A 57,049-nucleotide genomic window follows, 5' to 3' on the forward strand; every position below is an offset into this window, starting at 1 on the left:
AAACCCAGCCCCGACCCACCGCCTCAGCGGAGAGGTGGCTCCAAGCCCAGGACACGGTCCTTCAGCGCCGGGAACTGCTCCCGAGTCGTCGAGACCTTCCCGGGGTCGAAGTCCACGGTCAGGACCTCCTCGCCAGGGCCCGCCTCCGCGAGAACCGCCCCCCAGGGATCGACCACGATCGAGTGACCGGCCTGCGGAACCCCCGCATGCGTACCGGCCGTTCCACACGCGAGGACGAACGACTGGTCCTCGACGGCCCGCGCCTGGGCGAGCAGCGTCCAGTGCGACCGCCGCCGCTCGGGCCACCCGGCCGGCACGACGAGCGTCTCGGCCCCGGCGTCCACCAGCCCGCGGAAGAGCTCGGGGAAGCGGAGGTCGTAGCAGGTGGCGAGGCCGAGCGTGGTCTGCGGCAGGCGGACGGTGACCAGCTCCGAGCCCGCCCCCATCAGCACGGCCTCGCCCTTGTCGAAGCCGAAGCGGTGGATCTTGCGGTAGGCGGCGGCCAGTTCACCGGCGGGGGAGAAGACGAGGGAGGTGTTGTAGAGGGGTCCATCCGGGTCTCGCTCGGGGATCGAGCCCGCGTGCAGCCACACGCCCGCGTCGCCCGCCGCCTTGGCCATCACTTCGTACGTGGGCCCTTCGAGCGGCTCGGCCTCGACTCCGAACGACTCGAAGGCGAAGGCTCCCGTCGTCCACAGTTCGGGCAGAACGACGAGATCGGCACCGGCCTGTTCCCGAACCAGCGAGGCGGCACGCTGCCTGCGGGCTTCGACCGATTCGCCCTCGTCCACGGCGATCTGGAGGAGAGAAGCGCGCACACTACCACCGTCCTGGCATTCGAGCCTTTGATACGGGCCTACGATCGTCACACGAAAGCACTGCCGGGGTGCCTCACAGCAGCGTAACTTAGCGTCCCAAGACACCCGCTGACTGTGCACTGCCCGCGTCCAACCGCCCGAGGGGTCCCGTTCCGTGAGTCTGCATCCCAGCCTTCAGTCCTACGCCGACGCCTGGACCCACTCCATCGACGCGATATCCGAGTTGGTGACGCCCCTGGTGGAGGGCGAATGGAACCGGCGGACTCCCTGCCCCGGCTGGTCGGTGCGCGACCTCGTCTCGCATGTGATCGGCCTCGACTGCGAGATGCTGGGCGACCCCCGGCCGATCCACACGCTCCCCCGCGACCTGTACCACGTGACGAACGAACACCAGCGGTACATGGAGATGCAGGTCGACGTACGCCGGCACCACACCGCTCCGGAGATGACCTCCGAGCTGGAGTACACGATCATCCGCCGCAACCGCCAGCTGCGGAACGAGTCGCGGCAGCCCGACGCGCTCGTGCGCGGCCCGCTCGGCACCGAGGTCACACTCGAACAGGCCATGCGCAACCGCGCGTTCGACGTCTGGGTGCACGAGCAGGACCTGCGCACCGCCCTCGGCCGGCCGGGCAACCTCGACTCGCCGGGTGCGTACATCACCCGTGACGTGCTGCTCGGCAGGCTGCCGAAGGTGGTCGCCAAGGACGCGGGCGCGCCGGCGAACTCGGCGGTCGTCTTCGACGTCCACGGGCCCGTCGAGTTCCTGCGCACGGTCCGCGTCGATGCCGATGGCCGCGGTTCGATAGACGGTGCCCCGTCCCTCGGTCCGGCCGCCACGCTCACCCTCGACTGGGAGACGTTCTTCCGCATGGCCTGCGGCCGGGTGACCCCGGAGGCGGTCGCGGACCGCCTGAAGACCGAGGGCGACCCGGAACTGACGGCGGCGATCCTGAGGAACTTCGCAGTCACGCCGTAGCCCCGGGGGGACAGGAATTGGTCGGGGTGGCGGGGGTGAAAACCACTCCACCCCACCCCCTGTCTGCCTGCCTGCCTACGCAGGAACGTGCACCGTCTCCACCCGGCTGGCGACCAACCGCTCCCGCTCCCGCCGAGCCGCCTGCTTCCGCAGGCGCAGGATCTGGCTGAGCCCGAGCGCCTGGAGGACGAAGACCGCGGAGAAGGCGACGGTGTAGTCGTCCCCGGTGGCGTCCAGAAGCACGCCGATCGCGAACAGCGTCGTCATGGAGGCGACGAAACCGCCCATGTTGGTGATGCCGGAGGCGGTGCCCTGACGCTCGGGCGGGTTCGCGGGACGGGCGAAGTCGAAGCCGATCATCGACGCGGGGCCGCAGGCGCCGAGAACCGTACACAGCACGACCAGCAGCCACATCGGCGCGTGGTCGGCGGGATACGCGAGCGCGGCGGCCCACACGACGGCCGTCGACAGGACCGTGCCGAGCGCCAGCGGAAGCCGCGCCGCGTGGTGCCGGGCGACGATCTGCCCGTACACCAGGCCGACGAACATGTTGGAGAGCACGACGAGCGTGAGGAGTTCCCCAGCCGTCGCCCGCGACAGGCCCTGCGCCTCGACGAGGAACGGCAGCCCCCACAGCAGCAGGAACACCATCGCCGGGAACTGGGTCGTGAAGTGCACCCACAGCCCGAGCCGGGTCCCGGGCTCCCGCCAGGACGCGGCGATCTGCTTGCGCACATACGCGGCTCCCTGGTGCGGGAACGGCTCCGGCTCGTGGCCCTCGGGGTGGTCCTTCAGGAACACCAGCATCAGGACGAGGACCACCACGCCCGCGAGCGAGCTGCCCGCGAAGGCGGCCGTCCAGCCGACGCCGTGCAGCAGCCGGGCCAGCACGAGCGTCGAGACGAGGTTGCCCGCCATGCCCACCAGGCCCGCGAGCTGCGCGACCAGCGGTCCGCGCCGGGCCGGGAACCAGCGTGTGCCGAGGCGCAGCACGCTGATGAACGTCATCGCGTCACCGCACCCGAGCAGCGCGCGCGAGGCCAGCGCCGTCCCGTACGAGGGCGAGAAGGCAAAGCCCAGCTGCCCGATCGTGAAGAGGACCACGCCGAGGGTCAGCACCTTCTTCGTGCCCAGCCGGTCGACCATCAGGCCGACGGGTATCTGCATGCCCGCATAGACGAGGAGCTGGAGGATCGAGAACGTCGAGAGCGCGGAGGCGCCCACGTGGAAGCGGTCGGCGGCGTCGAGGCCGGCCACCCCCAGCGACGTACGGAAGATGACCGCGACGAAGTAGACGGAGACGCCGACGGACCAGACCATGATCGCCCGGCGGCCGCCGGGCGGGTCGCCGGGGAGGGTGAGCGCCGAGGACGAGGAGGATCTCATCGGACGTCCCCCCGCGCCAGGTTGGAGAACCAGCTGACGTGCCGGTGGACCAGGGCGACGGCCGCCTCCGCGTCGCCGGAGCGCAGCGCGTCGAGGATCTCCTGGTGCTCGGTCAGCGTCTTGGTGATCCGGTCCGGGTGGGCGTGCATCACGGCGACACCCATCCTCAACTGGCGGTCGCGCAGCTGGTCGTAGAGCCGGGACAGGATCTCGTTGCCGCCGCTGCGGACGATCTCGGCGTGGAAGCAGCGGTCGGTGACGGCGGCTCCGGCCAGGTCGCCGGCCGCGGCCTGCTCCTTCTGCTTCGCCAGGAGTTCGGTGAGGCGCGCGATGAGCGCGGGCGAGGCCGGCACCGCCTTGCGGATCGCGTGCTCCTCGACGAGCTGCCGGGTCTCCACCACGTCCGCGATCTCCTGCGCGGAGACGGGCAGCACGAGGGCGCCCTTCTTCGGGTAGAGCCGGATCAGGCCCTCGACCTCCAGCTTGAGCAGCGCCTCGCGCACGGGTGTCCGTGACACCCCCACGGCCTCGGCCAGCTCGCCCTCGGTGAGCAGGGTCCCGCCCTCGTAACGACGCTCCAGCACGGCCTGCTTGACGTGGGCGTAGACGCGCTCGGCGGCGGGAGGCTGCTTCACGGTCTGCTTGTCCGTCTGCTTGTCGGGCGCGGGTGCGGCGGGGGACGGGGCTGAAGGCATGCGCACAGCATAGATACAACACGTACGCATGGTCGCGGACCGTCCAGGATATGGACCCGGTAAAGAAGGGCACCCCAGTTCAGTAACCGCACATCCTTTTGTGCTACTTACGTGTCTGAAGGGAAGGCGGCACTCCCAAGTGGCCGCCTTTCCAGGGCATTTGGCACCGCCCGGTGCATTAAACGTAATCGGGGTAATCGACTTGATAACCGGCATAAAGGGTATGCGGGTTCGCAGAGCTGCCGCAGTGGTCTTCACCACCGGAGCCGTGCTCGCGACCGGAGCCCTCAGTACGGCGCCCGCGCAGGCCCTCACCGCGCCCACGATCGCCGCCAAGGGCGGCTACGTGATGAACAACGGCACGGCCAAGACGCTCTACACGAAGGGCGCGGACACCCGCCGCTCCACCGGCTCCACCACGAAGATCATGACCGCGAAGGTCGTGCTGTCGCAGCCGAACCTCAACCTGGACACCAAGGTCACCATCCAGAAGGCGTACAGCGACTACATCGTCCGCAACAACGCCTCGTCGGCCCGTCTGATCGTCGGCGACAAGGTCACCGTCCGCCAGCTCCTCTACGGCCTGATGCTGCCGTCCGGCTGCGACGCCGCGTACGCGCTCGCCGACAAGTTCGGCTCCGGCTCGACCCGCGCCGCCCGCGTGAAGTCGTTCATCGGCAAGATGAACAAGCAGGCCAGGGACCTCGGCCTGACGAACACGAAGTTCGACTCGTTCGACGGGATCGGAAACGGCTCGAACTACTCCACGCCGCGCGACCTGACGAAGATCGCCAGCAGCGCGATGAAGAGCGCCAACTTCCGCGCGATCGTGAAGACGAAGAAGTACACGGCGAAGACCGTGACGAAGACCGGCGGCACCCGCACCATGGCGCCGTGGACCAACACCAATGGCCTGCTCAGCAGCTACAGCGGCGCCATCGGCGTGAAGACCGGCTCCGGCCCAGAGGCCAAGTACTGCCTGGTCTTCGCCGCGACCCGCAACGGCAAGACGGTCATCGGCACGGTGCTCGCCTCGACGTCCATCTCGGCTCGCGAGTCGGACGCGAAGAAGTTGATGGACTACTCCTTCAGGAGGTAGGCGAGGCACTCCGCGGAGGGGCGGGACGGGCTTCGGCTCGTCGTCCCTTGTCTGCGGGCCGCGTGTGGCTTGTCGCGCAGTTCCCCGCGCCCCTCTCAGGGGCGCGGGGCTGCGTCAATATGCGGCTCCGCCGCGTGGGCGCGTCCAGGCCCCACGCACCTGCGGACGAACAACTACCCCCAAGTGATCAGCCGCTTGGGCTGCTCCAGAATCGCCGCCACATCCGCCAGCACCTTGGAGCCGAGCTCGCCGTCGACCAGGCGGTGGTCGAAGCTCAGCGCCAGTGTCGTGACCTGGCGGGGCTTGACCTTGCCCTTGTGGACCCACGGCTGGAGCTTGATCGTGCCGACGGCGAGGATCGCGGACTCACCGGGGTTGAGGATCGGGGTGCCGGTGTCGACACCGAACACGCCGACGTTGGTGATGGTCACCGTGCCGCCCTGCATGGCCGCCGGGGAGGTCTTGCCCTCGCGGGCCGTCGCCACCAGCTCGCCCAGGGCCTCGGCCAGTTGGGGAAGCGTCTTGGTGTGGGCGTCCTTGATGTTCGGGACGATCAGGCCGCGAGGGGTGGCCGCCGCGATGCCCAGATTCACGTAGTGCTTCTGGACGATCTCCTGATTGGCCTCGTCCCAGGAGGCGTTCACCCCGGGGTTGCGCTTGATCGCTACCAGCAGGGCCTTGGCGATCAGCAGCAGCGGATTCACCCGCAGGCCGGCGAGCTCCTTGTCCTGCTTGAGCTCCTCGACCAGCTTCATCGTGCGCGTCACGTCGACCGTGATGAACTCGGTGACGTGCGGCGCGGTGAACGCCGAGCCGACCATCGCCGCGGCGGTCGCCTTGCGGACGCCCTTGACCGGGATACGGGTCTCACGGGCGCCGTCGTACGTGACGACCGGGGCCGGCGCCCGGACGGGACCGGGAGCGGGCGTGGGCGCTTCCGTGACAGCGGGCGTGGGCTCCTGGGCGGGGGCCGAGGCCGCCACCGCCGCGTGCACGTCCTCGCGCGTGATGATCCCGTCGGGCCCGGACGGGGTGACCGTCGCCAGGTCGACGCCGAGGTCCTTGGCGAGCTTGCGCACGGGGGGCTTGGCGAGCGGGCGGGACGTCGGGGCCGCATGTCCGTTCAGCTCGCCCTGGACCGCCGCGGTCGCCGCGGCCGCCTCGGACTGCTGGGCCGGAACTCCCTTGCGGGGACGGCGCTTCGTGGAGGACTCCGCGACCCCGTACCCGACGAGAACCGGCTTGCGGCCCTCGGGCTTGGGCTTCTCCGGAGGAGTCGCGGTTTCCTCCGAAGGAGCCTCCGGCTCCGCCGAGGGAGCTGCCGCGGCCGAAGCCTTCGCCTCGGGCTCCGCGGCCGGAGCGGCTCCGTCGGCCACGTCCACCGCGATGATCACCTGGCCGACGTCCACCGTCGTCCCTTCGGGGAAGCGCAGCTCGTGCACCACCCCGTCGAAGGGAATCGGCAGCTCGACGGCGGCCTTGGCGGTCTCTACCTCGCACACCACCTGCCCGTCGGTGACCGCGTCACCGGGCTGGACGTACCACTTGAGGATCTCCGCCTCGGTCAGACCCTCGCCCACGTCGGGCATCTTGAACTCGCGAAGCCCCGAGGCAGTCTCAGTCATCGTCGTCACGACCCTCTCCTCAGTACGCCAGCGAGCGGTCGACGGTGTCGAGCACCCGGTCAAGCCCCGGCAGGTACTCCTCCTCCAGACGCGCAGGCGGATACGGGGCGTGATAGCCGCCGACCCTCAGCACGGGAGCCTCCAGGTGGTAGAAGCACCGCTCCGTGATCCGGGCGGCGATCTCCGCGCCCGTACCCAGGAACACCGGCGCCTCGTGCACCACCACCAGACGGCGGGTCTTCTCGACCGAGGCCTGGACGGAGTCGAAGTCGATCGGGGACATGGACCGCAGATCCACCACTTCGAGGGACTTGCCCTCTTCCTGGGCGGCGGCCGCGACCTCCTGGCAGACCTTAACCATCGGCCCGTACGCGGCCAGCGTCAGATCGCTGCCCTCGCGGACCACGCGCGCCTTGTGCAGCGGTCCGGGGATCGCCTCGCGGTTGACCTCGGACTTGTCCCAGTAGCGCCGCTTCGGCTCGAAGAAGATCACCGGGTCGTCGCTCTGGATGGCCTGCTGCATCATCCAGTACGCGTCGGAGGCGTTCGAGGGCGAGACGACCTTGAGGCCGGCCACGTGGGCGAACAGCGCCTCGGGGGACTCCGAGTGGTGCTCGACCGCCCCGATGCCGCCGCCGTACGGAATGCGGATGACGACCGGGAGCTTGATCTTGCCCAACGCGCGCGCGTGCATCTTCGCGAGCTGCGTGACGATCTGGTCGTACGCCGGGAAGACGAAGCCGTCGAACTGGATCTCCACGACGGGGCGGTAGCCGCGCAGCGCGAGGCCGATCGCCGTGCCGACGATGCCCGACTCGGCGAGCGGGGTGTCGATGACCCGGTCCTCGCCGAAGTCCTTCTGCAGCCCGTCGGTCACCCGGAACACGCCGCCGAGCTTGCCGACGTCCTCACCCATGATCAGGACCTTGGGGTCCGCGTCGAGGGCCGTGCGCAGCGATTCGTTGATCGCCTTGGCCAGCGCCATCTTTTCCGCTGTCATCGCTACTTGCCCTCCCCTTCGTCAGCGAACGACGCCTGGTAGGCGGCGAACTGGGCCCGCTCCTCGTCGACGAGCGCGTGCCCGTCCGCGTACACGTTCTCGAAGATGGCGAAATGGTCCGGGTCCGGCATGGCACGGACCACTTCGCGCACTCGTTTGCCCAACGCCTCGCTCTCGGCCTCGAGTTCCGCGAAGAATCCCTCGTCCGCGTGGTTTGACGTCTCGAGATACGTGCGCAGGCGCTGGATCGGGTCCTTCGCCTCCCACGCCTCGCGCTCCTCGTCGGCCCGGTACTTGGTCGGATCGTCGGAGGTGGTGTGGGCGCCCATGCGGTAGGTGTACGCCTCGACGAGCGTGGGCCCCTCGCCCCGGCGGGCCCGCTCCAGGGCCCACTTGGTGACGGCCAGGCAGGCGAGGACGTCGTTGCCGTCGACGCGGACGCCGGGGAAGCCGTAGCCCTGCGCGCGCTGGTAGAGCGGCACGCGGGTCTGGCGCTCGGTGGGCTCGGAGATGGCCCACTGGTTGTTCTGGCAGAAGAACACGACGGGCGCGTTGTAGACCGCGGAGAAGGTGAACGATTCGGCGACGTCGCCCTGGCTGGAGGCGCCGTCTCCGAAGTACGCGATCACGGCCGAGTCGGCGCCGTCCTTGGCGACGCCCATGGCGTAGCCGGTGGCGTGCAGCGTCTGCGAGCCGATGACGATCGTGTAGAGGTGGAAGTTGTTGCTGTTCGGGTCCCAGCCGCCGTTGTTCACACCGCGGAACATGCCGAGCAGGTTGGTCGGGTCGACCCCGCGGCACCATGCCACGCCGTGCTCGCGATACGTCGGGAAGACGTAGTCGTCCTCGCGGGTGGCCCGTCCGGAGCCGATCTGGGCGGCCTCCTGGCCGAGCAGCGAGGCCCACAGACCCAGCTCTCCCTGGCGCTGCAGGGAGGTGGCCTCGGCGTCGAAGCGTCGGGTGAGCACCATGTCGCGGTAGAGGCCGCGCAGCTCTTCGGGGGTGATGTCGGCGACGTACGTGTCGTATTCGCCATTCTTGACGCGCTTGCCCTCGGGCGTCAGCAGCTGGACAAGGTCGGGCTGGGCGCCCGGCGGCTTCTTCGCAGCGGTGCGCTTGGTACCGGCGCTGCGTCGCGGCTTGCGCGCGGCAGTGCTCTCCACGGTCACGTGTGCTCCTCCGTCGGTCCGGCCCCCGGGGTTGCCGGGTAACCAGTGCGGCTCGCCTGTTCCAACCCGTGCACGGGGTGGGTGCCCTCGGCCGGGAACAGGCGTGACAGGTGCCCCGGCGAGCGCCCTGCAACCATCACGTTACCCAGTGCTCCACATATCTGTGAAACCCCTCCTGACCTGCGTTTTTGCTTGGATTTCCAACTACTTTCCGCTAGGAGATCCGAGTGCGTCGCAGACGTCCGAAGCAGCCGCTGGTCACGGCACTGGTTACAGCCTTGCAGGGGGCCGGAACACCGGCACGTTATCCCGGTCACCCCGGGCTCGGGAAGAGTTCACCGGGGCAGAAGAAAAGAGTTCACGAGGGCAGAGGAAGAGATCGCGTGTGAAACTTGCTCCGTGCACGAAGAAGGAAAAATCACTGTATTTCTTCTCGACGACCACGAGGTCGTACGCCGCGGCGTCCACGAGTTGCTCTCGATGGAGGAGGGCATCGAGGTGGTCGGCGAGGCCGGTACGGCGGCCGACGCGATGGTGCGGATTCCGGCCACGCGCCCGGACGTGGCCGTCCTCGACGTACGCCTGCCGGACGGCAGCGGAGTGGAGGTCTGCCGTGAGATCCGCTCCCGGGACGAGAGCGTCAAGTGCCTCATGCTGACCTCCTACGCGGACGACGAGGCCCTCTTCGACGCGATCATGGCAGGTGCCTCGGGCTATGTCCTGAAGGCCATCCGCGGCGACGAACTGCTCGCGGCGATCCGCGACGTCGCCGCCGGCAAGTCGCTGCTCGACCCGGAGGCGACCGCCCGCGTCCTGGAGCGGCTGCGCGACGGAGGCGGCCCCAAGGGCGACACCAGACTCGCGAGCCTCACCGACCAGGAGCGCAGGATCCTCGACCTGATCGGCGAGGGGCTCACCAATCGCGCGATCGGCGAGCGGCTCCATCTCGCCGAGAAGACGATCAAGAATTACGTCTCCAGTCTGCTGTCCAAACTCGGCATGGAGCGGCGTGCGCAGGCCGCCGCCTATGTGGCCCGGATACAGGCGGAGAAGCGGCGCTGAGTGTACGGAGAAGCGGTGCTGAGTGTACGGAGAAGCGGTGCTGAGTTTTTCGGGTACTACGTAGTGCCCGTTCAGGACTGCGCAGCGCCCCCTCACGACTACGTAGAGGCCGTTTGTTCGGGACTTACGTCCCGTCGTGAGAGGGCCGGGCGGCCCTTTTTCCGGCTCCCCGCGGTGCCGCACATTGGGTGGCATGCCGACCGACGAACAGCTCGCCGCCGGACTTCTCGGCCGCGTCGAGTACGGCCGGGTGGCGGCCAGCATGCGCGCGCTGCCGTTCCTGGCCGCGGCCCGCCACATCGTCGTGGACGGCCGCGTCCTGCTGCGGATGCACAAGGGGTACGGCCATCACCAGGCATGCACGGGAAGCGTCGTCGCGTACGGCGCGGACAACCTGAACTCCGCCCGCACGGCAGAGGGCCAGTGGTCCGTCCAGGTCGTCGGATTGTGCGAGGCCGTCGAGCCCACCGCCGCCCAGCTCGAACGCTTCGGCCCCGCCCCGCACCTCGTGGACGGCGTGCCCTTCGAGCCCGTGTACCTGGGGATCGCGCCGGAGTTCGTCACTGTGCACTCCATGGGCGATCGCCTGCAGCGGTGGTCCGAGCACTGTCCGTGACAAGCGCGAGGTCAAGGGCCTCTCCGGTGCCCTAACATCTGGCGCGTGCCGCGCTCATCTGTTTCGCCCGCTGTCTCCCCCGCACCCCCTCTGGGCGCCCTGTTGCGGCGGTACGCCGCCGGGGTCCCGCTGGCCTGCGAACCCGTCGACCAAGGGCTGCTCAACCGCGGCTACCGGCTCGCCACCACCGAGGGCCGGTACTTCCTCAAGCACCATTTCGATCCCGAGACCGCCGACCCGGCCGCGATCGCCCGCCAGCACCGCGCGACCCAGCGCCTCGCCGACCTCGGCGTCCCGGTGGCCCCGCCGCTGACCGGCACCGACGGCCGCACGGTCGCCGTCATCGGCGGCCACGCGTACGCGCTGCACCCCTGGATCGACGGACGTCACCGCAGCGGCGCCCAGCTCACCACGGAGCAGTGCCGACGCCTCGGGGCGCTCCTGGGCGTCGTACACGCGTCCCTGGAGCGGGTGATGCCCCCGCGGCAGTCCGAGGAACGGGCGGAGAGCGCCGACCCCGCCGACACCTTCGCCCTCATCGACGACCTGCTCGCCCAGGTACGCCGCCACCGGCCGGCCGACGCCTTCGACGAACTGGCCCGCCACCGCCTCCTGGAACGCCGCGCCCTCCTGGAGCAGCACGCGGACCGGCGACCCCCGCAGGGCGGCTCGGTGGGCTGGGTGCACGGGGACTTCCACCCCTTCAACGTGCTCTACAGCGGAGACGCCCCCGCCGCGATCGTCGACTGGGACCGGCTCGGCGTCCAGCCGCAGGCCGAGGAGGCGGTGCGCGCCGCGGTGATCTTCTTCGTACGTCCCGCCGGCCCGCTCGATCTGCCGAAAGTACGGGCCTACGCGCGCGCGTACCGGCGCTCCGCGCGGGCCACCCCGTCCGAGCTGTCCGCCGCCGTGCACCGCGTGTGGTGGGAACGGCTCAACGACTTCTGGATACTGCGCTGGCACTACGAGCGCGGGGACACCCGCGCCGACCCGCAGTTCCCCGCGACCTCCGCGCTGGCGGTCTGGTGGACGCGGGAGTACGACGCGGTGTGCGAGGCGTTCGTGGGATGACGCTCAGTCGTGGGACTCGTGAAACGGCACGCGCGCGTGGAGCCCGTTTTCGGATTCCACGCGCGCGTGGGGTGCTCGTGAACGAAGGGTCCGGGTCAGGCGCCGTCCGCCGGGCCCGTGGCACCGCCGTTGCCGCCGCCCGTGCCCGTCGGAGTCGGCTCCTCGTCCGTCGGAGTCGGCTCCTCGTCCGACGGCTCCGGGCTGCTCGGCGTCGTGTCCGACGGCTCGCCCGTGGGCTCGGTCGGTGTGGGCGATGGCGTGTAGCTCGGCGATGGTGTGTACGAAGGCGTGTAGTCCGGGTCGGTGCCCGTGTCGGTTTCCTCCTCCGTGGCCTCGTCCGTCGCCTCGTCGGTCGCGCTCTCGCTCGGCGTCGTCTCCTTCTCGGTCTGCGAGGTGGTCGGCGACTGCGTCGTACCGCCCCCGCCGCCGTTGCCGTCGCCGCTCTGCAGCGCCAGCGCGACGCCCGCCGCGATCGCGACCACCGCGAGTACCGCGAGGATCCACAGCTTGCTGCGGCCGCTGCCCCGGTTGCCGTGTCCCTCGAAGCCCCCGTCGTCGCCGCCTCCGCCGCGGTTCGGCGGCAGGATCGGTGAGGGGATCTGGGTGGTGCCCGGCTCGCCGGGGTGCGGCAGCCCGGCCGCGCCCGCGAGGCCCATCGCCGGGGTGTTCACGCCCTCGTGCATCTCCACGGGGCCGGTGTTCCAGGTGCCGGTGTGGCCGCCCTGGTCGTACAGCATCTGCAGCCCGTACTGGACCAGCCCGCGCATCTCCTCCGCGGTCTGGAACCGGTCGTCCGGCTCCTTCGCGAGCGAGCGCATGACCAGGCCGTCCAGCTCCGGCGGCGCCACGTCCGAGACCTCGGACGGGGGCACCGGGATGTCCTGGACGTGCTGGTAGACCACCGACAGCGGGGTCTCACCGGTGAACGGCGGCCGCAGCGCGAGGAGTTCGTAGAGCAGACAGCCAGTGGCGTACAGGTCGCTGCGGTGGTCGACCGCCTTGCCGAGCGCCTGCTCGGGCGAGAGGTACTGGGGCGTGCCCATGACCATGCCGGTCTGAGTCATCGTCGACTGGGCGCCGTGCAGGGCGCGCGCGATGCCGAAGTCCATCACCTTCACCGCACCGGTGTTGGTGATGATCACGTTCGCGGGCTTGATGTCGCGGTGCACGATGCCGTGCTGGTGCGAATAAGCAAGCGCTTCCAGCACTCCGGAGACGATGATCAGCGCCTGTTCGGGCCCGGGGGCCTCGGCGTTGAGCAGCAGGTCGCGGATCGTGCGGCCCTCGACGAGCTCCATCACGATGTACGGGACGTTCTGGTGGCCGATCACGTCCTCGCCGGAGTCGTAGACCGCCACCACCGCGTGGTGGTTGAGGCCGGCCACCGACTGGGCCTCGCGCGTGAAACGGGCCTTGGAAACGGGGTCCTCGGCCAGGTCCGAGCGGAGCAGCTTGACCGCGACCGTCCGTCCCAGACGGACGTCCTCGGCGGCGAACACCTCGGCCATGCCGCCCTTGCCGAGTCTGTGGGTGAGCCGATACCGGCCGTCCCCGACCAGCCCGCCGTTACCCCACATGTCCGGCGCATCTGACATACCGCCGCCAGTCGCCTCGGGGTCGGACGGGCCCTGAGCGCGCTGCTGCTGTGCCATCAGTCCTCGCCGTCGTTTTCTGTCCGCACTGTCGGAGTACGCGCGGTGGTTGTTACGGTCTCCGTCGGGCCACGCTACAGCCTCCGAGTGAGAGGCCGACCCGAGATGGACCGGCCATCAAACCCGTAGCCGGTCCGCGGGTGCAAATTCTGTGTACCGGCCGTACGGCACCTGTAACGCTTCCGCGACTCTTCTTTCGCGTACGGTCACGGATCGGGCACCGAGCTTGACGTGTCAGTGCCCTCCGGCAGACTTGGCCGGGAATAACACTTGGATCACCACCGCGGGGGCCACATCAGCAGCTTCCGCCCACGCGTGGCGCATGCCGATGGGGGACGCAGAACATGAGCCAGGACGGCGCACAGAGCCGGTACGCAGGGCGTTCGGTCGCTGGCGGACGCTACCAGCTGCGCGACTTGCTCGGCGAAGGCGGCATGGCCTCGGTGCACCTCGCGTACGACTCGGTGCTCGACCGACAGGTCGCGATCAAGACACTGCACACCGACCTCGGGCGTGAGCAGGCCTTCCGTGAGCGCTTCCGCCGCGAGGCCCAGTCGGTGGCCAAGCTCACGCACACGAACATCGTCTCGGTCTTCGACACCGGCGAGGACGATCTCGACGGAGTGACGACTCCGTACATCGTCATGGAATACGTCGAGGGCCGCCCGCTCGGCTCGGTCCTCGACCAGGACGTCGCGCAGTACGGCGCCATGCCCGCCGACAAGGCCCTGAAGATCACCGCCGACGTGCTGGCGGCGCTGGAGATCAGCCACGAGATGGGCCTGGTCCACCGCGACATCAAGCCGGGCAACGTGATGATGACGAAGCGGAACGTCGTCAAGGTGATGGACTTCGGCATCGCCCGCGCCATCCAGTCCGGCGTCACGTCGATGACCCAGACCGGCATGGTCGTCGGCACCCCGCAGTACCTCTCCCCGGAGCAGGCACTCGGCCGGGGCGTGGACGCCCGCTCGGACCTTTACTCGGTCGGCATCATGCTGTTCCAACTGGTCACCGGGCGGCTGCCGTTCGAGGCCGACTCCCCGCTGGCGATCGCGTACGCGCACGTCCAGGAGGAGCCCGTCGCACCCTCCTCGATCAACCGCTCGCTGCCGCCGGCCGTGGACGCTCTGGTCCTCCGCGCGCTGAAGAAGAACCCGAACGAGCGTTTCCTGAACGCCGAGTCGATGCGCGACGAGTGTCTGCGTGTGGCCCAGTCCTTCCAGGCGGCGCCGCCGAGCATCGTGCCGGGCGCGCGGACGTCGAGCGGCGCCGGCGTCGGCTCCGCGGTGTTCCCGCCGGTCGACCAGGCGGCCCAGATGCCGCAGGGGAACGTGCAGACGCCGTACCAGCCGGGTCCCTACGGCCCGCCGACCCCGACGCCCGGACCCACGCCCGCCCCGTCGTACGGCTATCCGCAGCAGGGCGGCTACCCGACACCGCCCCAGACCGCCGCATACGCCCCGCAGCAGGGCTACTCGACCCCGGCGCCGTACACGATCTCCCCGCAGCCCTCGACGCCCGCCTCCGGGGGTGGCGGCCGCAAGAGCAACATGCCGGTGATCGTGGGTTCGATCGTCGTCGCGCTCGCCGCCATCGGCGGGCTGATCGCCGCGCTGACGCTGAGCGGCGGGGACAGCGACAAGGAAGCGGGCGGCGACAGCAGCCCCAGCGCGTCGGCGTCCGAGGTGGCCGGGCACAAGGGGCCGGACACCACGAAGAAGATCGAGAAGACGGAGTGCACGGAGCCCGACGAGTCGTACAACGACGCCGACAAGATCAAGGTCCCTGACTTCAAGTTCAAGAACATCGACTCCGTGAAGGCGTGCTTCCAGGCGGCGGGCTGGCAGTACGAACTCAAGGACGTCAACGAGAACGCCTACGGCGAAGGCACCGTCATGACCCAGATCCCCGAGGCGGAGACGGACGTCGACCCCAAGGACATGCCCAAGATCCAGCTGTATGTCTCGTCGGGCAACCCCGCCTGACCTCTGGTCCCTCGGTCACGCGAAGGGGCCCGGCATCTCTGCCGGGCCCCTTTCGTCTGCGCTCTGTTCGGAGTTGTGTACGGATCGGAGTTACAGATACGGATCGGGGTTACAGGTACGGGCCGCCCGAGCGGCCTCCCGCCCGCGGATCGGCCTCGTCCTCGCCGCCGCCCACCCCCGGAGGGAGCGCCCTGCGCATCTGCTCCAGCTGGGCACGGGCCGCCATCTGCTGGGCGAACAGGGTCGTCTGGATCCCGTGGAAGAGGCCCTCCAGCCAGCCCACCAACTGGGCCTGCGCGATCCGCAGTTCGGCGTCGGAGGGGACGCCGTCGTCCGTGAACGGCAGGGAGAGCCGCTCCAGCTCCTCGACAAGATCGGGAGCAAGACCGTCCTCCAGCTCCTTGACCGAGCTGGCGTGGATTTCCTTGAGCCGGACCCGGCTCGCCTCGTCCAGGGGCGCCGCGCGCACCTCCTCCAGCAGCTGTTTGATCATGCTCCCGATGCGCATGACCTTGGCGGGCTGCTCCACCATCTCCGTCACCGGGACCTCACGGGAGTCCTCGTCTCCTCCGCCGCCCAGAGCCATTCCGTCCTGGCCGACAACCAGGATCTGGGGGTTCTCCGGCGACCTTTCGTTCCTCGGCATCTCCATGCCGCCATTCTCTCGCACCCGCACACCTCATCACCCTGGTGCCCCCTCGCGGGGCTGATCCACCATGTACGTACTGGCCTTTCACGTCAGGCGGACGGTGCCGGCGGCTCCGGGGGCTCCGTGGCCGCCGCCTCCGCGAGCCGCAGCAGTCTGGCCTCGCAGTGGTCGAGCCAGCGGATCTCGGCCTCCGCGCGGAAGATGAGGTGCTCCAGGACGAGCAGCCGGGCCACCTCGTCGCGGTGCGCGGGCACCTCCGCGAGCGCCCGGGCCCGCAGCCGGGTGTACGTGTGCATCGCCTCCGACAGATACCGCCGCTGCGCCTCCACGATCGCCCGTACATCGGCTCCGGGCGCCCCGACCGCCATGGCCAGCTTGATCGCCAGCTCGTCGCGCGGCAGGTTCGTGCGCTCCACGGGACGCGCGAACCAGGCCCGCAGCTCGGCCCGGCCCGCGTCCGTCAACGCGTACAGCACGTGCCCGGCCTCGTCCACACCCTGCTGTACGACCAGGCCGTCCCGTTCCAGCCGGCCGAGCGTCGTGTACACCTGGCCGATGTTCAGCGGCCAGGTGGAGCCCGTGCGCGTCTCGAACTCGGTGCGCAGCCGCGCGCCGTAGCGGGGGCCGCGCTCCAGGAGCGCCAGCAGACCGTGGCGTATCGACATAATCGGTATCTCTACCCCGTGCACCTGTGTGCGCCAAGGACGTCACTGAGGGTGACCCTTTCGGCGAGCGGGAGATCGAGATGCCGGTGCGGGTGCCCCGTGTGAGTCTGGTGCCGTTGATCTTGACTCCTCCGCACCGGGAGGGGGTCACCGACGTGGCTCCATGGTTCCGCCCCCTGCACGTGGCAGGCCTGCTGCTGATCCTGTTGGCGGGCCCGGCCCACACGTCGTACGCCACCCCGTATGCCCCTTCGTACGAGCCCGTGCCCGGCGAGTCCCGAGCCGGCAGCCGGGCCGGGGAGGGGCGCGAACGGCCGGGGCGCGAGGCGAGGCCGACCGAGGAGGACATCGCGGCGGGTCGTCACCCGGACAGCCCAGAGAGCCCCGGCCTCCCGGACCGCTCGGAAGCCGCCGTCGCCCCCGAGCCGCCCCGGAGCAGCGCGCCGGAGCCCTTCCCGCCCGCCGGGGACGAGCAGGCCTCCACCCGCTCCGTACACAGCTCGGAACCCGTATTCCGCGTCCTGCCCCTCGGCAGCGGACTGGTCCTCATCGGCCTGGGCCTCGGCCTCGCGTTCGTCGCGCTGCGTGTACGGCGGGGCTGAGGCGAGGCCGGGACTCCAGGAAGGCCGAGGGCTACGGGAGCGTGAGCAGCACCTTCCCGATGTTCCCGCTCTCCTCCAGCACCCTGTGCGCCGCGGCCGCGTCACTCATCGGCAGCTCGCGGTCGACCACCGGACGTACGTGACCGGCGCCGATCAACGGCCACACATGCTCCCGTACGGCCGCGACGATCGCCGCCTTCTCGTCGGCGGGACGGGCGCGCAACGAGGTCGCGGTGACGGCGCCGCGCTTGGCGAGGAGCACCGCGATGTTCAACTCGCCCTTGACGCCACCCTGCATGCCGATGATCGCGAGCCGCCCGCTGACGGCGAGGGCCTTGACGTTGCGGTCCAGGTACTTGGCGCCCATGTTGTCGAGGATGACGTCGGCGCCCGCCCCGCCGGTGGCGGCCTTGATCTCCTCGACGAAGTCCTGCTCGCGGTAGTTGATCAGCACGTCCGCGCCCAGCTCGGCGCAGAACTCCAGCTTCTCCTTGCTGCCCGCGGTCACGGCGACCTTCGCGCCGACGGCCTTGGCCAGCTGGATCGCCATGGTGCCGATGCCGCTCGCCCCGCCGTGCACCAGGAGCGTCTCGCCGGGACGCAGGTGGGCGATCATGAAGACGTTCGACCAGACCGTGCAGGTCACCTCGGGCAGCGCGGCCGCCTTGTCGAGCTCGACACCCTCGGGCACGGGCAGCAGCTGCCCGGCCGGCACGACCACCTTCTCGGCATACCCACCGCCCGAGAGCAGCGCACACACCTCGTCACCGACAGCCCATCCCGAGACGCCGGGACCGACCTCGGCGATCCGCCCGGAGCACTCGAGCCCGGGGTACGGGGACGCGCCGGGCGGTGGGTCGTAGAAGCCCTGCCGCTGGAGCAGATCGGCGCGGTTCACCGCGCTCGCCACCACCTCCACCAGCACTTCGCCCTCTCCGGGCACCGGATCCGGGACCTCGTCCCACACCAGCGCCTCGGGCCCACCAGGTTCAGGAATCGTGATCGCTCGCATGCGGGCGAGGCTACTCCGGGCGTCCAGTCCTGCCGCCGGGCCTACCGCCGGTCCTGCCGCTAAGCGGCCTTGGTGAAGTCCGGTGCAGTGTGGCGCGCCCCGTAGGGGCGCGGGGAACTGCGCGACCAGCCCCCACCGGCCCGCGGGTTCATCACTGTGCTTCCAGCGGAGCGCTTAGTCGCGTGGCAGCAGCTTCATGTCCGGCGCGACCTGGGTGTGCGGAGTGACGCGCACGATGGTGATCAGACGGTCCGTCAACTGCAGCTTTCCGACGGCCGGATCGTCGTAGCCGAGCACCCGGTGCCCTCGTACGACGCTGACCACCAGGTCCTCGGTCTCGCGTGCGCCTTTCCCTACCTCGGCCTTTATGACGGGTCGTTCGACGATGTCCAGCCCGCTGCCCTGCTGGATGAGGTCTTCCAGGACCATGCCCGCGCTGGGGCTGAGCACGGAGAGGCCGAGGAGGCGGCCGGCCGCGCTCGCGCTGGTGATGACGGCGTCGGCGCCGGACTGCTTCAGCAGCGGCGCGTTCTCCTCCTCGCGCACGGCGGCCACGATCTTCGCCCCGCGGTTGAGCTGCCGGGCCGTCAGCGCGACGAGGACGGCGGTGTCGTCGCGCTGCGTCGCGATGATGATCTGCCGGGCCCGCTGAACCTCGGCGCGGATCAGTACGTCGCTGCGCGTTGCATCGCCGATCACACCCGCGTAGCCGTCCGCCGTCGCCGCCTCGATCACCTTCGAGCTGGGGTCGACGACCACGACCTGCTCCTTCTTCAGCCCCGTCGCGCACACGGTCTGAATCGCTGAGCGGCCCTTCGTGCCGAACCCGATGACAACGGTGTGCTCCCTCAAAGCGGTCCTCCAGCGGTTCAGTCGCCACTCCTCCCGGGTGCGTTCGGTGAGGACCTCGAGAGTGGTGCCGACCAGGATGATCAGGAAGAGCACGCGCAGTGGCGTGATCACGAAGATGTTGGTGAGCCGGGCGGCGTCACTGACCGGGGTGATGTCACCGTATCCGGTGGTGGAGAGGGTGACGGTCGCGTAGTAGAAGGCGTCGAGCAGATCCACCGAACCGTCGGAGTTGTCGTTGTAGCCGTCATGGTCGAGGTAGACGATGACGGCGGTCCCGACCAGCACCAACAGCGCGATGACGACCCGTCTCGCGACCTGCCTCATCGGGTGTTCCACGCGTCTGCGAGGCAGGTTCACGCGGTGAGTGATAGTGCGTTCTTCCGCCTGTCGGGCGATCGCGTCCTGGCCCGGAAGTTTCACGTGAAACACACCCCGATCCCGGCCATGGCCCAGGGCAGATCGAGGATCTCCAGTTCCTGACCGGGGCGCGCGCCGCCGGGCGGGACGACCGCGAGCGCGTCGGCCACGGCAATGCCGCGCAGCATGGCCGGGCCGTTGTAGTGCAGCGGCACGGCCCGGTCCTCGCGCAGGACGACAGGGATCAGCCGGGTGTCGTACGGGTGCCCGTGCACCGTGTCCTTGAGGGGCAGCGTGTACGGCTGCGGGGCCGCGCGTCCCGCGAGCGTACGCAGCAGGGGCTCGGCGAGCGTGAGCAGGCCGGAGACGGCGGCGAGCGGGTTGCCGGGCAGGCCGACGAGGTGCTGGTTCTCCTTGGTGCGGGCCAGGAGCATGGGGTGGCCGGGGCGCACCTTGACGCCGTCCACCAGGAGCTCGGCGCCGATACGGCGCAGGGTGGGGTGGACGTGGTCGACCGGGCCCGCGGCGGTGCCGCCGGTGGTGACGATGAGGTCGGCGTCGGAGCTGGTGAGGGCCTTCCGCAGCGCCTTGGCGTCGTCGCCGAGCCTGCGCACCGCGATGACGTCGGCGCCGAGCGCGCGCAGCCACGGCGGCAGCATCGGGCCGAGCGCGTCCCGGATCAGGCCGTCGTGGGGCAGGCCCTCCGTGAGCAACTCGTCGCCCAGGACGAGGACTTCGGCACGTGGGCGGGGGAGCGCGGAGACGGTGTCGTATCCGGCGGCCGCGGCGAGCCCGAGCACGGCCGGGGTGACCAGCGTGCCGGGCGGCAGGAGGGAGTCACCGGAGCGGCACTCCTGGCCGCGGGGGCGGATGTCCTGTCCGGGCACGACCTCCCGGGTCGCGTGCAGGCGGCCCTTCTCGTCGGCGCGGCCGTGTTCGCTGCGGATCACGGCGGTGACGTCCTGCGGGATGCGCGCGCCGGTGGCGATCCGGACCGCCTCGCCGTCGGTGAGCGGCTCGGGCTCGGCGTGGCCCGCGAGGACTCCCTCGGCCCGGACGTCCCACGGGCCCGGCCCGGCAACCGCCCAGCCGTCCATCGCGGACGTGTCGAACGACGGGAGGTCCGTGAGGGCGGTGAGGGGAGCGGCGAGGACAAGCCCCAGCGCGGCGTCGAGGGAGACGGAGACGGGGGCGTGCGAGGCGCGGGGGGCTCGCGCGGCGATGGCGCGGGCCTCGGGCCAGGGAGTGGCGCTGTGGTGGCCGTGCTTGGCCGCGTGGGCCTGGGAGGTGCCCTCGGCTGCGTGCTCCCGGCGCTCATGGCTCGCGCCCTTCGGCGACGGCGGGGGGACGGAACGGGGACCTCCAGCGGCTCCGGAGCCGTCGGGCACCTGGGCACCACCTTCCTTCGCCAACGCGAGGGCTTCCTCGACGTGGAGATCGTCGAGCTCGACACCCTCGTACTGCCCCCGGGCGCGCCCCTGGGCGGTCATCCGGCGTCCGGGCGGGCTTCGGGAGCGGCGGTCCCGGTGCCGCCGCCGGACGGGGCCGTCGGGCCGCTGCCCGACGGGGGCGCCGTGCCGTCCGCCTCCGCCGCCCAGCGCAGCGCCAGCGCCGTCGCCTTGCGGGCCGCCTCCGCGACCGCCTCGGGGCCTCCCTCGGCCTGTGCCGCCGCGTAACCGACGAGGAAGGTGGTCAGCGGTGCCGCCGGGCGGGCCACGCCGTGCGCGGCGTCGCGGGCCAGGTCGAGCAGGATGCCGGTGTCGACGTCCAGGTCGATGCCCAGCTCGTCCTTGACTGCGGTAATCCATTCATCCAACACGTGCCCATGCTCCCTGATACGTGCCCGGGCGGCAGCGATGTCGTCCCAGGTGTCGCAGTCGAAGGACGCGACGGGGTCGGTGATACGGGTGAGGTCGAGCGCGCCGGTGAGCCGTCGCAGCGGCAGTCCGGTCAGCCCGCCGTGCTCGGCGCGAAGGGCCGCCAGTCCGCGACGCAGCGCCGAACCGCGGTACGCGGCCACGAGCGGCTGGTCACGGCCACCGGAGTCGGTGAGCAAGACGCCTTCGGTGCCCGCCTCCTGAAGGGCGGTCAGCAGCCTGCGTACCGTCTCCTCGTCCAGGAACGGCAGGTCGGCGGAGAGAACCACGACGTACTCGGCGGTGGTGCGCCGCAGTCCGGCGTCGAGGGCGGCCAGCGGGCCCGCGCCTGGCGGGTCCTCGCGCGCCCACTCCACCGGGCGCGCGGTGGGCCTGGGCTCGGCGACGACCACGGTGGCGGCCGCGCCGGAGCAGGCCGCCAGGACGCGGTCGAGCAGCGCCCGGCCGCCCACGCGTACGCCGGGCTTGTCCGCCCCGCCGAGGCGGCGGGCGGCGCCGCCGGCGAGCACGACGGCGTCATAGCCGTCCGCACCGGGTGCGCCGGAAGAACCGGGTGCGCTGGAAGGCTCGTACGCGGTCACCCCCCGAGTATGAGCGCCCGGTGGATCATTTCCACCCCCGTGCACAGCATGTGGACGGGGGTGGTGACGAGGTCGTACGGGCCGGAGTGGCTACAGGGTCCGCAACAGCACCGCCGGCTGTTCCACGCAATCAGCCACATACCGCAGGAAACCGCCCGCCGTGCCGCCGTCGCACACCCGGTGGTCGAAGGTGAGCGAGAGCTGCACGACCTGCCGCACCGCCAGCTCGCCCTCGTGCACCCAGGGCTTGGGGACGATCCGGCCGACGCCGAGCATGGCCGCCTCGGGGTGGTTGATGATCGGTGTGGAGCCGTCGACGCCGAACACGCCGTAGTTGTTCAACGTGAAGGTCCCGCCGGTGAGTTCCCCGGGAGTGAGCGTTCCGGTCCTGGCCGCCTCGGTGAGCCGGGCGAACTCCGCGCTCAGCGACTCCGCGTCCCGTGTGTGCGCGTCCTTCACCACCGGCACGACGAGCCCGCGCTCGGTCTGCGCGGCGAACCCGAGGTGCACCTCGTCGAGCCGTACGACCTCGCGGGCGTCCATGTCGACCGTCGAGTTGAGCTCGGGGAAGCGGGCCAGCGCGGCGGTGCAGATGCGGGCCAGCAGGGCGAGGAGGGAGATCTTCGGTCCACCTGCCTCGTTCATCCGCACGCGCGCGTGCATCAGTTCCGTGGCGTCGGCGTCCACCCAGCAGGTCGCGTCCGGGATCTCCCGACGGCTCCGGGAGAGCTTGTCGGCGACGGCCCCGCGAACACCCTTGAGGGGGATGCGGGTGCCGTTCGCGCGCGGGGGCGTCATGGCCGGTACGGGCTCGGCCGCCGGGGCCTGTGGTGGCCGCGCGACGGCCGGGGTGGACGCGGCGGCCCGGGCGGCGTACTCCACGTCCGCGCGCGTGATCAGCCCGTCGGGCCCCGAACCCGCCAACTCCCGCAGGTCCAGGCTGTACTCGCGGGCCAGCCGACGCACGAGCGGGGAAATCACCGGAACGGGACCGTCGGTCCGGCGCCCGGTGACGGCACCGGTCACGTTCGTGTCCGACTCCTCGTCCCGAACAGGACGACGGTCTGCGGTGCTGGGTGCGGCTGCCGCCGCGACGGTCAGGTCCGTATCCGGGCGTCCCGCGCCTCGGCCTCCGGAAGCCTCGGTCTCCGCCCCGGCCGCGCTGCCGGGCCGGTCAGAGCCCGGCCGGCCCGCGGACGTGCCCGGTGACCGCCGCCCCGGAGCCGCCCCGCCGGAAGGCGGCCGCAGCCTGCCCCGCCGTGCCGGAGGCGCCTGCGTGCCGTAGCCCACGAGCACATTGCCGGAGCCCTCGTCCTCGTCGCCGGAGGCAGGAGCTCCCACCGCGACCGTCAACAGGGGTGCGCCGACGGGCAGTTCCGTGCCCTCGTCGCCGTAGCGGGCCGTGACCACCCCGCCGTACGGGCAGGGGACCTCGACCATCGCCTTGGCCGTCTCGACCTCGACGACGGGCTGGTCGACGGCGACGACGTCGCCGACCTGGACGAGCCAGCGGACGATCTCGGCCTCGGTGAGCCCCTCCCCGAGGTCGGGCAGCCTGAATTCCAGGACCTGGGCCATCAGCTCTCCGCCTCCCACTGCAGCCGCGCCACCGCGTCCAGGATCCGGTCGACGCCGGGCAGATGGTGCCGCTCCAGCATCGGCGGCGGATACGGGATGTCGAACCCTGCCACCCGCAGCACCGGCGCCTCCAGATAGTGGAAGCACCGCTCGGTGACCCGCGCGGCGATCTCCCCGCCCGGCCCGCCGAAACTCCCCGACTCGTGCACCACGACGGCCCGCCCGGTGCGCCGCACGGACGCGGACACCGTCTCGTCGTCGAACGGCACCAGCGAGCGCAGGTCGACGACTTCGAGGTCCCAGCCCTCGGCCCGCGCCGCCTCGGCCGCCTCCAGGCAGACGGGCACGGACGGCCCGTACGTGATGAGCGTGGCGCTCCGGCCCGAGCGCCGCACCACCGCGCGGCCTATCGGTTCGACCGTCTGCGGCTCGTCGGGGTTCCAGGAGTCCTTCGACCAGTACAGGCGCTTGGGCTCCAGGAAGACGACCGGGTCGTCGGAGGCGATGGCGGCGCGCAGCAGGCCGTACGCGTCGGCGACCGTCGCGGGCGTGACGACATGGAGCCCCGGAGTCGCCATGTAGTACGCCTCGGAGGAGTCGCTGTGGTGCTCGACGCCGCCGATGCCTCCCCCGTAGGGGACACGGATCGTGATCGGCAGGGGCATCGCCCCGCGCGTGCGGTTGCGCATCCGCGCCACGTGCGAGATCAGCTGCTCGAAGGCCGGATACGCGAAGGCGTCGAACTGCATCTCCACGACGGGCCGAAGGCCGTACATGGCCATGCCGACGGCCGTGCCGAGGATGCCCGCCTCGGCGAGCGGTGTGTCCGTGACCCGGTCCTCGCCGAACTCCTTGGCGAGCCCGTCAGTGACCCGGAAGACGCCGCCCAGGGTGCCGACGTCCTCGCCCATGACGTGGACGGCCGGGTCGTCGGCCATCGCGTCGCGCAGGGCGCGCCCGAGGGCCTGCGCCATGGTGGCCGGCTTCACCGCGACGGTGGTCATCGTGCGGCCCCTTCCGGCTCGTCGCCGTGATGGCGGGCCTCGGCGTCCAGCTCTGCCTGCAACTGCGCCTCCTGTTCCAGGAGTTGCGTCGTGGGCTGGGCGTAGACGTGCGCGAAGAGGTCCATGGGATCGAGCACCGGGTCCTGGTTCATGCGCTCGCGCAGGTCCGCGGCCATCGCCTCGGCGTCCTCACGCGCGGCCTGCATGCCGGCCTCGTCGAGCAGCCCGCGCTCGGTCAGCTCGTGCTCCAGGAGGGCGATCGGGTCGTGCGCGCGCCAGGCCTCGACCTCGGCATCGCCGCGGTAGCGCTTGTCGTCGTCGGCGTTCGTGTGGGCCTCCATGCGGTACGTCACCGCCTCCACGAGCGTCGGACCGCCGCCCCCGCGCGCGTGGGCGATGGCCTCGCTGAGGACCTCGTGCACGGCGGCCGCGTCGTTGCCGTCGACCAGGCGGCCCGGCATCCCGTAGCCGACGGCCTTGTGGGCCAGCGACGGGGCCGCGGTCTGCTTGGCGAGCGGCACGGAGATCGCGAAGCCGTTGTTCTGGACGAGGAAGACCACCGGGGCCTGCCAGACAGCGGCGAAGTTCAGCGCCTCGTGGAAGTCGCCCTCGCTGGTGCCGCCGTCGCCGACCAGGGCGAGCGCGACCACGTCGTCACCCTTGAGGCGGGCGGCGTGCGCGAGGCCCACGGCGTGCGGGAGCTGGGTCGCGAGCGGCGTGCACAGGGGCGCGACACGGTGCTCGTGGGGGTCGTAGCCGGTGTGCCAGTCGCCGCGCAGGAGCGTCAGCGCCTTGACGGGGTCGAGGCCGCGGGCGACGGCGGCAAGCGTGTCCCGGTAGCTGGGGAAGAGCCAGTCGCGCTCTTCGAGGACGAGCGCTGCGGCTACCTCGCAGGCCTCCTGGCCGGTGGAGGACGGGTAGACGGCGAGGCGGCCCTGCTTGGTGAGGGCGGTGGCCTGCGCGTTGTAGCGGCGCCCGCGCACCAGTTCCGCGTACAGCCGCCGCAACAGGTCCGGGTCGACCCGCTCGGCCGCTTCGGTGCCGAGGACGCGGTGGGGCAGCGCGTCGGGCAGCAGCGGCGCGGGGTCGGTGCGGGGCTGCCAGGCGGGCGGCGGCGTTGGCCGGTATGCGCCTCGCTGCTCCATGACCGTCATGTCGGCACCTCCTCGTGGGAGCGGCTTCGAGAGACGTGCCGTGAGTGACCCGCCTCACCTACCGATTGTTCGGTCGTCGGCACATTTTGGCTACAGGCACCTCCAGGCTGTGGACAAACGGTTCTCCACAGCCTGAGATGGACGCAGTACGTCCATGGTAGGGAGGCGGGGGGACATGGCACCTGAACAAATGGCCGAAGGGCCGGAGGCCGGATCCTCCCCGCCGCCCCCGCGCCCGCTCGACGCCATCGATCAGGACATCCTCCAGATGCTCCAGGCGGACGGCCGCGCCTCGATACGGTCCGTGGCCGAGCGCGTCCATGTGTCACGCGCCAACGCCTACGCGCGTATCAACCGCCTCGTCGAGGACGGCGTGATCCGCGGCTTCGGAGCCCGCGTCAACCACGAGCGGGCAGGGCACGGCACCTCGGCGTACATCACTCTCAAGATCGTGCAGAACACCTGGCGCACAGTGCGCGAGCAGCTGAGGGCGCTTCCCGGGGCCTCCCACATCGCTCTGGTGGGGGGCGATTTCGACGTTCTGCTCCTGGTGCACACGCCGGACAACAGGGCGCTGCGCGAGCTGGTGCTCACACGTCTCCAGGCCATCCCCGAAGTGCTCAGCACGCGGACGCTGCTGGTGTTCGAGGAGGAGGACCTGGAGCCACAGGGCTGACCCCGGGACGCAGCGTTGCCCCCGGGCGCTTCCTGGGCCGTTGGGACGCCTTCTTCGGGATGTCTTCCGGGATGTCTCCTCTGGGACGTCTCCTTGAGGGCGCTCCGCTCAGTCCTCCTGCCGGAGTCCCCCGAAGACCAGTCGCACGACCGCGTCGGCGACCTCGCGCTCGCCCATGCCCCGCCCGTCGGGGCGGTACCACTCGACGATCGAGTTGATCATCCCGAAGACCAGCCGTGTCGCGAGCCCGAACTCCACGTCGCGGCGTACGTCACCGTCGGCAGCGGCCTCCCGCAGCAGCTCGGCGACCCGGTGGTCGAAGTCCCGGCGCCGCTCCAGGGCCCAGCGCTCGGCGTCGGTGTTGCCGCGCACGCGCAGCAGCAGCGTCACATACGGCAGCTCGGTGGTGAGCACCTCGACCATGCGCCGCGTGACGTACTCCAGGCGGTCCACGGCACGCCCCACGCGCGCGTGCTCCTCGTCGAGGATCCCGAAGAGGCCGTCGAGCGCTCGTCTGACGGCCCGGCGCAGCAGCTCCTCCTTGCCCGTCACGTGGTGGTAGATCGACGACTTGGAGATGCCGGCCGCCTTGGAGAGATGCTCCATGGAAGTGCCGTCGTAGCCCCGCTCGTTGAAAACCCGCACGGCCACGGAGAGCAGCGTCTCCGGGGTGTAAGTGTCGCGCTTGGCGGTGGTCATGCCGTGCCCTCCCGCTTCTCGGAGGCGTACGCGTGGCGGTAGAGGGCGAGGGACGGCGCGTAGCGTCCTGAGGGGTCGCGCATGTGCAGGTCGTCCAGGACGTCGTAGGCCCAGCTCCTGCCGAGCCTGCGGCTCCATTCGAAGGGCCCCAGGGGGTAGTTGACGCCCAGGCGCATCGCCGTGTCGATGTCCTCCTCGGTGGCCACCCCCTTGGCGACGGCGTCGTGCGCGAGGTCGACGATGCGGGCCACCGTGCGGGCGACGATCAGGCCGGGCACGTCCCCGATGACGCTGACATCCTTGCCGAGCGCCTGGAAGAGCCCGGTGGCCTCGGCGAGGGTCTGCGTCTGGGTGTCCTGCGAGTGGGACAGGGCGATCCGGGTCGCCCGGCGGTAGTCGAGCGCCAGGTCGAAGTAGACGACGTCACGGAACTCGACGGCGGTCTGGCCGTCCGCGAGGGCCAGCTGGCCGCCACTCGGCAGCACCAGCCGCGTGCCGTGGTCCTCCTCGTCCTCGCGGACCTGGATGCCCGCCTCACGGATCAGCGCGAGCAGCTCGGAGGCGGGGCCCAGATCACCCTCGGCGACGACGTACGCGGGCGGCCGGACCTTCTCCGCGGTGTGCGGCTCGGGGCGCTCGCCGTCGTCTCCGTAGTCGTACCAGCCGTGTCCCGTCTTGCGGCCGTGCCGGCCCGACTCGACGAGCCGCCGCTGGGCCAGCGAGGGCGTGAACCGCACGTCCTGGAAGAAGGCCTCCCATACGGAGCGCGTGACGGACTCGTTGACGTCCTGGCCGATGAGGTCGGTCAGTTCGAAGGCACCCATCCTGAAGCCGCCCGACTCGCGCAGGATCGCGTCGATGGTGGCGGGGTCGGCGGCCTGGGCCTCGTAGACCGCGAAGGCCTCGGCGTAGAAGGGCCGCGCGATGCGGTTGACGATGAAGCCCGGGGTGTCGGCGCAGGCGACCGGGGTCTTTCCCCAGGCGCGTGCCATCTCGTACGCGCGCGTGGCCGACGTGACGTCGGTCGCGAACCCGGAGACGACCTCCACGAGGGGCAGCAGCGGGGCGGGGTTGAAGAAGTGCAGCCCCACGAAGCGGCCGGGGTTGCGCAGGGCGCCGCCGATCGCGGTCACGGACAGGGACGAGGTGTTGGTGGCGAGCAGGCAGTCGTCCGCGACGATCTCCTCGAGCTCGCGCATCAGCTGCTGTTTGACGTCCAGCCGCTCCAGGACGGCTTCGACGACGAGACCCGAGTCGGCGAGCTCGGAGAGGCTCTCGGCGGGGCGCAGACGGGCGCGTGCGGCGTCCCGCTCGGCGCCGGTCAGCCGGTCCTTCTCGACGAGCCGGTCGATGCGTGCGCCGATCGCTTCGGCCGCGGACCGGGCGCGGCCGGGCACGGCGTCGTACAGCCGCACGGGGTGGCCCGCGACGAGCGCGACCTGAGCGATGCCCTGGCCCATGGTGCCGGTGCCGACGACGGCCACGGGGCCGGCGAGGTCGAGTGCTGTCATGCTCGCGATCCTCCCGCACGGGGTTTTCCACAGGTTCAGCGGACCCCCTTGTCCCGACCGATCGTTCGGTTACTCTAACCCTGTCTGTCCATTCCTGCCCAGGTCGCGAGTTCAACGAAGAGCTCTCGAGACGAGGAGTTGGTCCCTCATGGCCGCCGAACTCACCGCGCACCAGCTGATCGCCCAGCACCGGCCCACCCTCGACCAGGCGCTGGAAGCGATCCGCACGCGCGCGTACTGGTCGCCGCACCCCGAGCACCCCAAGGCGTACGGGGAGAACGGCAGCCTGGGAATGGCCGAGGGCAAGGCCGCCTTCGACGCCCTCCTGGGCGGCCGCCTCGACCTCGGCCAGCCCGGCACCGACGACTGGGCGGGCGGCGAAGTCTCGCCGTACGGGATCGAGTTGGGCGTCACGTACCCGCACCCGGACATCGACGTCCTGCTGCCCGCCATGAAGGCCGGGCAGCGCACGTGGCGCGACGCGGGCGCGGAGATGCGCGCGGTGGTGTGCCTGGAGATCCTCAAGCGGATCAGCGACCGCACGCACGAGTTCGCGCACGCGGTCATGCACACCAGCGGCCAGGCCTTCATGATGGCGTTCCAGGCCGGCGGCCCGCACGCCCAGGACCGCGGACTCGAGGCGGTGGCGTACGCGTACGTGGAGCAGATCCGCACGCCGGACACCGCGGAGTGGACCAAGCCCCAGGGCAAGCGGGACCCACTCGCTCTGAACAAGCAGTTCACGCCCGTACCGCGCGGCGTCGCGCTGCTGATCGGCTGCAACACCTTCCCGACGTGGAACGGCTATCCGGGCCTGTTCGCCTCCCTGGCCACGGGCAACGCCGTGCTCGTGAAGCCCCACCCGCGCGCGGTGCTGCCGCTCGCGCTCACCGTGCAGGTGGCTCGGGAGGTGCTCGCCGAGGCCGGCTTCGATCCGAACCTGGTGGCGCTGGCCGCCGAGCGTCCCGGTGAGGGCATCGCCAAGACCCTGGCCACGCGGCCCGAGATCCGGATCATCGACTACACGGGCTCGACGGCGTTCGGCGACTGGCTGGAGGCCAACGCCCGCCAGGCTCAGGTCTACACGGAGAAGGCCGGCGTCAACACGGTGCTCGTGGAGTCGACCGACGACTACAAGGGGATGCTGTCGAACCTCGCCTTCTCCTTGTCCCTCTACAGCGGCCAGATGTGCACGACCCCGCAGAACCTGCTGATCCCCCGCGACGGCATCCGTACGGAGGAGGGCCCCAAGTCGTACGACGAGGTGGTCGCCGACCTCGCCAGGTCGGTCGGCGGACTCCTCGGCGACGACGCTCGCGCGAACGCCCTCCTGGGCGCGATCGTGAACCCCGACGTGAAGGCCCGCCTGGAGGCCGCGGCCGGGCTCGGCGAGGTCGCCCTCGCCTCACGGGAGATCGCCAATCCCGAGTTCCCGGGCGCGGTGGTCCGTACGCCGGTGATCGTGAAGCTGGACGGCGCCAAGCCCGACGACGAGGCCGCCTACATGAACGAGTGCTTCGGTCCGGTGTCGTTCGCCGTCGCGGTCGACTCGGCGGCCGACGCGGTGGAGCTGCTGCGGCGGACCATCCGTGACAAGGGAGCGATGACCGTCGGCGCGTACACGACCTCCGAGGAGGTCGACGAAGCCGTGCGGGAGGCGTGCCTGGAGGAGCCCGCCCAGCTGTCGCTGAACCTGACCGGTGGGGTGTACGTCAACCAGACGGCTGCCTTCTCGGACTTCCACGGGTCGGGCGGCAACCCGGCGGCGAACGCTGCGCTGTGCGACGGGGCGTTTGTGGCCAACCGGTTCCGGGTGGTGGAAGTCCGCAGGGAGGCGTGAGCGCCCCTTGAGGGGCGTGGGGCTGTATCGATGTGCGGCTCCGCCGCGTGGGCGCGCGACCGGCCCCCGGCGGCCCGCAGCCGTACGACCGCCCGCGGCCCCCGCCCCTTACGAAGCACTCCAGTGGAACAGCGCCATCGCCACGCTGGTGGCGAGGTTGTAACTGGAGACCTGCGGCCGCATCGGCAAGGACACCAAATGATCGGCACGCGCGCGTAGCTCGGGCGAGAGCCCGCTCCGCTCCGAGCCGAACGCGAGGACGGCGTCGTCCGGGAGCTTCAGCGCTCGGATGTCGTCGCCGTCCGGGTCCAGGGCGAAGACCGGGCCGGACGGCAGCTCGTCCACCGTCAGCCGTTCCACGGCGGTCGCGAAGTGCAGGCCCGCCCCGCCGCGCACGACCGTCGGATGCCAGGGGTCAAGGGTGCCGGTCGTGACGACACCCGTCGCGCCGAAGCCGGCCGCGAGGCGGATCACGGCGCCGGCGTTCCCGAGGTTGCGCGGATGGTCGAGGACGACCACGGGCGCGGTGCGGGGCGTCCGGGCCAGCGCACGCAGGTTGGCGTCGCGCGCGGGGCGTACCGCCAAGGCAGCCACCGCGGTGGGGTGCGGGCGCGGAACGAGGGCCTGGTACGTGGCCTCCGGGACCTCCGCCAGGAGGGCGTCCAGCGTGTCCCGCACGTCCGGGGCCAGTTCGTCGGCGAGGGCGAGCGTCGCCCGCCGGTCGGTGGTGACCGCCACCGGGACCTCGGCCTGGAAGCGCACGGCGTGCTTGAGGGCGTGGAAGCCGTCGAGCAGTACAGAGGTGTCGGCGAGCCGGTGCCAGGCGCTCACCGGCTCGTGGGGGGCCGTCATGCGGTGAAGCCTACGTGCGTGTGCTCGGCCGTCTCCGGGGTGCGCGGAGCCTCCTTGCGCGGCCCCGGGAGCGTACCGCTGACGCGCGAAAACAGCCCTCTACGCGCGCGTGCCGTCCATCCGCCCAGGCGGCGCAGGAAGGTCGTCGGCAGGAACACCGCGTCGGCGGCGATCATCGCGAGCGAGAAGAACGGCAGACCCAGGACGACGGCGATCACGGCGTGCTCGGTCATCATGGCCGCCAGCAGGACGTTCTTCACCCGCCGGTTGAAGAGCGTGAAGGGGAAGGCGACCTGCACGACGACCGTCCCGTACGTCACCAGCATCACCAGCGTGCCGTACTCGGTCAGCAGGTCGGAGAGGGCCGGCCAGGGGGAGAAGTAGTCCAGATGGAGCGGGTAGTAGACGGCGGTGCCGTCCTGCCAGCGCGAGCCCTGGATCTTGTACCAGCCGGCTGTCGCGTAGATCAGACAGGCCTCGGCCATGATCACGAACAGGGCGGCGTTGTGGACGAGGTTGGCGACGACGTCGAGGAAGATGCGCGGCTGGACACTCCGGGCATACCGGCCGGCCAGCCACCACAGGCCCTGTACGGCCCACAGCCCCCAGTAGATCGTCCGCCAGCCGCCGAGAAACCCGCCGTCTATCTTCCCCGCGAGGGTGGCTGCGGCCAGGGCTAGGCCGAGCACGGTCCACAGGGCGGGACCGACCCGGTCCGTGGAATTGCCCCGGTCCGGGGAACCGACCCTGTCCGGGCCAAAGCCCTCTCCACGCGCGCGTGCATCCCGTGCTTCCCGAGCATCCTGCGCTTCGCGTGCATCCCGCGCTGCCCGTGCAAGGCGTTCCCGTCGCTCGTCCAGTGACCAGACCTGGCCGCAGCGCGTGAGCACCAGGTAGATCGCCATCAGGTGGATGACGTTGTCGCCGCCGTCTCCCATGAAGACGCTGCGGTTCTGCAGGGAGAGCACGCCGATCAAGAAGAGCACGGACATGGTTCGCGTGCGCCAGCCGAGCATCAGCAGGGCGCTGGACAGCACGGCGAGCGCGTAGACGATCTCGAACCACACCTGGCTGTTGGCCCACATGAGAGCCGTGAAGGAGTGGTTGCTCGCGATGAGCTGCTGGGCCAGGTCCCAGCTCCAGGGGCCGTCGGGACCGTACATCTCCTGGCGGTGCGGGAACTCGCGCAGCAGGAACAGCAGCCAGGTCGCGGAGAAGCCGATGCGGATCACGGCGGTCTGGTACCGGCCGAGGGCCTCGCCCGTGACGCGCGCGATGGTCTGCCCGAGCGTCCGGTCGAGGCGGTGCTTGCGGTCGAAACGGTTGATCCGGCTGGTGAGACGGTCGCGACCGGGGTTGCTCAGCCGATCGCGACTGAGGCTGCTCGTCCGGGTGGGGTCGGGCTTGCTCATCCGGTCGGGGCCGGGGCCGCCTATCGGGTTGCGGTCAGGGTCGCTCGTCCCGTCGGGGCCGGCGCCGCTCACCGCCTTGCGCGCGGGGTCGCTCGTCCGGTCGGGGCCGGGACCACCCATCGGGTTGCGGTCAGGGTCGCTCGTCCGGTTGCGGTCAGGGTCGCTCATCGGGCGCTCGCCTCCGCCCCCGTGGACGCCGTGGACCCCGTGGGCCGCGTCCCTGCCGCCCGGTCGGTCTCCGAGACCAGCCACCAGGGGAGCTGGCGGAAGATGGGCTTGTCGGACACCTGCTCCTGGCTCCACTTCGGAGGCGGCACATTGGTCGTACGGGAGCGGACCTGGACCTGTCGCACGACGGCGCCGCGGCCACCCGCCTGCTCGCGGTCGAGACGCAGGACCACGATGCGGCGCAGATAGCGCTCGGAGAGGGCTCCGCGCAGGCCGCTCGGACGGTTCTGGTTGTCGTGCGTCGCCACGAAGAAGTCCCAGGCCCTGCGCAACTCGTTCTGCTGGGTGTGGCTGGGCAGCAGATTGCCGTCGATGGCCGCGCCGTCCAGCGCGGAGAGGTCGTACCAGCCGGTCGTTCTGACATCGCCGTCCGCGGTGCGTACCTCCGCGCGGACCTGGACCGCGATGTTCTGCTGCAGCGGGTTGGGCGCGAAGAGCTTCCAGTTCTGCTCGAACTCGGGGTAGACCCACTCGTCGATCGCCCGCCCGTGCTGCTTGGTGACCGTGTTCGACGGCGCGACATGTAGGAACACCATGCCGAGGTGCGCACAGGCGGCGACCGCGACGACGGCGAGGGCGAGCGCGGCGGCGATCTGGAACGGGACGGAGAGGGCGGCTATGCCGGAGGGAGGAGGGGGATCGACGGGAGAGGGACCGGCGAGACCGGGACCGGGACCGGCGGAAGGTGCCTCTTCGTGCTGACGCGGGATCCCGACGCGCGCCTCACCCGGGGTCGCCCGACCGTTCGGCGGAGGGCCGCCGGGGGCGGTGGCCGCGGGCTCGCCCGGCACGGGCCGGGCGTTCGAGCCCTCGTCGTACGCGTCCATCCCGCCCCGTTCCCCGATGTCTGTCCGATTCCGTCGCCGGCCCGCGAGGCGGCATACCGTCCGCGCGGCACCACGCCGCGACGGTCGCACCGGAACGGTACTCAGGCGCACCCGCCCGGCACAGCCCCAAGGGACACAGCGGCCACGAGGTTATCCACAGTGGTTGACACCTTACGGCCCCACCCGACCCTCGAACCGTACTTACCGAACGATCGGTCGGCCACTCGCCCACAGTCCGGGGCCGCGGGGCGACGACAGCCGGTCCACGCCGTTCCCTTCTTGTAGAACCTGTTCTATCTTGACGCACCGTCAGATCAACGGATCCGCCGGGAGGACAAGGCCGTGGACTTCACCTTCACCGAGGAGCAGCAGGCGGCCGTGGAGGCGGCGAAGGCGGTTTTCGCGGGGGTCGCGCCGGACGGTGTGCCGAGCCCCGCGCTCACCCCGGGCGCCGTCGCGGACGACTTCGACCGCGCGCTGTGGGCGAAGCTCGCCGACGCCGACCTGCTGAGCCTGCTGCTCGACGCGCGCCACGGCGGCGCGGGCCTGGACGCCATCGCGCTCTGCCTGGTGCTGCGGGAGTCGGCGAAGGTGCTCGCGCGCGTGCCGTTGCTGGAGAGCACCGCGGCCGCGGTGGCCGTGCAGACGTACGGCGGCGAGGAGTTGAAGTCGGATCTGCTCGCGCGGGCCGGCCGGGGCGAGGTGGTCCTGACGGTCGCCGCGAACGGTCGTACGGGCCATGACGGCGCCGAACTCGCCGTCACCGCACGGCCGGAGGGCGACGCGTGGGTGCTGGACGGCATACAGACGGCCGTCCCCTGGGCGCAGAACGCCGACTTCGTCCTCGTACCCGCCCTGAGCACGGACTCGGGCCGCTCCGTGCTCGCCCTCGTACCCCGCGTCCAGGAGGGCGCGCTGCTCGCCGAGCAGATCTCGACGACGGGCGAACGGCTCGGCGAACTCCGGCTGGATTCCGTACGTATCCCCGCGCGCGACGTCATCGACGCCGACGGCGCCTGGGAGTGGCTGCGGGACCTGCTCGCCACCGGGACGTGCGCGCTGGCGCTCGGGCTCGGCGAGGGCGTGCTCGGGATGACGAGCGAATACACCAGCAAGCGGGAGCAGTTCGGGTTCCCGGTCGCCACGTTCCAGGCCGTGGCCGTGCAGGCCGCCGACCGCTATATCGATCTGCGCGCGATGGAGGCGACTCTCTGGCAGGCCGCGTGGCGGATCAGCGCGGGGGCGGGCGGGGCGCTGCCCGCGTCCGGTGACGTCGCCGTCGCCAAGATCTGGGCCTCCGAGGGCGTACGACGCGTCGTGCAGACCGCGCAGCATCTGCACGGGGGCTTCGGCGCGGACACCGACTACCCCCTGCACCGGTACCACGCCTGGGCCAAGCACCTGGAACTCTCACTCGGCCCGGCGGCGGCGCACGAGGAGACGCTGGGGGATTTGCTGGCAGCCCATCTTTTGGGCTGAGCCCGCTCCAGACGCGAGCTCGCCGTGAGCTCGCTTGGCGTGAGCTCGTTTGGCATGAGCTCGCTTGGCGTGAGGCCGATTTGAGCTCCGCCTCGGGGTGAGCGCCGGGGCGCCTCGCGTCCTTCAGCCCACGGCGCACAGCTCACGGCTCGACGCTGCCCTCAGCCCGGCTGCCGGGCTGCCGGGCTGCCCGGCTGTCGGCTGTCGGCTGTCGGCTGTCCAGAGTCCGTTAAAGCACGAACCCCGGCTGCCCCTCGGCGTTCACCACAGGACGACCCACGGCTGCCCAGACCTGCATGCCGCCGTCGACGTTCACCGCGTCGATGCCCTGCTGGACCAGGTACATCGCCACCTGCGCCGAGCGGCCACCGGAGCGGCAGATCACGTGGACCCTGCCGTCCTGCGGCGCCGCCTCGGTCAGCTCGCCGTAGCGGGCGACGAAATCACTGATGGGGATGTGCAGAGCCCCTTCGGCGTGACCCGCCTGCCACTCGTCGTCCTCCCGGACGTCCAGCAGGAAGTCACCGTCCGCGAGATCCCCGACCTCGACCGTGGGCACACCAGCTCCGAAACTCATGCCCCCGACGCTACCTGACCGGGCCATTCCGCAGATCCGCCCGGTGTACGCGGCCGTGTACGCGGCCACCACTCATTCCGTGTACGCGGCCACCCCTCATCCCAAGGCCAGACGCGCATCCGAAGACCGACCGCACAGCTCAAAGCCGGCCGCTCACCAGGAAGCCGCCCCCTCAGGCACCGCTGCCGAGCAAGCCGACCAGCTCCGCCTCCCGCTCGCTCACCTGCGCCAGCAGCTGCTCGGCGATTTCCTCGAGCAGCCGGTCGGGGTCCTCCGGAGCGATCTTGAGCATCGAGCCGATCGCGCTCTCCTCCAGGTCGCGGGCCACGACAGCGAGCAGTTCCTTGCGCTGGGCGAGCCATTCGAGACGGGCGTAGAGCTCCTCGCTACGGCTCGGGCGCCACTCCTCGGGCACGGGACCGGCGGCCCACTCCTCGGACAGTTCCCGGAGGAGGGGCTCGTCACCTCGGCCGTACGCGGCGTTGACCCGGGAGATGAACTCGTCGCGCCGCGCGCGCTCCGCGTCGTCCTGCGCCAGGTCGGGGTGCGCCTTGCGGACGAGCTCCCGGTAGAGCTTGCGGGCCTCGTCGCTCGGCCGGACCCGCTGCGGCGGCCGCACCGGCTGCTCGGTCAGCATCGCCGAGGCCTCTGGTGTCAGTCCGTCCGAGTCGAGCCAGTCGTGGAAGAGCTCCTCGATGCCCGGCATCGGCATGACGCGGGCGCGCGCCTCCTGCGCCTTGCGCACGTCCTCCGGGGCGCCGGTGCGCGCGGCCCGCGCCTCAGCGATCTGCGCCTCCAGCTCGTCGAGCCGTGAGTACATCGGCCCGAGCTTCTGGTGGTGCAGCCGGGAGAAGTTCTCCACCTCGACCCGGAACGTCTCCACCGCGATCTCGAACTCGATCAACGCCTGCTCGGCCGCCCGCACGGCCCGCTCCAGCCGCTCCTCGGGCCGCGCCTGCCCTTCGCCTCCGGTCTCACCCGAGGCCTCGCCGCCACCGCCCGCGCCCGACGACGCGTCGGCGCCCGACTCAGACGACGCCTCGGCGCCGGACTCGGAGGACGCCTCGGCGCCCGGCTCGACGTCCGACTCAGGGGACGGCTCGGCGCCCGACTCGCCGGATGGCGGCTCGGCGGACGGCACCTCCTCGGCGCGCGGCTCACCGGCGCCCGGCTCCGCGGAGGGCGGTTCGGACGGGGACTGCTCAGCTTCCGGGGTCGTCACCCGTCCAGCCTAGGCCACGGTTCAGCCACCCACTCGAACCCACCGGGACGTGGGCCTTCACCCCACCCGTCAGACCCCCAGCTCCCCCTTGATCCGCCCCGCTCGCACGGCCGCCACCAGCTCCGCGTGGTCCGCCTCGGTCCGGTCCGCGTACGCCACCGAGAAGGAGGCGACTGCCTCGTCCAGCTCCTCGCTCTTGCCGCAGTACCCCGCGATCAGCCGCGGATCGGCGCTGTGGGCGTGCGCCCGCGCCAGCAGCGCCCCCGTCATCCGGGCGTAGTCGTCTATCTGGTCCGCGGCCAGCGCCGCGGGATCGACGCTGCCCTTGCGGTTGCGGAACTGCCGTACCTGGAAGGGGCGTCCGTCGACCGTCGTCCAGCCGAGGAGGATGTCGCTGACGACCTGCATGCGCTTCTGGCCGAGGACGACCCGGCGGCCCTCGTGCACGACCTCCGGCGCCGCGAGGCCGACCGTCTGCAGATGCGGCACCAGGACGGACGTACGGGCCTCCTTCACCTGGAGGACGAGGGGCTCACCGCGGTGGTCCAGCAGCAGCACCACGTACGAACGCGCGCCCACGCTGCCCGTGCCGACGACACGGAACGCGACGTCGTGCACCGCGTGCCTCGCGAGGAGCGGGAGCCGGTCCTCGGAGAGTGTGCTCAGGTACTCCTCCAGCGACGCGGCCACGGCGGCGGCCTCGGCGTCCTGCACGCGGCGCAGCACCGGCGGAGCGTCGACGAAGTGGCGCCCGCCGCCCTCGACGACCTCCGTCGCCTTCGCCGCGAACCGCCCGCTGGTGTTGGCCCGTGCCTTCTCCGAGACCCGCTCCAGTGTGCCGAGCAGGTCGTGGGCGTCGGTGTGGGAGACCAGCTCCTCGTCCGCGATGGCGTTCCACGCGTCCAGGACCGGGAGCTTGGCGAGCAGCCGCATGGTGCGCCGGTACGAACCAGTCGCGAACTGCGCCGCCTTGCGGCATATGTCCTCGTCCGCCCCCGCCTCACGGCCGGCGAGCACCAGCGAGGTCGCAAGCCGCTTGAGGTCCCACTCCCACGGCCCGTGCACCGTTTCGTCGAAGTCGTTCAGGTCGATGACGAGGCCGCCGCGGGCGTCCGCGTACAGGCCGAAGTTCGCCGCGTGCGCGTCGCCGCAGATCTGTGCGCCGATGCCCGTCCACGGCGTACGCGCCAGGTCGTACGCCATGAGTCCGGCCGAGCCGCGCAGGAAGGCGAAGGGAGTGGCCGCCATCCTGCCGACCCTTATCGGTGTGAGCTCGAGAATCCGGCCGCGGTTGGACTCCTCCACCGCGGTCACGGCGTCCGGCCGACCGCCGTTCGTGTCGAAAGAGGCGTGCGCACTGCGCGGGACGCGTCCCCGCAACGCCTTGCCCTCCTCCTTGGGCGAGCCCTCCGCGGGCCACCGCGCGAACCCGCGCACCCCCGGAACCCTTGCCGCCCCAGCCTCCGCACCACCGGTCTCGCTCACCCGAACCGCCTCCCCCGCACACGAACATCAACTCGTGACGACCGTACAGCCGGTCACCATTCCGCGTGAGCCCCTGTGGACAACTCCGCCCCTGTGGAAAACACCCCAGCTCAACGAGGACGGCGGGCCACGCCGACTGAGCACGAACGACACGGCGGGCGTACTCCCGACGGCGTGCAGACGCGCACGGCCTTTTCCCCACCGCGGCAGGGGATCCACGCGGCACTCTCGGCGCTGCCCTTCAAAACGGACAACAGACGAATCGGCGTCACCAGGCTCACCAGACTGCGACCTCACCGGGCTCAGCAGGTTCACCGGACGGCGACGATCCCGCCCCCGTCTCAGGCCGCCCCGGACCCGGCAGCCACCACCCAACCGCAGCCCCGCCCGTGAGATACCTCACCGCGAAGGCTCCGCCCGTCCGTACCCGTTCGGGCAACGAGAAACGGGCCCCCACCAGAACTTTCGTTCCTGGTGGAGACCCGTCTCCGGTGGTGCGCGAGGGGGGAGTTGAACCCCCACGCCCTTGCGGGCACTGGAACCTGAATCCAGCGCGTCTGCCTATTCCGCCACCCGCGCATTGGGTGTGTCGTCCGTCTCTCACCGCGTGGGTGAGCGCCTGCCGACATCGAGAAGATTAGCACGCTGGAGAGGGTGGATTCACATCCGTTTCCGAGGGCGGCGGGAGGGCAGCCGGCCTCCGCGTCACCCCCCGCATCACCCCCTCATCACCTGCGGGACCGCCTCGGACGGCGCCCCGGATCCCATCGCCCCCACCCTCCACGTATCAACGAGAACCGGTTCACGTATCAACCTCGTACCGGTCCCGGCCATCTCCCCAGGAGGCGGCCAAGGTCCACAGTCAGGTGCGGGACACTGTGGTGAAGCCACCTCTACGATCCTTCCCATACGGAGTGCCCGGGGGAGTTCGAAGAGTGGCTCCGGAGGGAACTTCGGGAGGGGACTTCAGTGGGCGTCGACACCCGTCGACCGGGCCGACAGGGGGAACCAGCCGATTTCCCGGCGCGTGGATACGATCAGTAAGCAGTACCAGGGCAACGACAAAGGAGGAGGTGCCCCATGGGAGTCCTGAAGAAGTTCGAGCAACGTCTCGAAGGTCTGGTCAACGGCACCTTCGCCAAGGTGTTCAAGTCCGAGGTCCAGCCCGTGGAGATCGCGGGTGCGCTCCAGCGGGAGTGCGACAACAACGCCACCATCTGGAACCGCGACCGGACCGTCGTCCCCAACGACTTCATCGTGGAGCTGAGCACGCCCGACTTCGAGCGTCTCAGCCCCTACTCGGGCCAGCTCGGCGACGAGCTGGCCGGCATGGTGCGCGACTACGCGAAGCAGCAGCGCTACACCTTCATGGGCCCCATCAAGGTCCACCTGGAGAAGGCGGACGACCTGGACACCGGTCTGTACCGGGTGCGCAGCCGTACGCTCGCCTCCTCCGCCAACCAGCAGGCCGCTCCCGAGCGCGCCCCCGCGGGCCCGCCCCCGGCGGCCGCCCGCGGTCAGGCCGGCGGCTACGGCTACCCGCCCGCCGCCGCTCCCCCCATGCCTGCCGCGCCGCCGCCCGGCGGCCGTCCGGGACCCGCGCCGATGGGCCAGCGGCCCGCGGCCGCGGCCCCGCAGCCGGGCGGACGTACGCGGCACTGGATCGAGATCAACGGCACCCGCCATCAGATCTCCCGCCCGACGCTGGTGCTGGGCCGCAGCACCGAAGCCGACGTGCGGATCGACGACCCCGGCGTCTCGCGCCGGCACTGTGAGATCCGGACCGGAACGCCCTCGACGATCCAGGATCTCGGGTCCACCAACGGCATCGTGGTGGACGGGCAGCACACCACCCGCGCTACGCTCCGCGACGGCTCGCGGATCGTCGTGGGCAGTACCACCATCATTTACCGGCAAGCCGAAGGGTGAAGCGGGGGCAATGTCAGAGCTGACCCTCACGGTCATGCGGCTGGGTTTCCTGGCCGTACTGTGGCTGTTCGTGATCGTGGCCGTGCAGGTCATCCGCAGCGACCTGTTCGGAACGCGTGTCACACAGCGCGGCTCGCGCCGGGACGCCGCCAGGCAGCAGCCGGCCGCGCGCCAGGCCGCGCCCCCGCAGCAGCGCCAGCAGGCGGCGGCACCGAACGGCGGCGGCCGTCAGCGCCGCGGTGCCCCCACCAAGCTGGTCGTCTCCGAGGGCACCCTCACGGGTACCACGGTGGCGCTGCAGGGGCAGACCATCACGCTGGGACGGGCACACGACAGCACGATCGTGCTGGACGACGACTACGCATCCAGCAGGCATGCCAGGATCTACCCGGACCGTGACGGCCAGTGGATCGTCGAGGATCTGGGGTCCACCAACGGCACGTATCTCGACCGGAACCGACTGACGACTCCCACGCCGATTCCGCTGGGCGCGCCGATCCGCATCGGCAAGACCGTCATCGAGCTGCGGAAGTAGTACGACAATGAGCGAGCGGAGCGAGCACGCAGCGGCGGCCCCCATGACGGGCCCCGGCGCGCTCCCGACCGGAGGGTGGGCACCGTGCGGATGTACCCGGAGCCGACGGGCGAGGTGCGCATGAGTCTGTCACTGCGCTTCGCCGCCGGATCGCACAAAGGCATGATCCGCGAGGGAAACGAGGACTCCGGCTACGCCGGTCCGCGCCTGCTCGCGATCGCCGACGGGATGGGCGGCCAGGCCGCCGGTGAGGTCGCCTCGTCCGAGGTGATCTCCACCATCGTCGCGCTCGACGACGACGTGCCCGGCTCCGACATCCTCACCTCGCTCGGCACGGCCGTACAGCGCGCCAACGACCAGCTCAGGATGATGGTCGAGGAGGACCCCCAGCTCGAGGGCATGGGGACGACGCTTACGGCGCTCCTGTGGACCGGGCAGCGGCTCGGCCTCGTACACGTCGGCGACTCGCGCGCGTACCTGCTGCGTGACGGCGTACTGACGCAGATCACACAGGACCACACGTGGGTGCAGCGCCTCGTCGACGAGGGACGCATCACGGAAGAGGAAGCCACCACTCACCCGCAGCGCTCGTTGCTGATGCGCGCGCTGGGCAGTGGCGACCACGTCGAGCCCGATCTCTCCATCCGTGAAGTCCGCGCCGGCGACCGGTACTTGATCTGTTCCGACGGGCTCTCGGGGGTCGTGTCCCATCAGACGATGGAGGACACCCTCGCCAGCTACCAGGGCCCGCAGGAGACGGTGCAGCAGCTGATCGAGCTCGCGCTGCGCGGCGGTGGCCCGGACAACATCACCGTCATCGTGGCCGACGTCCTCGACATCGACGGCGGGGACACCCTCGCGGGGCAGCTCTCCGACACCCCGGTCGTCGTGGGCGCGGTCGCCGAGAACCAGCACCAGCTGCACGACAACGGCGCCATGCAGACGCCCGCCGGCCGCGCCTCCAGCCTCGGCCGGCAGGTGCCCGGGCAGGGCGGCGGAGAGTTCGGCCCGCCCGGCAGCGGCGACACCACCGGTTACGTACCCACCGGCGGCTTCGGCGACTACTCCGACGAGGACTTCGTCAAACCGCGCTCCGGGCGGAAGTGGCTGAAGAGATCCCTCTACATCGCGCTCGCGCTCGGCGTCATCGGCGGCGGGCTGTACGGCGGCTACCGCTGGACGCAGACGCAGTACTACGTCGGCGCCAACGACGAGCACGTCGCGCTGTACCGCGGGATCAGCCAGGACCTGGCCTGGGTCTCGCTCTCGAAGGTGGAGAAGGACCACCCCGAGATCGAACTCAAGTACCTGCCGCCGTACCAGCAGAAGCAGGTCAAGGCCACGATCGCCGAGGGCGGCCTCGGCGACGCCCGGTCGAAGATCGATGAGCTGGCCACCCAGGCGTCCGCGTGCAAGAAGGACGCCGAGCGCCGCGAGGCCGAGAGCGAGCAGAACGCGAAGACGGGCGAGGGCGAGGCCGGCGGGGTCACGGGAACCACACGTACCTCTGCCGCGTCCAAGGCGACACCGACGCCGACCCCGCCGAACTCGCCCGACCCTTCCAAGTCCACGACCGCACCCACTCCCACACCCGGCCCCAGCCTCTCCGACGAAGAGCAGAAGCTGGTCTCGCTGTGCGGTAAGCAGTAAGCAGCCGTGAGGGGCCCTGTCACACGATGAGCAGTTCTTCCAATCCGTCGACGCACCACACGTCCACGATCGGCTCGATCGGAACGCCGAGCCGACGCAACACCGAGCTCGCGCTGCTCGTGTTCGCCGTGGTCATCCCGGTGTTCGCCTACGCCAACGTCGGTCTGGCCATCAATGACTCGGTGCCGCCCGGCCTGCTGAGCTACGGCCTCGGGCTCGGGCTGCTCGCGGGCGTCGGCCATCTCGTCGTACGGAAGTTCGCGCCGTACGCGGACCCGCTGCTGCTGCCGGTGGCGACGCTCCTCAACGGGCTCGGTCTGGTGCTCATCTGGCGGCTCGACCAGTCGAAGCGGCTCCAGGCGCTGGACAACTTCGTCCAGGCCGCACCCCGACAGTTGCTGTACACCGCACTGGGTATCGCCCTGTTCGTCGTCGTACTGGTCTTCCTCAAGGACCACCGGGTCCTGCAGCGCTACACCTACATCTCCATGGTCGGAGCGCTGGTCCTGCTGCTCCTACCGCTGGTCCCGGGGCTCGGCAAGAACGTCTTCGGCGCGCGGATCTGGATCCAGATTCCCGGCCTGGGCAGCATCCAGCCCGGCGAGTTCGCGAAGATCGTCCTCGCGGTCTTCTTCGCGGGCTACCTCATGGTGAAGCGCGATGCGCTGGCCCTGGCGAGCCGCCGCGTCATCGGCCTCTACCTGCCACGCGGCCGTGACCTCGGCCCGATCATCGTCGTCTGGGCGATCTCCATCCTGATCCTGGTCTTCGAGACCGACCTGGGCACCTCGCTGCTGTTCTTCGGCATGTTCGTGATCATGCTGTACGTCGCCACCGAGCGAACGAGCTGGATCGTCTTCGGTCTGCTGATGTCCGCTGCCGGCGCCGTCGGCGTCGCCACCTTCGAACCGCACGTCCAGCAGCGCGTCCAGGCCTGGCTCGACCCGATGCGCGAGTACACCCTCAGCCAGGAAGGCGTCGCCGGCCACACCGAGCAGTCCATGCAGGCTTTGTGGGCCTTCGGCTCCGGCGGCACCCTCGGCACCGGTCTCGGTCAGGGCAACTCGGACCTGATCAAGTTCGCTGCCAACTCCGACTTCATCCTCGCCACCTTCGGCGAGGAGCTGGGCCTGGCCGGTGTGATGGCGATCCTGCTGCTCTACGGCCTGATCGTGGAGCGCGGCGTGCGGACCTCCCTCGCCGCGCGCGACCCGTTCGGCAAGCTGCTGGCCGTCGGTCTGTCCGGCGCCTTCGCCCTCCAGGTCTTCGTCGTCGCCGGCGGCGTCATGGGCCTGATCCCGCTGACCGGTATGACGATGCCGTTCCTGGCGTACGGAGGTTCCTCCGTCCTCGCCAACTGGGCCCTGATCGGCATCCTGATCAGAATCAGCGACACCGCGCGCCGCCCCGCGCCGGCCCCCGCGCCCAATCCCGACGCCGAGATGACCCAGGTGGTTCGACCGTGAACAAGCCCCTGCGCCGGATCGCGATCTTCTGCGGGCTCCTCATCCTGGCCCTGCTCATCCGCGACAACTGGATCCAGTACGTCCAGGCCGACTCGCTGAAGGACGACCCGAAGAACCGCCGCGTCTCCATCGCGCGCTACGCCACCCCGCGCGGCGACATCATCGTCGACGGCAACCCGATCACCGGGTCCACCAAGACGAGCGGCGACGACTTCAACGACTTCGAGTACAAGCGCACGTACAAGGACGGCGCGATGTGGGCCCCCGTCACGGGCTACGCCTCGCAGGCCTTCGGCGCCACGCAGTTGGAGAACATCGAGGACGGCATCCTCACCGGCAACGACGACCGGCTCTTCTTCCGCCGTACGCTCGACATGATCACCGGCAAGAAGAAAGAGGGCGGCAACGTCGTCACCACGCTCAACGCCGCCGCGCAGAAGGCCGCGTACGACGGTCTGCTGAAGCGGGGCAAGGGTGCCGTCGCCGCGATCGACCCGGAGACCGGTGCGATCCTGGCGCTGGCCTCCACGCCCTCGTACGACCCGTCGACGTTCGCCGGGAACTCCACGAAGGTCGACGGCGCGGCCTGGGAGAAGCTCCAGAAGAAGAACAACCCCGACGACCCGATGCTCAACCGGGCGCTGCGCGAGATCTACCCGCCCGGCTCCACCTTCAAGGTGGTCACCGCGGCGGCGGCGCTGGAGCACGGCCTCTACCCGGACCCCGACGCGAAGACCGATTCGCCGGACCCGTGGACCATGCCGGACACCACGACCGAGCTGCCGAACGACGGCAACATCCCTTGTAAGGACGCCACGCTCCGCAACGCCCTGCGGTTCTCCTGCAACACCGTCTTCGGCAAGGTCGGCTCGGACCTCGGCAAGGACAAGATGCTGGAGACCGCCGAGAAGTTCGGCTTCAACAAGGAACAGTTCATCCCGATCCGCGCCAGCGCCTCCAACTTCCCCACGGAGATGGACAAGCCGCAGACCGCGCTCAGCTCCATCGGCCAGTTCGAGACCGCCACGACGCCGCTGCAGATGGCCATGGTGGCCTCGGCCGTCGCCAACGACGGCACGCTCATGAAGCCGTACATGGTCGACAAGCGCCAGGCGCCGAACCTCGACGTCATCGAGCAGACCGACCCCGCCAAGATGAGCGAGCCGCTCTCCGAGGAGAACGCCCAGATCCTGCAGTCGATGATGGAGACCGTCGTCAAGGAGGGCACCGGCACCCGGGCCCAGATCAACGAGGACGGCGTCACCGTCGGCGGCAAGACCGGTACCGCCCAGCACGGTGAGAACAACAGCAAGAACCCGTACGCCTGGTTCATCTCGTACGCGAAGCTCGACGACGGCAGCTCGCCGGTCGCCGTCGCCGTGGTCGTCGAGGACTCGAACGCCGACCGTAACGAGATCTCCGGCGGCGGTCTCGCCGCACCGATCGCAAGGGACGTGATGAAGGCAGTCATCGACAGCAAGAAGTGACCCCGCTCACGTCCCCTTCACATCGGTGCACGTTGCGATACCGGTCCTGTATCGGGTGACGGATGTGGCCAGGTCAGTCAAGGCGAGCCGGGTACGGTATGCCCGGACAGCACACCGCCGGACTACACGTGGTGTGGTCGGGACCGTCGGAGAGGGCTGGTAGTAGCTATGGAAGAGCCGCGTCGCCTCGGCGGCCGGTACGAGCTGGGCCAGGTGCTCGGCCGTGGTGGCATGGCGGAGGTACATCTCGCCCATGACACCCGGCTCGGCCGCACCGTGGCGGTGAAGACGCTGCGGGCGGACCTCGCACGCGACCCGTCGTTCCAGGCCCGGTTCCGCCGGGAGGCCCAGTCGGCCGCCTCGCTCAACCATCCCGCGATCGTCGCCGTGTACGACACGGGTGAGGACTACATCGAGGGCATCTCCATCCCGTACATCGTGATGGAGTACGTCGACGGGTCCACGCTGCGCGAGCTGCTGCACTCCGGGCGCAAGCTGCTGCCCGAGCGCACCCTGGAGATGACCATCGGCATCCTCCAGGCGCTCGAGTACTCGCACCGCAACGGCATCGTCCACCGCGACATCAAGCCGGCGAACGTCATGCTGACGCGCAACGGCCAGGTCAAGGTCATGGACTTCGGCATCGCGCGCGCCATGGGCGACTCCGGCATGACGATGACGCAGACCGCAGCGGTCATCGGCACGGCGCAGTACCTCTCGCCGGAGCAGGCGAAGGGCGAGCAGGTCGACGCCCGCTCCGACCTGTACTCCACGGGATGCCTGCTGTACGAGCTCCTCACGGTCCGCCCGCCGTTCATCGGGGACTCCCCGGTCGCGGTCGCTTACCAGCACGTACGGGAAGAGCCCCAGCCTCCCTCCAACTTCGACCCCGAGATCACGCCCGAGATGGACGCGATCGTGCTGCGGGCGCTGGTCAAGGACCCGGACTACCGCTACCAGTCCGCCGACGAGATGCGCGTCGACATCGAGGCCTGCCTCGACGGCCAGCCCGTCGCGGCCACCGCGGCCATGGGCTCCGTCGGCTACGGCGGCTACCCGGACGACCAGCCGACGACGGCACTGCGCTCCACGGACGCGCAGGCCACGTCCATGCTGCCCCCGATGAACCCGGACGACGGCGGCTTCGGCTACGACGACCGCGCCGGACGCCGCCGCCAGCCGAAGAAGAGCAACACCTCGACGATCCTGCTGGTCGTCGCGGGCCTGCTCGTCCTGGTCGGCGCGATCCTCATCGGGAAGTGGGCGTTCACCGGGACCGGCGGGACCGGGGACGAGCCGTTCCCGGCACCCAACCTCGTGAACCGGCCGCTGGACGAGGCGCAGCGACTGGCGTCGAACGTCGACCTGAAGGTGGAGGTCGACAAGAAGCCCTGTGAGGACACCCCGAAGGACAGCGTCTGCGCGCAGAACCCGGCCGCGAAGACCGAGGTCAACAAGGGCGACACCATCACGCTGACGGTGTCGACGGGGGCGCCGAAGGTGGCGGTGCCGAACGTCATCGACGACGACGTCGACGTCGCCACGAAGAAGCTCGAGGGCGACAAGTACCAGTTCGAGGTCAAGACGGAGAACAAGGAGTCCAGCGAGGAACCCGGCACGGTCCTCGAGCAGGACCCGACCGCGGGCGACGAGGTGGAGAAGGGTTCCACCATCACGCTCACCGTCGCCACGGAGAAGAAGCAGGTCACTGTTCCGGACGTCACCGGCAGTACCTGTGACCAGGCCAAGGCGCAGATGGAACAGAACGACCTCACGGGCAACTGCACCGATGTCGAGACCGACGACCCGAACCAGGTCGGCAAGGTCATCGCGACATCGCCTGCGGTCAACTCCCTGGCCGACCCGGGCTCCACGGTGACCATCCAGATCGGCAAGGCGGCGGAAGAAGACGAGGAGTTCGCCATGCCGAAGGTGACCCAGATGACCCTCGGCCAGGCCAAGCAGGTCCTCGCGCAGAGCCAGCTCCAGCTCGGCAACATCCAGGGCTCGCAGGACGACAACGCCATAGTGGTCGCCAGCAACCCGCAGGAGGGCCAGGAAGTGAAGGCCGGCGACAGGGTCAACCTCGCCACGCTCGACGCCGGGCAGCAGAACAACGGCGGCAACGGCAACGGCGGCCTCTTCGGAGGCGTCACCGGCGGCACAGCGACGCGAAGCGAGGACTGACCCCCGCTTCACTCGCCCACGACGAAGCCCCGGCACCCTTCAATCAAGGGGGTGCCGGGGCTTCGTCGTGCGGTGGGCGTCGTACGCGGCGTGCGGCGCGGCCCTGCCCGTAGCCCGTACGAGACGGGTCAGCGCGGCGCCCCCGTACGAGACGAGTCAGCGCAGCGCCCGTACGGGACGGGTCAGCGCAGCTCGGGCGGCGGTGTCCGCTCGTCGTTCACCTTCTCCACGCGCTCCAGCTCGCCCCACACCACGTACCGGTAGCGGGACGTGAAGACCGGCGTGCAGGTCGTGAGCGTGATGTAGCGGCCCGCCTTCTTCTTGCCCGACTCCTTGGGGATGGGGGCGAGGACCTTGACGTTGAACTTCGACGTCTCGGGAAGGGTGGCGTAGACCTTGTAGACGTACCAGTTGTCCTTGGTCTCGAAGACGATCGCATCGCCCTTCTTGAGCTTGTCGATGTTGTGGAACTGCGCTCCGTGCCCGTCGCGGTGGGCGGCCAGCGAGAAGTTGCCCTTCTTGTCCTGCGGGAGCGCGGACTTGACGGGGTCGGTGTAGTAGCCGGCGATGCCGTCGTTGAGGGACTTGGTGGAGGTGCCCTTCTTGACCAGCACCTCGCCGTTCTTCATCGCCGGGACGTGCAGGAAGCCGATGCCGTCCTTGGTGTCCAGGCCGACCGGGCCACGGTCCTCGGCCCAGTGGTCGCGCACCTTGTCGCCCTGCTTGTCGGCCTCGCGGTCCGCGACGACGTTCGTCCACCACAGCGAGTACGCGACGAACAGACCGAGGATCAGGCCCGCCGTGATGAGGAGTTCACCGAAGAAGCTGACGGCCGCCGCGATCCGGCCGCCGCCGCGGCGCCGCGGTGCGCGCGAGGACGCCCGCGCGCCCGTGTGCTCTTCGTGGTCGGTCGTCGCTGCCACTGCGTTGCCCCGTCTGGTGTCTCAGGAATCTTGGGTTGTCTTTGAAGCTTGAGTCGTCTTTGAAGCTGCTCTGCATGTCTTTGAAGCTTGGGGTGTCTTGGGGAGTCTCACACGCGTTCTCACGTATCCACATGTGCTCCCCGCGTGCTCTCAGCCGACTAGCGCGTCCGGTTTGCCCTTGCTGCGTGGCCGTTCCTCGACCATGGTGCCCCAGACGATCATCCGGTACTTGCTGGTGAATTCCGGGGTGCAGGTGGTGAGGGTGATGTACCGGCCCGCCGCGGTGAAGCCCGACCCCTTGGGGATCGCGTCCAGGACGGCCGTATTGCTAGGCGCCGTCACCGGCAGGATCGACGCCATCTTGTAGACGAAGTACTTGTCCTGCGTCTCCACGACGATCGGGTCGCCCGGCTTGAGACGGTTGATGTACCGGAACGGTTCGCCATGGGTGTTGCGGTGTCCGGCCACGCCGAAGTTGCCCGTCTTCGCGTCCGGCATCGCCGTCTTCACGCCCTCCTCGGCGTAGTGGCCGACCATGCCGCGGTCCAGGACCCGCTTCTTGTCGGTGCCCTCGGCGACCGGCACGACCACGTCCAGCTTCGGAATGTGCAGGAGGGCGAAGCCCTGCCCCGGCTCGAACGCGCCCGGATTGCGCTTGCCGTTCGCCCAGTCGTTCTGGAGGCTGCTCGCCTCGTTGCCCGCCTGCGCGGCTGCCCGGATGTTCGTCCACCACAGCTGGTACGTCACGAACAGCAGCATCAGTACGCCGGTGGTGATGAACACCTCACCGATCGCCCGGCTGGCCATCACGGCAGCGCCCGGCTTCCGCGCCCGCGCCGCGCGCCGCGCCTCCATGCGCGAGAGGGGCGCTCCGGGCTCCGTCCGCTCCTCCTGCGCCCCACTGGTCCCGCCGGCCCCGCCATGCCGCCCGTGGCGCCTGGCGGCCTTCCGCCGGGCCGCACGGCCCCCGCCCGGGCCGCCTGTGCCGCCTGTGCCGCCTGTGGGCGATACGGCGGGCGTGGTGGGCGTCGGGAAGCCGGATATGGGCTCGGCGCCGGCTATGCGCAGTGCGACCGTCTCGTCGTCGTCAGGGGGAGGCTCGTACGACGGAGGGCCGGGCGGGGAGTACGACGGGGAGCTCGGCCGGGCGTTCGGCCGGGCGTACATCTCGTCGTACGACGGCTGCGGCGGCCCTCCGTACGACGGCTGGGCCTCCTGATACCGAGGCCCAGCTCCGGTCCCTCCGTAGGACGGCTGCTGCGCCTCGTACGGCCGCGGCGGTTCGGCGTACGGCGGCTGCGGCTGCGGCTGCGGCTGCGGCTGCGGCTCTGCGTACCCGTGCGCGGGCTCCGCGTGCGCACGGCGCACCGGCTCCGCGTACGCCGCGGCGTTCTGCCCGGCGCTCCAGTCCCGCGAATACCCCTGAGAGTCATGCCACGCCTGCTCGGGCGACGCGGGCTGTCGCTGTCCCGGGAGGGGGTCGCTGAGCGGGTCGGTGAGCCCGTCGACGGCGGCCCGCATCGCTCCGCCCGCCTGGACACCGCCCGGCGCTGCGAAGTCTTCCGACACCGCGAAATCATTCGGTGCCGCGAAATCACGGGACGCCTCGAAGGACGACGTCGCCTCAAAGGCGGCTGTCTCCTCGAAGGCGCCCGGCGCCTCAAACGCCGCAGCGCCCCCGTACACGGCGTCCTCGCCGTACGGGGCGGCACTGTCGCGCTCGGGGCGCAGGGCGGTCACGCCGTGGCCCTGCCCACCACCGGGGCGAGCCCCGTCGATCTGGCCACGGCCCCGTGGTCGCCGCAGTCGACCAGCCAGTTGGCCAGCATGCGGTGACCGTGCTCGGTCAGCACGGACTCGGGGTGGAACTGCACACCCTCGACGGGGAGTTCGCAGTGCTTGAGACCCATGATGATCCCGTCGTGCGTGCGGGCCGTGACCTCCAGCTCGGCCGGCACGGTCTCCGGCTCGGCGGCCAGCGAGTGGTAGCGGGTGGCGGTGAAGGGGGACGGCAGTCCCGCGAACACGCCCTTGCCCTCGTGCTCGACGAGCGACGTCTTGCCGTGCAGCAGCTCGGGCGCCCGGTCCACCACACCGCCGTACGCCACCTGCATCGACTGCATCCCGAGGCAGACCCCGAAGACGGGGACGCCGGTCGCGGCGCAGTGCCGCACCATGTCGACGCAGACACCGGCCTCCTCGGGCGTGCCCGGGCCCGGCGACAGGAGCACGCCGTCGAAACCGTCCTGTGCGTGCGCCGTCGACACCTCGTCGTTGCGCAGCACCTCGCACTCGGCGCCCAGCTGGTAGAGGTACTGGACCAGGTTGAAGACGAAGCTGTCGTAGTTGTCGACGACGAGAATCCGCGCGCTCACTGGTTGTCCACCGTCACATCGTTGAAGGGCAGCAGAGGTTCGGCCCACGGGAAGACGTACTGGAACAGCACGTAGACCACCGCGAGCACGAGCACGAGCGAAATCAGCGCCCGCGCCCATGTGTTTCCCGGCAGATGCCGCCAGATCCAGCCGTACATGCCGTCCCTTCCGTCGCCGTACCACACCAGACTAACGGCGTAGAGCCTCGGGTTTCCCAGCCTCTACGGGCTGGGTGGCATCAAGGTGCGCCCAGACGATGAGCCGATGGCTGTGACCCCATTCCGGTTCACAGGTCGTCAGCGTCAGATAGCGGCCTTCGCGCGTGTAGCCGGATTTCCTCGGTACGGGGTCGATGACCGCAATGTCACTAGGGAGCGTTTTGTAGGGCTTGGTGTCGATGCGGTATGTGAACCACGTCGCGCCGTCGGTCAGCACCACCGCGTCGCCCGGGCGCAGCCTGGGGAAGTCCTTGAACGGGTCCCCGTACGTGCGCCGATGGCCGGCGACGGCGAAATTGCCCTCCTGGCCGAGCTGCGCGGTGCTCGCGTAGTGGCCGAGGCCCTTCTTGAGGGTGCCCGTCTTCGTGCCTTCGAGCACGGGCTTGTTCCACGTGAAACCAAGCCGCGGGATGTACATGACGGCGAAGGGCTTGCCGTCCTTGTACGGGGCGGGCTCCTCGGGACTCGCGCCGGGGCTCCCCGTCGCTGTGGACGTCGGCGCCTCGGGCCCGGCGGTCACGGAACCCTTCGCCCACTGCTCCTGGAGCTGCGCGATCTGGTCGTCCATCGCACTGTCGGCCTTCACGCCCGTCCAGAACAGCACGTACACCACGAAGAGCACGATCACGGTGCCGACGGTGATGCACAGCTCGCTGAACGTCCTGACGACCACTCGCACCGACACAAGGTCCCCCAGCGGCAGCTACTCCACAGGCTTCGCGTAGTGGAGATCCACTGTGCCCGAGTAGCCGGGAAGAGTCACGGTCCCGTCCTCCTCGACTTTCCAGCCGAGCCCATAGACGTTGACGTACACCATGTAGTTCTGGATCGCCGGGGAGGCCGAGAGGGCCTTCTGGAGCTTCTCCGGGTCGCCGACCGCCTGGATCTTGTACGGGGGCGAGTAGACGCGGCCCTGGAGGATCAGGGTGTTGCCGACGCAGCGGACGGCGCTGGTGGAGATCAGCCGCTGGTCCATGACCTTGATGCCCTTGGCGCCGCCCTTCCACAGTGAGTTGACCACGGCCTGGAGGTCCTGCTGGTGGATGACCAGGTAGTCGGGCTGCGGCTCGGGGTAGCCGGGGAGCTTCGCGGTGGCGTTCGGAGGCGCGTCGTCGAGGGTAACCGTGACGGCCTTGCCCTTGAGCTTCTGGGTGCCCGCGTTCTCCTCCAAGGCGGCGAGCCTGGCCTCCTCCGCCTCCGTGCTGCCGTTGTCCCGCTCGGCCAGGGCCTCGACGTCTTCGCGCAGCGATCCGTTGCTCTCGTCGAGCTGCCCGTTCTTGTGGCTGCGCTCCTGAATCAGATCGGAGAGCTTCAGCAGCGAGGCGTCCGTACGGATGTTGGTGCCCTTGGCCGTGTTGAAGCTGGTGAAGAAGATCAGTCCGGCCAGGGCGAACACGGCCACGGTCAGCACCCGTACCGGCCGGAAACGCCGGATAGTTGCAGGGCTGGAACCCGGCTGGGGGGAGTCGGCAGAATTGCTCAACGTACCCTTATCTCCTTCGGCGCCGCGGAAGCACTACGCTAACGGACGCCCGGGGGAGCGCTAAGAGTCCCCTTGTACGCTGCCCCGGAGCCAGCCAACGTTCCCTGCGCGGCCACGCAGCGCATCGACAGGAGAGACCCTCGTGCCGAAGTCACGTATCCGCAAGAAGGCCGACTACACGCCGCCCCCGGCGAAGCAGGCGACCAACATCAAGCTGAACAGTCGCGGCTGGGTTGCCCCGGTCATGCTGGCCATGTTCCTCATCGGCCTGGCCTGGATTGTCGTGTTCTACGTAACGGACGGCTCGCTGCCGATCGACTCGCTGGGCAACTGGAACATCGTGGTGGGCTTCGGCTTCATCGCGGCGGGATTCGGCGTTTCCACGCAGTGGAAGTAAAGCGGCCGTAAGGTGGCCAGGGCCTTTACGGCAAGCCCTGGCCCAAGCTGTCCACTGAGTTATCCACAGCGGTTTCCACAGTGGGGAAAAGGTCAGAAGATCTGTGGATAACCCATCCGGCGTTGACGCCGGTGTGACTGACTTACCGGGATCCGAACGGGATCCGGAAGTGTGTTCGCCCCCTGTCCTGCCTGGGGAAACCCAGGTCAGCGGCAGGGGGCACACTTGTTCCCGCACAGCATGCACAAGATCCGCCACGGTCTGTGGACAACGTCGGCTTCCGTTGGCTTCGCAGGTGGGTCGGCGGGCCGACAAGGGTGAGCCGGGCAGTCCGGCTCAGGTGAGCTGACCGGTCCTCACGAGTGTCATGACTACGACCGCGATCAGCACCAGCGCACATACGCCGTACTGAATCAGGGCGCGCCGTTCGCGGGGCGCGTGAACCATCGCGTAGCCGATCAGGACGCCGCCGACGAGGCCGCCGATGTGGGCCTCCCAGGCGATGTTGCTCCACCCGAAGGTGAAGATCAGGTTGATCACCAGCAGGGCGATGACCGGGCGCATGTCGTAGTTCAGCCGCCGCATGAGGATGGCGGTCGCGCCGAAGAGGCCGAAGATCGCGCCGGAGGCGCCGAGCGACGGCTGGTTCGGCTCGGCGATCAGATACGTGAGAGCGCTGCCCGCGAGGCCCGAGACCGCGTACAGGGCGATGTAGCGGGCGCGGCCGAGGGCCACCTCCAGAGGGCCGCCGATCCACCACAGGCTGAGCATGTTGAAGGCGATGTGGATATAGCTGCCGTGCAGGAACATCGCCGTGACGAGCCGGTACCACTGTCCTTCCGCGACGCCCTCGACGTCTCCGAGGATCGGCACGTAGGCCCGGCCGATGAGGTCGAAGCTGTCGGTGAAGCGGTCGCCCACGGAGAGCTGGACCAGGAAGACGGCGAGGTTGAGCCCGAGGATGATCTTGGTGATCAGCCGGGGGTCCGCGGCGACCGTGCCGCCGGCGAGGGTGCGGGGCTGCGAGGCGCTGGGCGCGTGCCCTGTGCCAGAACCGTCCCGTACGCACTCCGGGCACTGGAAGCCGACCGAGGCGCTGATCATGCACTCGGGGCAGATGGGGCGCTCACAGCGAGTGCAGCGGATGCCGGTCTCCCGGTCCGGGTGCCGGTAGCAGGTGGGCAGGCTCGCGGCACCCTGCGGTCCCTGCGGGCTGCCTGGCGCCTGGTCCATGGGGATCCCCTCATCCTCTGTACGCTTTTGGTACGCAACGCACCGCCCCGCTCATCCTTACGGATGGGCGGGGCGTTTGGTTCCCTGCGGGAGCCGTCCGGCACATGGCCGGGGTCGGGCTCGCCCGCGGCTCTCGCTCAGCGGGTCTCGCTCAGCGGGTCTCGATGACGACCGACTCGATGACCACGTCGTTGACCGGGCGGTCGGTGCGCGGGTTGGTCTGCGCGGACGCGATGGAGTCCACGACCTTCTGGCTGGCCGCGTCGGAGACCTCACCGAAGATGGTGTGCTTGCGGGTCAGCCACGCCGTCGGGGAGACGGTGATGAAGAACTGCGAGCCGTTGGTGCCCGGGCCGGCGTTCGCCATGGCCAGCAGGTACGGCTTGTCGAAGGCGAGGTCCGGGTGGAACTCGTCCTCGAACTCGTAGCCGGGACCGCCGGTGCCGTTGCCCAGCGGGTCACCGCCCTGGATCATGAATCCGCTGATCACCCGGTGGAAGACCGTGCCGTCGTAGAGCTTGTCCGTGGACTTCGCACCCGTGGCCGGGTTGGTCCACTCACGCTCGCCCTTGGCGAGCTCGACGAAGTTCCGGACCGTCTTGGGCGCGTGGTTCGGCAGGAGCCGCACTTCAATGTCGCCGTGATTGGTCTTCAGGGTGGCGTAAAGCTGCTCAGCCACGATCTGCCTTCCGTTGTCCTTTGTGACTCCCCGATCCTCGCACGGACCGCGCCGCCCGTCTTCCGTCACCGCCGTTCCGGGCCTCTTCAGCCGCTTCGTACCAAACAGGCGCGCGGTCCTGGGATCCGTGGCATTGTCGTCGCAAGCGCCCGTTGCACCGTATTGATCAGCTATTGCCCGAGTACACCCGTAGTCAGTAGTCATGACCCGGATGCCCGCCCTCGCATGCCCCGCAGCGCTCCGGCAGGCATGATCCGGATAAGGGTGGAAAGGTGAACTGTGACTTTCCGGGGATGGCCCCAAACCCCGACGTACGCCACCGAGGAGGAGGATCCCGTGACCCGCAAGGACAGCGTGCGCGCAGCGGCCGAGTCGGCGAAGGACAGCGTGCGGCACGCCGCGGAAGTGGTGGCGCCCTACGCCGACACGACCAAGGACCGAGCCGCTCAGTACGCGCACGAAGCACGCGTCAAGCTCGCACCGAAGGTGTCGGCCGCCGCTCTCCAGGCCGCCGAGCAGGCCCGCACGCAGTACGGCGCCCATCTCGCCCCGCGTCTCGAGCAGGCTCGTACCCATGTGCCGCCGAAGGTCGATCATGCCGCCCACGAGGCAGCGGTCCGCACCCGCAAGGCTGCCCGGCATGCGGCGGACTACTCCCGGCCGAGGATCGAGCAGGCCAGGTCCGCGGCCGGGCCTGTCCGTGAGGAGGCCGCGAACCGCAGCGCGGCGGCACTGGCGGCCCTGCGCGGCCAGGTCTCGGCGAAGGAGATCGAGAAGCTGGCTCGTAAGCACGAGCGGCGGGCCAAGGTCGGCCGCCTCGCCAAGGGCCTGGCCGTTCTGGGCATCCTGGCAGGTGGCGCCTTCGCCGCCTGGAAGTGGTGGGACAAGCAGGCCAACCCCGACTGGCTGGTTGAACCGCCCGCCGCCACCGAGGTCCCGGAGACCGGCCGTCTGACCTCGGTCGACGGCAGCGGTCAGGACGAACTCGACCCCGAGGTCCAGGCCAAGCAGGCCGAGGCGGAGGCCGCGGAGCGCGAGGACCGCGGCTGACGCGTAGGGCGTCACCGCCGGCATCAACATCGCTGTGGGGCGGGAGACTTGAAGTCTCCCGCCCCACAGCGATGTTTCACGTGGAACCAGCGTCGTTTCACGAGGAACCGGTGCGCGGAGCCGGCTCTGCGCCGGTTCGGCCTTACGTGGAGCCGGTCGCGGTGCGGCGTGGGCGCCTGCGTTCCGGCAGGGGCTTGCGCTTGCGGGTGCGGCGGGAAGCGTCCGGCGGGGTGCCGGCAGGCGCGATCGGCGCCGAAGGGGCGGGTGACGTGGCCGTGAGGGCTCTTATGCGGTCGGTGAAGTCCGGGTCCGGTAACGGGAGGTCCAGGTCGTCGTCCACGTAGGCGACGGCCGCGGGTACGTAGTGCAGGACGGCGTTGACCGGGTCGGGAACGGGTGAGTCGTCCGGCTTGAGCGCGCGCAGGATGCGCAGTGTGGTGGTGATCGCGACCTCGGGTCCGGTCTCCCCCTCGGCGACGGCATCGGCTTGGGTGTGCCACCAGTCGGCCGCTCCGTGCTCCCCGAGTGCCCGGTGGTGCAGATAGAGGCAGTAGCTGGCAGCGGGGTCGCCCGCCCCGGCTGCGTACTGCCACCAGAAACGCGCGGACTCCTCGCGCTCGGAGAGCTGCAGCATGCATCCGAGAACTCGGGCCCCGGACGGTTCGGGCAGCGCCCGGGCGAGGAACAGCTTGAGGTCGGCGAGGGCTCCGGTGTGGGTGATCACGGTCTCGCAGAGGGTCTGGAGGTCGTCGGCGGCGGAGCTCTCGTCCACCGATCCCCCGTCCACCGTTCCTTCGCCCACCGGCCCCTCGCCGGCCAGACCTCCGGCCACAAAGCCCTCATCGGCCGAGGTCTCATCGGACGGGCCCCTTGCGCCCGGGTTCTCGTCGCCGGCGCTCTTGCCTGCCGGGCTCTCGTCGGCCGGCCCGGGGTCACTGCGAGCGTGGGAGGCGGGGCATGGGGGTTCGCACAGGGGTTCTTCGAGGGCCGCCTGCAGCGCCGCGCGAGCGGCCAGGCGGGCCGCCGCCGCGTCGATGTCGGCCGCGGTGTAGGGCTCACTGCTCAGCCTGGCGCGAGCGAGCAGCTCATCAATGTGCGACGTCATCGGCATGCCCTTCCTCGCTCTCGCTCTGTGCGG

At 70.2% G+C, this 57,049-nt stretch carries 52 protein-coding genes and 1 tRNA gene (1 of these 53 cut by a window edge); 18 read left to right on the forward strand and 35 right to left on the reverse strand.

What is annotated here, in order from left to right:
• Positions 1–23 precede the first annotated feature (23 nt).
• Positions 24–818 carry a carbon-nitrogen family hydrolase gene (locus GAS53_RS10385; protein ID WP_151477196.1) on the reverse strand — a complete coding sequence of 265 codons (795 nt, stop codon included), beginning with the start codon at positions 816–818 and terminating at the stop codon, positions 24–26.
• Positions 819–972: 154 nt separating this feature from the next.
• Between GAS53_RS10385 and GAS53_RS10390 the strand changes: the two genes are divergently transcribed.
• Positions 973–1,797: a maleylpyruvate isomerase family mycothiol-dependent enzyme gene (locus tag GAS53_RS10390; protein ID WP_151477197.1), complete on the forward strand. Its 825-nt coding sequence runs from the start codon at positions 973–975 to the stop codon at positions 1,795–1,797.
• A gap of 75 nt (positions 1,798–1,872) precedes the next feature.
• Here GAS53_RS10390 and GAS53_RS10395 read toward each other — a convergent pair whose 3' ends face one another.
• The gene (locus GAS53_RS10395; RefSeq protein ID WP_151477198.1) at positions 1,873–3,183 is read right to left on the reverse strand and encodes an MFS transporter; all 1,311 of its coding nucleotides are present in this window, start codon (positions 3,181–3,183) and stop codon (positions 1,873–1,875) included.
• Positions 3,180–3,878: a GntR family transcriptional regulator gene (locus tag GAS53_RS10400; protein ID WP_151477199.1), complete on the reverse strand. Its 699-nt coding sequence runs from the start codon at positions 3,876–3,878 to the stop codon at positions 3,180–3,182. Before GAS53_RS10400 ends, GAS53_RS10395 begins: the two co-directional genes overlap by 4 nt.
• A gap of 202 nt (positions 3,879–4,080) precedes the next feature.
• Here GAS53_RS10400 and GAS53_RS10405 point away from each other — a divergent pair, with 202 nt between their 5' ends.
• A complete protein-coding gene (locus tag GAS53_RS10405) occupies positions 4,081–4,977 on the forward strand; it encodes a D-alanyl-D-alanine carboxypeptidase family protein (RefSeq protein ID WP_151477200.1) in 897 nt (298 codons plus the stop codon).
• Positions 4,978–5,150: 173 nt separating this feature from the next.
• On the opposite strand, the gene GAS53_RS10410 is transcribed toward GAS53_RS10405, so the two are convergent.
• From GAS53_RS10410 to pdhA (GAS53_RS10420), 3 genes are read right to left on the reverse strand one after another with little or no spacing between them, the layout of a single operon-like run.
• On the reverse strand, positions 5,151–6,611 hold the full coding sequence (locus GAS53_RS10410) for a dihydrolipoamide acetyltransferase family protein (protein WP_151477201.1): 1,461 nt from the start codon (positions 6,609–6,611) through the stop codon (positions 5,151–5,153).
• Positions 6,612–6,621: 10 nt separating this feature from the next.
• The gene (locus GAS53_RS10415; RefSeq protein WP_151477202.1) at positions 6,622–7,602 is read right to left on the reverse strand and encodes an alpha-ketoacid dehydrogenase subunit beta; all 981 of its coding nucleotides are present in this window, start codon (positions 7,600–7,602) and stop codon (positions 6,622–6,624) included.
• Between the two features lie 2 nt (positions 7,603–7,604).
• A complete protein-coding gene (gene pdhA, locus GAS53_RS10420; RefSeq protein ID WP_151477203.1) occupies positions 7,605–8,771 on the reverse strand; it encodes a pyruvate dehydrogenase (acetyl-transferring) E1 component subunit alpha in 1,167 nt (388 codons plus the stop codon).
• 399 nt (positions 8,772–9,170) lie between these two features.
• Between pdhA (GAS53_RS10420) and GAS53_RS10425 the strand changes: the two genes are divergently transcribed.
• The 3 genes from GAS53_RS10425 to GAS53_RS10435 all read left to right on the forward strand — a co-directional run bounded on the left by GAS53_RS10425 (position 9,171) and on the right by GAS53_RS10435 (position 11,520).
• Positions 9,171–9,833 (forward strand): response regulator, encoded by a 663-nt coding sequence (locus GAS53_RS10425; protein ID WP_151477204.1) that lies wholly within the window; start codon positions 9,171–9,173, stop codon positions 9,831–9,833.
• Positions 9,834–10,026: 193 nt separating this feature from the next.
• A complete protein-coding gene (locus GAS53_RS10430; RefSeq protein WP_151477205.1) occupies positions 10,027–10,449 on the forward strand; it encodes a pyridoxamine 5'-phosphate oxidase family protein in 423 nt (140 codons plus the stop codon).
• A 45-nt stretch (positions 10,450–10,494) separates the two neighbouring features.
• Positions 10,495–11,520, forward strand: coding sequence for a phosphotransferase (locus tag GAS53_RS10435; protein WP_225858849.1), 1,026 nt, complete (start codon positions 10,495–10,497; stop codon positions 11,518–11,520).
• Between the two features lie 95 nt (positions 11,521–11,615).
• Here GAS53_RS10435 and GAS53_RS10440 read toward each other — a convergent pair whose 3' ends face one another.
• Positions 11,616–13,172, reverse strand: coding sequence for a protein kinase domain-containing protein (locus GAS53_RS10440; protein ID WP_151477206.1), 1,557 nt, complete (start codon positions 13,170–13,172; stop codon positions 11,616–11,618).
• 344 nt (positions 13,173–13,516) lie between these two features.
• On the opposite strand from GAS53_RS10440, the gene GAS53_RS10445 reads away from it, so the two are divergent.
• Positions 13,517–15,160, forward strand: coding sequence for a protein kinase domain-containing protein (locus GAS53_RS10445; RefSeq protein ID WP_151477207.1), 1,644 nt, complete (start codon positions 13,517–13,519; stop codon positions 15,158–15,160).
• Between the two features lie 109 nt (positions 15,161–15,269).
• Here GAS53_RS10445 and GAS53_RS10450 read toward each other — a convergent pair whose 3' ends face one another.
• Positions 15,270–15,812, reverse strand: coding sequence for a bacterial proteasome activator family protein (locus tag GAS53_RS10450; protein ID WP_151477208.1), 543 nt, complete (start codon positions 15,810–15,812; stop codon positions 15,270–15,272).
• A gap of 86 nt (positions 15,813–15,898) precedes the next feature.
• The gene (locus GAS53_RS10455; RefSeq protein ID WP_151477209.1) at positions 15,899–16,474 is read right to left on the reverse strand and encodes a PadR family transcriptional regulator; all 576 of its coding nucleotides are present in this window, start codon (positions 16,472–16,474) and stop codon (positions 15,899–15,901) included.
• 116 nt (positions 16,475–16,590) lie between these two features.
• Between GAS53_RS10455 and GAS53_RS10460 the strand changes: the two genes are divergently transcribed.
• Positions 16,591–17,076 (forward strand): hypothetical protein, encoded by a 486-nt coding sequence (locus GAS53_RS10460; RefSeq protein ID WP_225858850.1) that lies wholly within the window; start codon positions 16,591–16,593, stop codon positions 17,074–17,076.
• A gap of 31 nt (positions 17,077–17,107) precedes the next feature.
• Here the strand turns inward: GAS53_RS10460 and GAS53_RS10465 are convergent, their stop codons facing one another.
• The 7 genes from GAS53_RS10465 to pdhA (GAS53_RS10495) all read right to left on the reverse strand — a co-directional run bounded on the left by GAS53_RS10465 (position 17,108) and on the right by pdhA (GAS53_RS10495) (position 25,491).
• Complete coding sequence (locus GAS53_RS10465; protein WP_151477210.1) at positions 17,108–18,088, reverse strand: NAD(P)H-quinone oxidoreductase; 981 nt, start codon at positions 18,086–18,088, stop codon at positions 17,108–17,110.
• A 174-nt stretch (positions 18,089–18,262) separates the two neighbouring features.
• Positions 18,263–19,360, reverse strand: coding sequence for a potassium channel family protein (locus GAS53_RS10470; protein ID WP_151477211.1), 1,098 nt, complete (start codon positions 19,358–19,360; stop codon positions 18,263–18,265).
• Positions 19,357–20,787, reverse strand: a complete 1,431-nt coding sequence (locus GAS53_RS10475; protein ID WP_151477212.1) for a molybdopterin molybdotransferase MoeA — start codon at positions 20,785–20,787, stop codon at positions 19,357–19,359. The genes GAS53_RS10470 and GAS53_RS10475 overlap by 4 nt, the downstream gene beginning before the upstream one ends.
• The gene (locus GAS53_RS10480) at positions 20,784–21,755 is read right to left on the reverse strand and encodes an NTP transferase domain-containing protein (RefSeq protein ID WP_151477213.1); all 972 of its coding nucleotides are present in this window, start codon (positions 21,753–21,755) and stop codon (positions 20,784–20,786) included. Before GAS53_RS10480 ends, GAS53_RS10475 begins: the two co-directional genes overlap by 4 nt.
• A gap of 90 nt (positions 21,756–21,845) precedes the next feature.
• Positions 21,846–23,333, reverse strand: coding sequence for a dihydrolipoamide acetyltransferase family protein (locus tag GAS53_RS10485; RefSeq protein ID WP_151477214.1), 1,488 nt, complete (start codon positions 23,331–23,333; stop codon positions 21,846–21,848).
• The gene (locus GAS53_RS10490; protein ID WP_151477215.1) at positions 23,333–24,337 is read right to left on the reverse strand and encodes an alpha-ketoacid dehydrogenase subunit beta; all 1,005 of its coding nucleotides are present in this window, start codon (positions 24,335–24,337) and stop codon (positions 23,333–23,335) included. Before GAS53_RS10490 ends, GAS53_RS10485 begins: the two co-directional genes overlap by 1 nt.
• Entirely contained in the window at positions 24,334–25,491 is a 1,158-nt protein-coding gene (pdhA, locus tag GAS53_RS10495) for a pyruvate dehydrogenase (acetyl-transferring) E1 component subunit alpha (RefSeq protein ID WP_151477216.1), read from the reverse strand. Before pdhA (GAS53_RS10495) ends, GAS53_RS10490 begins: the two co-directional genes overlap by 4 nt.
• A gap of 175 nt (positions 25,492–25,666) precedes the next feature.
• Between pdhA (GAS53_RS10495) and GAS53_RS10500 the strand changes: the two genes are divergently transcribed.
• Positions 25,667–26,167, forward strand: coding sequence for an Lrp/AsnC family transcriptional regulator (locus tag GAS53_RS10500; protein WP_404829202.1), 501 nt, complete (start codon positions 25,667–25,669; stop codon positions 26,165–26,167).
• Positions 26,168–26,275: 108 nt separating this feature from the next.
• On the opposite strand, the gene GAS53_RS10505 is transcribed toward GAS53_RS10500, so the two are convergent.
• Both GAS53_RS10505 and GAS53_RS10510 read right to left on the reverse strand, forming a co-directional pair.
• Complete coding sequence (locus tag GAS53_RS10505; protein ID WP_151477217.1) at positions 26,276–26,866, reverse strand: TetR/AcrR family transcriptional regulator; 591 nt, start codon at positions 26,864–26,866, stop codon at positions 26,276–26,278.
• Entirely contained in the window at positions 26,863–28,377 is a 1,515-nt protein-coding gene (locus tag GAS53_RS10510; protein ID WP_151477218.1) for a 3-hydroxyacyl-CoA dehydrogenase, read from the reverse strand. The genes GAS53_RS10505 and GAS53_RS10510 overlap by 4 nt, the downstream gene beginning before the upstream one ends.
• A gap of 148 nt (positions 28,378–28,525) precedes the next feature.
• Between GAS53_RS10510 and paaN the strand changes: the two genes are divergently transcribed.
• Positions 28,526–30,217: a phenylacetic acid degradation protein PaaN gene (gene paaN / locus GAS53_RS10515; protein WP_151477219.1), complete on the forward strand. Its 1,692-nt coding sequence runs from the start codon at positions 28,526–28,528 to the stop codon at positions 30,215–30,217.
• Positions 30,218–30,325: 108 nt separating this feature from the next.
• Here paaN and GAS53_RS10520 read toward each other — a convergent pair whose 3' ends face one another.
• The 3 genes from GAS53_RS10520 to GAS53_RS10530 all read right to left on the reverse strand — a co-directional run bounded on the left by GAS53_RS10520 (position 30,326) and on the right by GAS53_RS10530 (position 33,536).
• The gene (locus tag GAS53_RS10520) at positions 30,326–31,069 is read right to left on the reverse strand and encodes a TrmH family RNA methyltransferase (protein ID WP_151477220.1); all 744 of its coding nucleotides are present in this window, start codon (positions 31,067–31,069) and stop codon (positions 30,326–30,328) included.
• On the reverse strand, positions 31,066–32,481 hold the full coding sequence (locus GAS53_RS10525; RefSeq protein WP_151477321.1) for an HTTM domain-containing protein: 1,416 nt from the start codon (positions 32,479–32,481) through the stop codon (positions 31,066–31,068). Before GAS53_RS10525 ends, GAS53_RS10520 begins: the two co-directional genes overlap by 4 nt.
• Before the next feature lie 164 nt (positions 32,482–32,645).
• Positions 32,646–33,536 (reverse strand): DUF5819 family protein, encoded by an 891-nt coding sequence (locus GAS53_RS10530; protein WP_151477221.1) that lies wholly within the window; start codon positions 33,534–33,536, stop codon positions 32,646–32,648.
• A gap of 342 nt (positions 33,537–33,878) precedes the next feature.
• On the opposite strand from GAS53_RS10530, the gene GAS53_RS10535 reads away from it, so the two are divergent.
• A complete protein-coding gene (locus GAS53_RS10535) occupies positions 33,879–35,015 on the forward strand; it encodes an acyl-CoA dehydrogenase family protein (protein WP_151477222.1) in 1,137 nt (378 codons plus the stop codon).
• Positions 35,016–35,244: 229 nt separating this feature from the next.
• Here the strand turns inward: GAS53_RS10535 and GAS53_RS10540 are convergent, their stop codons facing one another.
• The 4 genes from GAS53_RS10540 to GAS53_RS10555 all read right to left on the reverse strand — a co-directional run bounded on the left by GAS53_RS10540 (position 35,245) and on the right by GAS53_RS10555 (position 38,878).
• Positions 35,245–35,574 (reverse strand): rhodanese-like domain-containing protein, encoded by a 330-nt coding sequence (locus tag GAS53_RS10540; protein WP_151477322.1) that lies wholly within the window; start codon positions 35,572–35,574, stop codon positions 35,245–35,247.
• Positions 35,575–35,764: 190 nt separating this feature from the next.
• Positions 35,765–36,814 carry a J domain-containing protein gene (locus GAS53_RS10545; protein ID WP_151477223.1) on the reverse strand — a complete coding sequence of 350 codons (1,050 nt, stop codon included), beginning with the start codon at positions 36,812–36,814 and terminating at the stop codon, positions 35,765–35,767.
• Positions 36,815–36,883: 69 nt separating this feature from the next.
• Positions 36,884–38,299 carry a DUF2252 domain-containing protein gene (locus GAS53_RS10550; protein WP_225858852.1) on the reverse strand — a complete coding sequence of 472 codons (1,416 nt, stop codon included), beginning with the start codon at positions 38,297–38,299 and terminating at the stop codon, positions 36,884–36,886.
• Positions 38,300–38,791: 492 nt separating this feature from the next.
• A tRNA-Leu gene (locus GAS53_RS10555) sits at positions 38,792–38,878 on the reverse strand.
• Between the two features lie 501 nt (positions 38,879–39,379).
• Here GAS53_RS10555 and GAS53_RS10560 point away from each other — a divergent pair.
• The 6 genes from GAS53_RS10560 (at position 39,380) to pknB (ending at position 47,553) form a co-directional block, all read left to right on the forward strand.
• Entirely contained in the window at positions 39,380–40,228 is an 849-nt protein-coding gene (locus GAS53_RS10560) for an FhaA domain-containing protein (RefSeq protein WP_151477224.1), read from the forward strand.
• A gap of 10 nt (positions 40,229–40,238) precedes the next feature.
• Complete coding sequence (locus GAS53_RS10565; RefSeq protein WP_151477225.1) at positions 40,239–40,763, forward strand: FHA domain-containing protein FhaB/FipA; 525 nt, start codon at positions 40,239–40,241, stop codon at positions 40,761–40,763.
• Between the two features lie 90 nt (positions 40,764–40,853).
• On the forward strand, positions 40,854–42,413 hold the full coding sequence (locus GAS53_RS10570; protein ID WP_192583060.1) for a Stp1/IreP family PP2C-type Ser/Thr phosphatase: 1,560 nt from the start codon (positions 40,854–40,856) through the stop codon (positions 42,411–42,413).
• A gap of 26 nt (positions 42,414–42,439) precedes the next feature.
• Entirely contained in the window at positions 42,440–43,879 is a 1,440-nt protein-coding gene (locus tag GAS53_RS10575) for an FtsW/RodA/SpoVE family cell cycle protein (RefSeq protein WP_151477227.1), read from the forward strand.
• Positions 43,876–45,366 (forward strand): peptidoglycan D,D-transpeptidase FtsI family protein, encoded by a 1,491-nt coding sequence (locus GAS53_RS10580; protein WP_151477228.1) that lies wholly within the window; start codon positions 43,876–43,878, stop codon positions 45,364–45,366. The genes GAS53_RS10575 and GAS53_RS10580 overlap by 4 nt, the downstream gene beginning before the upstream one ends.
• Before the next feature lie 168 nt (positions 45,367–45,534).
• Entirely contained in the window at positions 45,535–47,553 is a 2,019-nt protein-coding gene (gene pknB, locus GAS53_RS10590) for a Stk1 family PASTA domain-containing Ser/Thr kinase (protein WP_151477230.1), read from the forward strand.
• 182 nt (positions 47,554–47,735) lie between these two features.
• On the opposite strand, the gene GAS53_RS10595 is transcribed toward pknB, so the two are convergent.
• From GAS53_RS10595 to GAS53_RS10620, 6 genes are all read right to left on the reverse strand, one after another.
• Positions 47,736–48,476, reverse strand: coding sequence for a class E sortase (locus GAS53_RS10595; protein WP_151477231.1), 741 nt, complete (start codon positions 48,474–48,476; stop codon positions 47,736–47,738).
• 150 nt (positions 48,477–48,626) lie between these two features.
• Positions 48,627–49,844: a class E sortase gene (locus tag GAS53_RS10600; protein ID WP_404829204.1), complete on the reverse strand. Its 1,218-nt coding sequence runs from the start codon at positions 49,842–49,844 to the stop codon at positions 48,627–48,629.
• Positions 49,845–50,212: 368 nt separating this feature from the next.
• Entirely contained in the window at positions 50,213–50,851 is a 639-nt protein-coding gene (locus GAS53_RS10605) for an aminodeoxychorismate/anthranilate synthase component II (RefSeq protein WP_151477232.1), read from the reverse strand.
• Positions 50,848–51,009 carry a hypothetical protein gene (locus tag GAS53_RS10610; protein WP_151477233.1) on the reverse strand — a complete coding sequence of 54 codons (162 nt, stop codon included), beginning with the start codon at positions 51,007–51,009 and terminating at the stop codon, positions 50,848–50,850. Before GAS53_RS10610 ends, GAS53_RS10605 begins: the two co-directional genes overlap by 4 nt.
• A gap of 31 nt (positions 51,010–51,040) precedes the next feature.
• Positions 51,041–51,748: a class E sortase gene (locus GAS53_RS10615; RefSeq protein WP_151477234.1), complete on the reverse strand. Its 708-nt coding sequence runs from the start codon at positions 51,746–51,748 to the stop codon at positions 51,041–51,043.
• 24 nt (positions 51,749–51,772) lie between these two features.
• Complete coding sequence (locus GAS53_RS10620) at positions 51,773–52,552, reverse strand: DUF881 domain-containing protein (protein WP_151477235.1); 780 nt, start codon at positions 52,550–52,552, stop codon at positions 51,773–51,775.
• Positions 52,553–52,694: 142 nt separating this feature from the next.
• On the opposite strand from GAS53_RS10620, the gene crgA reads away from it, so the two are divergent.
• A complete protein-coding gene (crgA, locus tag GAS53_RS10625; protein WP_151477236.1) occupies positions 52,695–52,949 on the forward strand; it encodes a cell division protein CrgA in 255 nt (84 codons plus the stop codon).
• 336 nt (positions 52,950–53,285) lie between these two features.
• Here the strand turns inward: crgA and GAS53_RS10630 are convergent, their stop codons facing one another.
• Positions 53,286–54,182, reverse strand: a complete 897-nt coding sequence (locus GAS53_RS10630; RefSeq protein WP_151477237.1) for a rhomboid family intramembrane serine protease — start codon at positions 54,180–54,182, stop codon at positions 53,286–53,288.
• 151 nt (positions 54,183–54,333) lie between these two features.
• Positions 54,334–54,861, reverse strand: coding sequence for a peptidylprolyl isomerase (locus tag GAS53_RS10635; RefSeq protein WP_151477238.1), 528 nt, complete (start codon positions 54,859–54,861; stop codon positions 54,334–54,336).
• A 336-nt stretch (positions 54,862–55,197) separates the two neighbouring features.
• Here GAS53_RS10635 and GAS53_RS10640 point away from each other — a divergent pair, with 336 nt between their 5' ends.
• A complete protein-coding gene (locus GAS53_RS10640; RefSeq protein WP_151477239.1) occupies positions 55,198–55,911 on the forward strand; it encodes a DUF5324 family protein in 714 nt (237 codons plus the stop codon).
• 142 nt (positions 55,912–56,053) lie between these two features.
• Here GAS53_RS10640 and GAS53_RS10645 read toward each other — a convergent pair whose 3' ends face one another.
• Both GAS53_RS10645 and GAS53_RS10650 read right to left on the reverse strand, forming a co-directional pair.
• Positions 56,054–57,016 carry a hypothetical protein gene (locus tag GAS53_RS10645; protein WP_151477240.1) on the reverse strand — a complete coding sequence of 321 codons (963 nt, stop codon included), beginning with the start codon at positions 57,014–57,016 and terminating at the stop codon, positions 56,054–56,056.
• Positions 57,000–57,049 carry the 3' end of a sigma-70 family RNA polymerase sigma factor gene (locus tag GAS53_RS10650; RefSeq protein WP_318721866.1) on the reverse strand. 610 nt of this gene lie beyond the right edge of the window, so the window shows 50 of its 660 coding nt (coding positions 611–660); its start codon lies off the right edge, out of view; the stop codon is at positions 57,000–57,002. The genes GAS53_RS10645 and GAS53_RS10650 overlap by 17 nt, the downstream gene beginning before the upstream one ends.

This window comes from Streptomyces albicerus (assembly GCF_008905045.1).
Lineage (GTDB): Bacteria > Actinomycetota > Actinomycetes > Streptomycetales > Streptomycetaceae > Streptomyces > Streptomyces albicerus.

Bases quoted from the DNA above. Each gene is read 5' to 3' on its own strand.
- GAS53_RS10395 (WP_151477198.1), bottom strand. From the start codon at position 3,183: ATGAGATCCTCCTCGTCCTCGGCGCTCACCCTCCCCGGCGACCCGCCC.
- GAS53_RS10400 (WP_151477199.1), bottom strand. From the start codon at position 3,878: ATGCCTTCAGCCCCGTCCCCCGCCGCACCCGCGCCCGACAAGCAGACG.
- GAS53_RS10415 (WP_151477202.1), bottom strand. From the start codon at position 7,602: ATGACAGCGGAAAAGATGGCGCTGGCCAAGGCGATCAACGAATCGCTG.
- GAS53_RS10430 (WP_151477205.1), top strand. From the start codon at position 10,027: ATGCCGACCGACGAACAGCTCGCCGCCGGACTTCTCGGCCGCGTCGAG.
- GAS53_RS10440 (WP_151477206.1), bottom strand. From the start codon at position 13,172: ATGGCACAGCAGCAGCGCGCTCAGGGCCCGTCCGACCCCGAGGCGACT.
- GAS53_RS10445 (WP_151477207.1), top strand. From the start codon at position 13,517: ATGAGCCAGGACGGCGCACAGAGCCGGTACGCAGGGCGTTCGGTCGCT.
- GAS53_RS10450 (WP_151477208.1), bottom strand. From the start codon at position 15,812: ATGGAGATGCCGAGGAACGAAAGGTCGCCGGAGAACCCCCAGATCCTG.
- GAS53_RS10455 (WP_151477209.1), bottom strand. From the start codon at position 16,474: ATGTCGATACGCCACGGTCTGCTGGCGCTCCTGGAGCGCGGCCCCCGC.
- GAS53_RS10465 (WP_151477210.1), bottom strand. From the start codon at position 18,088: ATGCGAGCGATCACGATTCCTGAACCTGGTGGGCCCGAGGCGCTGGTG.
- GAS53_RS10475 (WP_151477212.1), bottom strand. From the start codon at position 20,787: ATGACCGCCCAGGGGCGCGCCCGGGGGCAGTACGAGGGTGTCGAGCTC.
- GAS53_RS10485 (WP_151477214.1), bottom strand. From the start codon at position 23,333: ATGGCCCAGGTCCTGGAATTCAGGCTGCCCGACCTCGGGGAGGGGCTC.
- GAS53_RS10490 (WP_151477215.1), bottom strand. From the start codon at position 24,337: ATGACCACCGTCGCGGTGAAGCCGGCCACCATGGCGCAGGCCCTCGGG.
- pdhA (WP_151477216.1), bottom strand. From the start codon at position 25,491: ATGACGGTCATGGAGCAGCGAGGCGCATACCGGCCAACGCCGCCGCCC.
- GAS53_RS10500 (WP_404829202.1), top strand. From the start codon at position 25,667: ATGGCACCTGAACAAATGGCCGAAGGGCCGGAGGCCGGATCCTCCCCG.
- GAS53_RS10505 (WP_151477217.1), bottom strand. From the start codon at position 26,866: ATGACCACCGCCAAGCGCGACACTTACACCCCGGAGACGCTGCTCTCC.
- GAS53_RS10510 (WP_151477218.1), bottom strand. From the start codon at position 28,377: ATGACAGCACTCGACCTCGCCGGCCCCGTGGCCGTCGTCGGCACCGGC.
- paaN (WP_151477219.1), top strand. From the start codon at position 28,526: ATGGCCGCCGAACTCACCGCGCACCAGCTGATCGCCCAGCACCGGCCC.
- GAS53_RS10520 (WP_151477220.1), bottom strand. From the start codon at position 31,069: ATGACGGCCCCCCACGAGCCGGTGAGCGCCTGGCACCGGCTCGCCGAC.
- GAS53_RS10525 (WP_151477321.1), bottom strand. From the start codon at position 32,481: ATGAGCAAGCCCGACCCCACCCGGACGAGCAGCCTCAGTCGCGATCGG.
- GAS53_RS10530 (WP_151477221.1), bottom strand. From the start codon at position 33,536: ATGGACGCGTACGACGAGGGCTCGAACGCCCGGCCCGTGCCGGGCGAG.
- GAS53_RS10560 (WP_151477224.1), top strand. From the start codon at position 39,380: ATGGGAGTCCTGAAGAAGTTCGAGCAACGTCTCGAAGGTCTGGTCAAC.
- GAS53_RS10565 (WP_151477225.1), top strand. From the start codon at position 40,239: ATGTCAGAGCTGACCCTCACGGTCATGCGGCTGGGTTTCCTGGCCGTA.
- GAS53_RS10570 (WP_192583060.1), top strand. From the start codon at position 40,854: ATGTACCCGGAGCCGACGGGCGAGGTGCGCATGAGTCTGTCACTGCGC.
- GAS53_RS10575 (WP_151477227.1), top strand. From the start codon at position 42,440: ATGAGCAGTTCTTCCAATCCGTCGACGCACCACACGTCCACGATCGGC.
- pknB (WP_151477230.1), top strand. From the start codon at position 45,535: ATGGAAGAGCCGCGTCGCCTCGGCGGCCGGTACGAGCTGGGCCAGGTG.
- GAS53_RS10610 (WP_151477233.1), bottom strand. From the start codon at position 51,009: ATGTACGGCTGGATCTGGCGGCATCTGCCGGGAAACACATGGGCGCGG.
- GAS53_RS10630 (WP_151477237.1), bottom strand. From the start codon at position 54,182: ATGGACCAGGCGCCAGGCAGCCCGCAGGGACCGCAGGGTGCCGCGAGC.
- GAS53_RS10645 (WP_151477240.1), bottom strand. From the start codon at position 57,016: ATGACGTCGCACATTGATGAGCTGCTCGCTCGCGCCAGGCTGAGCAGT.